The sequence below is a fragment of the Actinokineospora inagensis DSM 44258 genome (assembly GCF_000482865.1).
GTDB lineage: Bacteria > Actinomycetota > Actinomycetes > Mycobacteriales > Pseudonocardiaceae > Actinokineospora > Actinokineospora inagensis.
The window spans coordinates 57,672-115,342 of record NZ_AXWW01000022.1 but is presented as its reverse complement, the minus strand read 5'-3'; the positions used below and the strand labels follow the sequence as shown (position 1 = coordinate 115,342).

The 57,671-nt window shown below is 69.9% G+C and carries 43 protein-coding genes (2 of these 43 cut by a window edge); 27 read left to right on the top strand and 16 right to left on the bottom strand.

Annotation, left to right across the window (positions count from 1 at the left end):
- The 3 genes in view from queC to queD are tightly spaced (each overlapping or abutting the next) and all read left to right on the top strand, a layout consistent with a single transcriptional unit that may run on beyond the window.
- Positions 1–370, top strand: partial view of a 7-cyano-7-deazaguanine synthase QueC gene (queC, locus tag H504_RS0109440; RefSeq protein ID WP_026422586.1) — the 3' portion only. 323 nt of this gene lie to the left of the window's left edge; only the last 370 of its 693 coding nucleotides appear in the window; the start codon falls outside the window, past its left edge; the stop codon is at positions 368–370.
- Complete coding sequence (queE, locus tag H504_RS0109435; protein WP_245614145.1) at positions 370–1,008, top strand: 7-carboxy-7-deazaguanine synthase; 639 nt, start codon at positions 370–372, stop codon at positions 1,006–1,008. The genes queC and queE overlap by 1 nt, the downstream gene beginning before the upstream one ends.
- Positions 1,008–1,361, top strand: coding sequence for a 6-carboxytetrahydropterin synthase QueD (gene queD / locus H504_RS0109430; RefSeq protein WP_026422584.1), 354 nt, complete (start codon positions 1,008–1,010; stop codon positions 1,359–1,361). The genes queE and queD overlap by 1 nt, the downstream gene beginning before the upstream one ends.
- 1 nt (position 1,362) lies before the next feature.
- On the opposite strand, the gene H504_RS34095 is transcribed toward queD, so the two are convergent.
- The 4 genes from H504_RS34095 to H504_RS0109410 are packed head-to-tail and all read right to left on the bottom strand — an operon-like array spanning position 1,363 to position 4,760.
- Complete coding sequence (locus H504_RS34095; protein ID WP_035303796.1) at positions 1,363–2,490, bottom strand: acyl-CoA dehydrogenase family protein; 1,128 nt, start codon at positions 2,488–2,490, stop codon at positions 1,363–1,365.
- A complete protein-coding gene (locus tag H504_RS41900) occupies positions 2,474–3,676 on the bottom strand; it encodes a class-II aminoacyl-tRNA synthetase family protein (protein WP_051385659.1) in 1,203 nt (400 codons plus the stop codon). Before H504_RS41900 ends, H504_RS34095 begins: the two co-directional genes overlap by 17 nt.
- Complete coding sequence (locus tag H504_RS0109415) at positions 3,676–3,921, bottom strand: hypothetical protein (RefSeq protein ID WP_026422583.1); 246 nt, start codon at positions 3,919–3,921, stop codon at positions 3,676–3,678. Before H504_RS0109415 ends, H504_RS41900 begins: the two co-directional genes overlap by 1 nt.
- Entirely contained in the window at positions 3,918–4,760 is an 843-nt protein-coding gene (locus tag H504_RS0109410) for a 3-hydroxyacyl-CoA dehydrogenase family protein (RefSeq protein WP_281173607.1), read from the bottom strand. The genes H504_RS0109415 and H504_RS0109410 overlap by 4 nt, the downstream gene beginning before the upstream one ends.
- A 427-nt stretch (positions 4,761–5,187) precedes the next feature.
- Here H504_RS0109410 and H504_RS34085 point away from each other — a divergent pair, with 427 nt between their 5' ends.
- The 9 genes from H504_RS34085 to H504_RS0109355 all read left to right on the top strand — a co-directional run bounded on the left by H504_RS34085 (position 5,188) and on the right by H504_RS0109355 (position 34,008).
- Positions 5,188–12,087 carry a type I polyketide synthase gene (locus H504_RS34085; RefSeq protein WP_051385658.1) on the top strand — a complete coding sequence of 2,300 codons (6,900 nt, stop codon included), beginning with the start codon at positions 5,188–5,190 and terminating at the stop codon, positions 12,085–12,087.
- Positions 12,084–16,199 carry a type I polyketide synthase gene (locus tag H504_RS38545; RefSeq protein WP_051385657.1) on the top strand — a complete coding sequence of 1,372 codons (4,116 nt, stop codon included), beginning with the start codon at positions 12,084–12,086 and terminating at the stop codon, positions 16,197–16,199. The genes H504_RS34085 and H504_RS38545 overlap by 4 nt, the downstream gene beginning before the upstream one ends.
- A gap of 16 nt (positions 16,200–16,215) precedes the next feature.
- On the top strand, positions 16,216–22,134 hold the full coding sequence (locus H504_RS38540; protein WP_026422581.1) for a type I polyketide synthase: 5,919 nt from the start codon (positions 16,216–16,218) through the stop codon (positions 22,132–22,134).
- Complete coding sequence (locus tag H504_RS0109390) at positions 22,131–27,956, top strand: type I polyketide synthase (protein ID WP_026422580.1); 5,826 nt, start codon at positions 22,131–22,133, stop codon at positions 27,954–27,956. Before H504_RS38540 ends, H504_RS0109390 begins: the two co-directional genes overlap by 4 nt.
- A gap of 719 nt (positions 27,957–28,675) precedes the next feature.
- Positions 28,676–28,798, top strand: coding sequence for a hypothetical protein (locus H504_RS43595; RefSeq protein WP_281173606.1), 123 nt, complete (start codon positions 28,676–28,678; stop codon positions 28,796–28,798).
- Complete coding sequence (locus H504_RS0109370; RefSeq protein WP_051385656.1) at positions 28,795–29,829, top strand: isopenicillin N synthase family dioxygenase; 1,035 nt, start codon at positions 28,795–28,797, stop codon at positions 29,827–29,829. The genes H504_RS43595 and H504_RS0109370 overlap by 4 nt, the downstream gene beginning before the upstream one ends.
- A gap of 165 nt (positions 29,830–29,994) precedes the next feature.
- Positions 29,995–31,128, top strand: a complete 1,134-nt coding sequence (locus H504_RS0109365; RefSeq protein ID WP_425394044.1) for a glycine amidinotransferase — start codon at positions 29,995–29,997, stop codon at positions 31,126–31,128.
- 9 nt (positions 31,129–31,137) lie between these two features.
- On the top strand, positions 31,138–32,865 hold the full coding sequence (locus H504_RS0109360) for a carbamoyltransferase family protein (RefSeq protein ID WP_026422576.1): 1,728 nt from the start codon (positions 31,138–31,140) through the stop codon (positions 32,863–32,865).
- Positions 32,866–32,889: 24 nt separating this feature from the next.
- Positions 32,890–34,008, top strand: a complete 1,119-nt coding sequence (locus H504_RS0109355; RefSeq protein WP_026422575.1) for a hypothetical protein — start codon at positions 32,890–32,892, stop codon at positions 34,006–34,008.
- Positions 34,009–34,088: 80 nt separating this feature from the next.
- Here H504_RS0109355 and H504_RS0109350 read toward each other — a convergent pair whose 3' ends face one another.
- Positions 34,089–34,412, bottom strand: coding sequence for a hypothetical protein (locus tag H504_RS0109350; RefSeq protein ID WP_026422574.1), 324 nt, complete (start codon positions 34,410–34,412; stop codon positions 34,089–34,091).
- 253 nt (positions 34,413–34,665) lie between these two features.
- On the opposite strand from H504_RS0109350, the gene H504_RS0109345 reads away from it, so the two are divergent.
- Genes H504_RS0109345 through H504_RS0109335 form a run of 3 tightly spaced genes read left to right on the top strand, consistent with a single transcriptional unit; the run spans position 34,666 to position 37,257 of the window.
- Positions 34,666–35,598: an ABC transporter ATP-binding protein gene (locus H504_RS0109345; protein WP_035303793.1), complete on the top strand. Its 933-nt coding sequence runs from the start codon at positions 34,666–34,668 to the stop codon at positions 35,596–35,598.
- A complete protein-coding gene (locus tag H504_RS0109340) occupies positions 35,598–36,422 on the top strand; it encodes an ABC transporter permease (RefSeq protein WP_026422572.1) in 825 nt (274 codons plus the stop codon). Before H504_RS0109345 ends, H504_RS0109340 begins: the two co-directional genes overlap by 1 nt.
- Before the next feature lie 7 nt (positions 36,423–36,429).
- The gene (locus H504_RS0109335) at positions 36,430–37,257 is read left to right on the top strand and encodes an ABC transporter permease (RefSeq protein WP_035303822.1); all 828 of its coding nucleotides are present in this window, start codon (positions 36,430–36,432) and stop codon (positions 37,255–37,257) included.
- Between the two features lie 30 nt (positions 37,258–37,287).
- Here the strand turns inward: H504_RS0109335 and H504_RS0109330 are convergent, their stop codons facing one another.
- Entirely contained in the window at positions 37,288–37,590 is a 303-nt protein-coding gene (locus H504_RS0109330) for a hypothetical protein (RefSeq protein WP_026422570.1), read from the bottom strand.
- 144 nt (positions 37,591–37,734) lie between these two features.
- Between H504_RS0109330 and H504_RS34070 the strand changes: the two genes are divergently transcribed.
- Genes H504_RS34070 through H504_RS0109315 form a run of 3 tightly spaced genes read left to right on the top strand, consistent with a single transcriptional unit; the run spans position 37,735 to position 40,623 of the window.
- On the top strand, positions 37,735–38,844 hold the full coding sequence (locus H504_RS34070) for a sensor histidine kinase (protein WP_157440305.1): 1,110 nt from the start codon (positions 37,735–37,737) through the stop codon (positions 38,842–38,844).
- Positions 38,841–39,947: a hypothetical protein gene (locus tag H504_RS34065; protein WP_051385654.1), complete on the top strand. Its 1,107-nt coding sequence runs from the start codon at positions 38,841–38,843 to the stop codon at positions 39,945–39,947. The genes H504_RS34070 and H504_RS34065 overlap by 4 nt, the downstream gene beginning before the upstream one ends.
- A complete protein-coding gene (locus H504_RS0109315) occupies positions 39,940–40,623 on the top strand; it encodes a response regulator transcription factor (RefSeq protein WP_026422569.1) in 684 nt (227 codons plus the stop codon). The genes H504_RS34065 and H504_RS0109315 overlap by 8 nt, the downstream gene beginning before the upstream one ends.
- Positions 40,624–42,005: 1,382 nt before the next feature.
- Here the strand turns inward: H504_RS0109315 and H504_RS34060 are convergent.
- Positions 42,006–42,506, bottom strand: a complete 501-nt coding sequence (locus tag H504_RS34060; RefSeq protein WP_342668764.1) for an EF-hand domain-containing protein — start codon at positions 42,504–42,506, stop codon at positions 42,006–42,008.
- Positions 42,507–42,711: 205 nt separating this feature from the next.
- Here H504_RS34060 and modA point away from each other — a divergent pair, with 205 nt between their 5' ends.
- From modA to H504_RS0109290, 3 genes are read left to right on the top strand one after another with little or no spacing between them, the layout of a single operon-like run.
- On the top strand, positions 42,712–43,479 hold the full coding sequence (gene modA / locus H504_RS0109300; protein WP_026422568.1) for a molybdate ABC transporter substrate-binding protein: 768 nt from the start codon (positions 42,712–42,714) through the stop codon (positions 43,477–43,479).
- Between the two features lie 11 nt (positions 43,480–43,490).
- Positions 43,491–44,273, top strand: a complete 783-nt coding sequence (modB, locus tag H504_RS0109295; RefSeq protein ID WP_245614141.1) for a molybdate ABC transporter permease subunit — start codon at positions 43,491–43,493, stop codon at positions 44,271–44,273.
- Positions 44,270–45,289, top strand: a complete 1,020-nt coding sequence (locus H504_RS0109290) for an ABC transporter ATP-binding protein (RefSeq protein WP_026422566.1) — start codon at positions 44,270–44,272, stop codon at positions 45,287–45,289. Before modB ends, H504_RS0109290 begins: the two co-directional genes overlap by 4 nt.
- Here the strand turns inward: H504_RS0109290 and H504_RS0109285 are convergent.
- The 7 genes from H504_RS0109285 to H504_RS34055 all read right to left on the bottom strand — a co-directional run bounded on the left by H504_RS0109285 (position 45,286) and on the right by H504_RS34055 (position 52,007).
- Entirely contained in the window at positions 45,286–46,740 is a 1,455-nt protein-coding gene (locus H504_RS0109285; RefSeq protein ID WP_245614139.1) for a sensor histidine kinase, read from the bottom strand. The two genes, H504_RS0109290 and H504_RS0109285, sit on opposite strands and share 4 nt — an antisense overlap.
- On the bottom strand, positions 46,737–47,423 hold the full coding sequence (locus H504_RS0109280) for a response regulator transcription factor (protein ID WP_026422564.1): 687 nt from the start codon (positions 47,421–47,423) through the stop codon (positions 46,737–46,739). The genes H504_RS0109285 and H504_RS0109280 overlap by 4 nt, the downstream gene beginning before the upstream one ends.
- Positions 47,420–47,968 carry a DUF5666 domain-containing protein gene (locus H504_RS0109275; RefSeq protein WP_026422563.1) on the bottom strand — a complete coding sequence of 183 codons (549 nt, stop codon included), beginning with the start codon at positions 47,966–47,968 and terminating at the stop codon, positions 47,420–47,422. The genes H504_RS0109280 and H504_RS0109275 overlap by 4 nt, the downstream gene beginning before the upstream one ends.
- Positions 47,969–47,977: 9 nt before the next feature.
- Complete coding sequence (locus H504_RS0109270; RefSeq protein ID WP_026422562.1) at positions 47,978–49,177, bottom strand: ABC transporter permease; 1,200 nt, start codon at positions 49,175–49,177, stop codon at positions 47,978–47,980.
- On the bottom strand, positions 49,174–49,860 hold the full coding sequence (locus H504_RS0109265) for an ABC transporter ATP-binding protein (RefSeq protein ID WP_026422561.1): 687 nt from the start codon (positions 49,858–49,860) through the stop codon (positions 49,174–49,176). The genes H504_RS0109270 and H504_RS0109265 overlap by 4 nt, the downstream gene beginning before the upstream one ends.
- Positions 49,857–51,038: an efflux RND transporter periplasmic adaptor subunit gene (locus H504_RS0109260; RefSeq protein WP_026422560.1), complete on the bottom strand. Its 1,182-nt coding sequence runs from the start codon at positions 51,036–51,038 to the stop codon at positions 49,857–49,859. The genes H504_RS0109265 and H504_RS0109260 overlap by 4 nt, the downstream gene beginning before the upstream one ends.
- A 120-nt stretch (positions 51,039–51,158) precedes the next feature.
- Positions 51,159–52,007, bottom strand: a complete 849-nt coding sequence (locus H504_RS34055) for a helix-turn-helix domain-containing protein (RefSeq protein ID WP_051385653.1) — start codon at positions 52,005–52,007, stop codon at positions 51,159–51,161.
- A 164-nt stretch (positions 52,008–52,171) separates the two neighbouring features.
- Between H504_RS34055 and H504_RS0109250 the strand changes: the two genes are divergently transcribed.
- Positions 52,172–52,522: a hypothetical protein gene (locus H504_RS0109250; protein WP_026422559.1), complete on the top strand. Its 351-nt coding sequence runs from the start codon at positions 52,172–52,174 to the stop codon at positions 52,520–52,522.
- 276 nt (positions 52,523–52,798) lie between these two features.
- Here H504_RS0109250 and H504_RS0109240 read toward each other — a convergent pair whose 3' ends face one another.
- Both H504_RS0109240 and H504_RS0109235 read right to left on the bottom strand, forming a co-directional pair.
- Positions 52,799–53,506, bottom strand: coding sequence for an SRPBCC family protein (locus tag H504_RS0109240; RefSeq protein ID WP_026422558.1), 708 nt, complete (start codon positions 53,504–53,506; stop codon positions 52,799–52,801).
- Between the two features lie 13 nt (positions 53,507–53,519).
- The gene (locus tag H504_RS0109235) at positions 53,520–54,113 is read right to left on the bottom strand and encodes an ArsR/SmtB family transcription factor (protein ID WP_026422557.1); all 594 of its coding nucleotides are present in this window, start codon (positions 54,111–54,113) and stop codon (positions 53,520–53,522) included.
- Between the two features lie 110 nt (positions 54,114–54,223).
- On the opposite strand from H504_RS0109235, the gene H504_RS0109230 reads away from it, so the two are divergent.
- The 5 genes from H504_RS0109230 to H504_RS34050 form a co-directional block, all read left to right on the top strand.
- Positions 54,224–55,258, top strand: coding sequence for a TRM11 family SAM-dependent methyltransferase (locus H504_RS0109230; protein ID WP_026422556.1), 1,035 nt, complete (start codon positions 54,224–54,226; stop codon positions 55,256–55,258).
- 128 nt (positions 55,259–55,386) lie between these two features.
- On the top strand, positions 55,387–55,962 hold the full coding sequence (locus H504_RS0109225) for an RNA polymerase sigma factor (protein WP_026422555.1): 576 nt from the start codon (positions 55,387–55,389) through the stop codon (positions 55,960–55,962).
- Positions 55,959–56,714, top strand: a complete 756-nt coding sequence (locus H504_RS0109220) for a methylated-DNA--[protein]-cysteine S-methyltransferase (protein WP_035303789.1) — start codon at positions 55,959–55,961, stop codon at positions 56,712–56,714. Before H504_RS0109225 ends, H504_RS0109220 begins: the two co-directional genes overlap by 4 nt.
- Before the next feature lie 284 nt (positions 56,715–56,998).
- Entirely contained in the window at positions 56,999–57,166 is a 168-nt protein-coding gene (locus tag H504_RS42965) for a hypothetical protein (RefSeq protein ID WP_245614137.1), read from the top strand.
- A gap of 14 nt (positions 57,167–57,180) precedes the next feature.
- Positions 57,181–57,671, top strand: the 5' portion of a protein-coding gene (locus H504_RS34050) for an alpha-ketoglutarate-dependent dioxygenase AlkB family protein (protein WP_051385652.1). 175 nt of this gene lie beyond the right edge of the window; only the first 491 of its 666 coding nucleotides appear in the window; the start codon lies at positions 57,181–57,183; its stop codon lies beyond the right edge, outside the window.

Genomic DNA, 57,671 nt, shown 5'->3' with positions numbered 1-57,671 from the left:
TTTCCTGTCCTTCGCGCTCGCCTGGGCGGAGACGCTGGGGTCGCAGGACATCTTCATCGGGGTCAGCGCGCTCGACTACAGCGGTTATCCGGATTGCCGCCCGGAATACATCGAGGCGTACCAGCGAATGGCGAACCTGGCCACCAAGGCCGGGGTCGAGGGCAGCCAGAGACTCACCATCCACATGCCGCTGGTCGCGTTGACGAAGGCGGACACGATTCGCCGCGGCCGGGAACTCGGCGTCGACTACGGCCTGACGCACAGTTGCTACGACCCGGTCGACGGCCGCGCCTGCGGCAGTTGCGACTCGTGCCTGCTGCGCGGCCGCGGCTTCGCCGAACTCGGCCTGACCGACCCGGCGCTGGGCTGATGTACCTGGTCAAGGAGATCTTCTACACGCTGCAGGGCGAGGGCACGCACGCGGGCAGGCCGTCGGTGTTCTGCCGGTTCAGCCGCTGCAACCTGTGGACCGGCCGGGAGCAGGACCGGCACCGGGCCGTCTGCACCTTCTGCGACACCGATTTCGTCGGTACCGACGGTCCCGGCGGCGGCCGGTTCGCCACCGCCGCCGACCTGGCCGCCGCCGTGTCCGCCGCCTGGGCGGGCGAGGCGCACCCGCGCAGCAGGCCGTACGTCGTCTGCACCGGCGGCGAACCCCTGCTGCAACTGGACAAGGCCGCGGTCGACGCCCTGCACGCGGTCGGTTTCGAGGTCGCTGTGGAGACCAACGGCACCCGCCCGGCGCCGCCCGGACTGGACTGGATCTGCGTGTCGCCGAAGTCGACCGCCCCGGTCGTGCTGACCTCCGGGCACGACCTCAAGCTGGTCTACCCGCAGCCGGACGCGCCGCCCGAGCGGTTCGAGCACCTGGACTTCGCGCACTTCCTGCTGCAGCCCATGGACGGCCCGGACGTCGAGGCCAACACGAAGGCCACCGTCGAGTACTGCCTGCGCAACCCGCAGTGGCACCTGAGCCTGCAGACCCACAAGTACCTGGGGATCGCCTGATGGACATCTTCCGCGAGTTCACCTTCGAGGCCGCGCACCGGCTGCCGAACGTGCCCGACGGCCACAAGTGCGCGCGGCTGCACGGGCACTCGTACCGGGTGGTCGTCGAGGTCAGCGGCGAGGTCGACCCGGTCGCGGGCTGGGTGATGGACTTCGGCGACCTCAAGGCCGCGGTGAAACCGGTCATCGCCGAGTTGGACCACTACTACCTCAACGAGATCCCCGGTCTGGAGAACCCGACCAGCGAGATCCTGGCCCGCTGGCTGTGGGCCCGGCTCGTGGACGCGTTGCCGCTGTCCACGATCACCGTCCGCGAGACCTGCACGTCCGGCTGCACCTACCGGGGCGAGTGAGTCAGCTCCGGGCCAGGGTCAGGTCCGCGATCTGGATCTGCTGGATCTGCGTGGTGCCCTCGATGATCTCCTGGATCTTGGCGTCCCGCAGGTGCCGCTGGACCGGGTAGTCCGGCCCGACCCCGTTGGCACCGTGCAGTTGCACCGCCTCGGTGGCCACCTGGTAGGCGGCCCGGGTGGCGAAGTACTTGGCGATCAACGTCTGCCGCACCGCGTCGCGGTGGGATGAGCCGCGCATGGAACCGGCCTGGCGGCACAACAACCGAGCGGCCTCGACCGAGGTGACCATCTCCGTGAGCGTGCGCCGCACCAACTGGTGCTCGGCCAGCGGGACCGAGAACTGCACCCGGTCGCGGGCGTAGTCCAGGCTCGCGTCGAGACACCCCTGCGCCAGCCCGACCGCGCCGTACGCGGTGCTGTAGCGGCCGTAGTCCAACGACGTGGTGGCGACCAGGTCGAAGGTGAGCCGACCGTGGCTCACCAGGTTCGTCTCCGGGACGACCACCGAGTCCAGCCGGATCTCGCCGAGTTCGGACGCGCGCAGACCGAGCAGACCGGTGATCGGGTCCACCGTCAGCCCCGGTGTGCCGCGCTCCACCACGAACGCGGCCGGGTCGTCGTCGAGCCGGGCGAAGACCAGGAACACGCCTGCCCGCTGGGCGAAACTGATCCACTTCTTGGTGCCGGTGATCTCGTAGCCGTCGAGGACCTTGCGGGCGGTGGTGGTGCCGTTGCGGGCGTCGCTGCCGACCTCGGGTTCGGTGAGGGCGAACGAGCCGATGACCTCGCCGGTGCCGATGGCGGGCGCCCAGCGGTCGCGCAGACCCGCGTTGCCCCACTTGAGGATGGCGTGCGCGACCATGCCCTGCACGGCCACGAGGTTGCGGACCGAGCCGCAGCCGCGGCCGAGCTCCTCGCTGAGCAGCCCGTAGGTCTCGGCGGCCATGGCCTGCCCGCCCGCCTCGGCGGGCAACGTCGGGACCAGCCAGCGGGCGGCGGCCAGGTCGGCGATGACGGAGTCGTCGAGGCGTTCGGCGCGGTCCCACGCGTTGGCGTGCGGCAGCAGCCGTTCGTCGCTGAAGCGGGCGAACGCGGTCTGGTTGTCGCGCTGGTCAGTGCTGAGCTGCACCTGTGGTTCCCATCCGGTCGGTGACGGCGGCGGGCCACCCCGCCGGGTCAGGGCCGTGCTGGCAGAGGAACGCGTACGCCAACCGCTCCAGGCCGAAGCCGACGCAGCCGCTGGCGATCGGGGTCGCGTCCGGGCCGGTGATGTCGAAGGACTCACCGAAGAAGTGGCCGTGCAGGTTGAACGAGCCGACGGCGATCGTCCGGTCCGCCGCGACCGGGACGCGGAGTTCGAACTTCAGCTCCATCATCCGCTGGGACAGGATCTTCCCGGCCGTGTCCGCGTTGCCGAAGAAGTGGTCGTTGGCGACCTCGCAGAAACCGACCAGGTCCAGTTCTTCCAGCAGCGCGTACGCCGCGCTCATCACCGTGTTGCGGCAACCGGTGGCGAACTCCTCGCCGCCGAGGAACACGATCTCGCGGATGGTGAAGTCCCACAGGCGTTCCATGCTCGTGTGGTAGCGGGATTCGTACCGGAAGGACTTGCCGCGCGCGGTGACCACCATGTCTTCCGGCAGCGAGCGGCCGGTGTACTGGTGGTACGTGTGGTAACACATCGTCGGCGGCAGGCAGTAGTCCTGGTTGGCGCACCGCGCGAACAGGTCGTCGGGCAACCGCCCGGAATCGCGGTAGCGTTCGACGAAACCGGAGTAGACCTCGATGTCGTTGTGCAGCCGGGTGACGAACATGGCGAACTGCGGGAACGAACCGAAGTAGCCGAACCGGTCGAGCACCCCGGTCGGCAGCAGGGTCGGGTAGCGGAACTCGCGGGATCGGGGCAGTGCCAAGGCGATCGCGCGCAGCCTGCCGTCCAGGTAGTCCACAAGGGACAGCAGCGGCTCGCCGAACCCGACCTGGCCCTCGCCGGAGACGAACGCGGCGTCGGCGGCGAGCAACTCCGGGAACGGGTCGGCGAAGGCGTCCCGGGTGACCGCGGACCGCCACACGACTTTCGGCGGCAGCGGACGCTGGGTGAGCACCTCGGTGGCCACGACCTTCCCGACCTTCGCGCTGACCTCGGATTCGACGACATCGCCGGAAAGGGTCAGTTCGACCGCCCGGATAACACCGTCCTCGGCGACGAGGTCGAACTCGGTTATCGCGCTGGACACGAAGAACAACCGTTTCGCCAGTTCCGGGGCCAATTCGGGTGGAACCGGGTGGTCCAGCGGTACCAGGAGCGTGGACATCAGACCGAGGAAAGCTTGCGGTTGACCAGTTCGTCGACCCGGTCGACACTGCGGAAATGGTCGAACTGGAGGTCGTCTCCGGTGACCGAGATGCCGAACTCCTGCTCGACGAACACGACCAACTGCATCACGAACATCGACCGGACCAGGCCGCGCTCGAAGATGTCATCCGAGTCGGCGAGGTCGGTCTCGGTGATGTTGTCCAGCACGAACTCCCGGATCCGGCCCAAGCTGTCCTCGCTCATTTCCCGCGCCCCTCGTAGTCGAAGAATCCCCGCCCGCTCTTGCGCCCGTGCAGCCCGGCGTCGACCATGCTGGTCAGCAGCGGGCACGGCCGGTACTTGCTGTCCTTGAACTCGTCGTGCAGCACCTCGATGGACAGCAGCACGGTGTCCAGGCCGATCAGGTCGGCGGTCTCCAGCGGGCCCATCGTGTGCCCGAAGCACTCGACGAACAGCCGGTCGATGTCCTCGGCGGTGCCGACGCCCTCGTGCAGCAGGAACACCGCCTCGTTGACGGTCAGCATCATCACCCGGTTGGTGACGAACCCCGGCGAGTCGTTGACCAACACACTCTTCTTGCCCAGCGCGTCGACGAACTCGCGCATCCGGCCGATGGTCTCCTCGGACGTGCGCCTGCCGCGGATGACCTCGACGGTCGGTTTGAGCGGCACCGGGTTCATGAAGTGCGTGCCGATGACGTCCTCCGGCCTGCCGGTGAGCCCGCCGAGCCGGGTGATCGGGATGGCCGAGGTGTTGACCCCGATCGGCGTACCGGGGGCGACCAGTTCGCCCAGCCGCTGGTAGATCGGCCGTTTGACGGTGAACCGCTCGGTGGCGTTCTCAATTACCAGATCCGCTTTCGCCACCGCGTCGAGATCGGTGTGCAATCGCGTTCCGGCGAGCACCTCGTCGCCGGTGATCGCGGTCTTGGGCGACAGCAGGGTGTACAGCCGCGCGTCCTGCGCGATCGTGCGCTGTACGCCTTCCAGGATTTCCTCGGTGCGGTCCACCAGAATGACCGAGAATCCGGCCTGGCGCAGCGCGATTGTCACGCCCCGCCCCATTACCCCCGCACCGACCACACCCACGGTCTCGACGCTGGCCACTACCGATTCAACCCCCTCGCTGCACCGCCCCGACGGGCTGGGAAATCGCGTGAGTCAACCCCAGGTGGTCGCGCACAAGGCGCCGTCACCGGCCCAGCACCGACACCCCGGGCGGGTATTGCCGGATTTGTCGGTGCGGTCCACTGTGAACGATCCTCCCCGCGCCAAACAACGGCCCCCATCTCCACGGGGACTGGGACCGACAGTACCTCAACGGGGCGGTTGTGCGGCAGGGGTGCGCGCGATCGCCGAGTTGTTCCACTCGCGAGGGAGTAGAACTCGGCCGATCCGTAGGTATAGTCGAAACCCGGGGTGGGAGTTTTCTTCGCCCTTTGACACCCTCGCTGTCGGTCGCGGCTGGCCAGTCCCGCCGCTCGTGCACGTTCGTTGGGGGCTTGAGGACATGAACGACCGGGTCGACCGCGCCGCTGTGCCGCTGATCACAGTGCACGGCTTGGTCGAGCGCGTGCACACCGAGCGTCCCGCCGTGGTGGTGGGCAACCGCCAAGTGAGCTACCCGGAACTCGACCGGATGGCGCAACGGATCGCCGGTTGGTTGCACGGGGTGGGTGTCGGGCCGGGTTCCGTTGTCGCCCTTGCGCTGCGGCGTGGACCGGAGCTGTTCGCGGCGATGCTCGGCGTGCTCAAGGCGGGCGGCTGCTACGTGCCGATGGACCCCGCCGATCCGGACGAGCGGCTGCGCGGCCTGGCCGACGACGCGGACATCACGGTCCTGGTCACCGACGGACACCGGGTTCCACCGTTCGAGGCGACCACACTGGTGGTCGACCACGAGTGGGTGGCATCGGCGGAAGCACACGCGGAAACCCCGGAAAGCACGGCACGCGAACCGGTTCCGGTCGACCTGGACAGTCCGGCGTACACCATCTTCACCTCGGGATCGACCGGTCGCCCCAAGGGTGTCCCGATGACGCACCGATCGCTGGTCAACCTGCTGTGGTGGCACGAGCGGACCCGACCGGGCAGCAACCGGCTGCGCACGGCGCAGGTGTGCGCGGTCAGCTTCGACTTCTCCTTCCATGAGATCTTCTCCACACTCTGCTTCGGCGGGACGCTGGTGGTCGCCGACGAACCGACCCGGCGGGACCCGTTCGCGCTGGCGGAGTTCCTTGAACGGCAAGGCATCGAGCGGCTGTTCGCCCCCGTGGCCACCCTCACCCAGCTCGCGGACGCGGCGAACGGGCACACAGCACTACCCCTTCGGGAAGTCCTGACCACCGGCGAGCGGCTGCGGATCACCCCCGCGCTCACGCGGTTCTTCACGCGGACCGGCGGTGCCCGGCTGCACAACCACTACGGGGCCACGGAGTTCCAGGACGCCACCGCGCACACGCTGGACGGTGACCCGCGCGAGTGGCCGACGTCGGTCCCGATCGGGAAGCCGATCACCGGTGTGGCCGTGCACATCCTGGACGACGCGGGTGCGCCGGTTCCGGCCGGAACGGTCGGCGAGCTGTACATCGCGGGCGCCGGTGTCGCGTCCGGCTACCTGAACCGTCCGGAGCTGACGGCGCGGCGGTTCCTCGACAACCCCTTCGGCCCCGGGCGCCTCTACCGCACCGGCGATCTCGCCCGGCTGCTGCCGGACGGGACGGTCGACCACCTCGGCCGCGCCGACGACCAGGTGAAGGTGCGCGGGGTCCGGGTGGAACCGGGCGAGGTCGAGGCCGTCCTGCAGGAGCACCCCGAGGTGCGGGAGGTCGTGGTGCTCGCCCAGGAGGTCGCCGGTCAGCAGCGGCTGGTCGCGCACGTGGTGCCCCGCTCGGCCGAACCCGGCCTGCCGCAACGGTTGCACCGTCACGCATCGGCGCGGTTGCCGGGACAACTGGTGCCCGAGGTGTACGAGTTGCTCGAAGCCATGCCGTTGACCGCGAGCGGGAAGACCGACCGCCGCGCCCTGCTGCCACCCGGGCACTTCGAGCGGCTGTTGGACGATCCGGTGGTGGACGCGCGCACCGGCACCGAGCGCGGCCTGGCCGAAGTGTGGCGCGCGGTGCTGGGCATCGACGAGCTCGGGGTGACCGACAACTTCTTCGACGTCGGCGGCACATCGATGCACCTGGTCGCGGTTCGCCGGGCGCTGGCCGAGCGGTTCGGCGACGCCTTCTCGTTGGTGGACCTGTTCGACCACCCCACGATCCGCGCGCTCGCCGCCCATCTGGACGCCCGCGGTACGCCATCCGCCCCACGCCGCCGGGAACGGCGCCGTGACCCTCATGACACGGGCGACATCGCGATCATCGGGATGGCGGGCCGGTTCCCGGGCGCGGGGGACATCGAGTCGTTCTGGCACAACCTGCGCACCGGGGTGGAATCCGTCACCGCGCTCACCGAAGACGAACTCGACCGGGTCGATCCGGGACTGCGCGCGCACCCCGACCACGTCCGGGCCGGTGCGACACTGTCCGGGATCGATCTGTTCGACGCGGCTTTCTTCGATGTCAACGCGAAAGAGGCGGCGACGACCGACCCGCAGCAGCGCCTGTTCCTGGAGTGCGCGTGGGAGGCGTTCGAGGACGCGGGTTACCGACCGGGTCCGGAGTTGGGTTCGGTGGGGGTGTTCGCCGGGTCGAGCATCAGCACGTACCTGGTGAACAACCTGACACCGACGGCGGGCGGTCCGTTCATAGAGGCGGACATGGCCCAGTTCCAACTGAAGCTGGGCAACGACCGCAACTACCTGCCTACCCGCGTCTCTTACAAACTCGACCTGCGCGGCCCGAGCATGGCGGTGCAGACGGCGTGTTCGACGTCCCTGGTGGCGGTGCACCTGGCGTGTCAGAGCCTGCGGTCCGGTGAGAGCGACCTGGCGTTGGCCGGTGGCGTGTCGCTGATCGTGCCGCAGCACGGCGGTTACCTGTACGAGGAAGGCATGGTCCGTTCGCGTGACGGTCACTGCCGGGCCTTCGACGCGGCGGCGGACGGCACGCTGTTCGGCAACGGGCTGGGCGTCGTGCTGCTGAAGCCGTTGTCGGCGGCGGTGGTCGACGGCGACCGGGTGATCGCGGTGATCAAGGGGTCGGCGGTCAACAACGACGGGTCGGCGAAGGTCGGGTTCACTGCGCCGAGCGTGCGCAGGCAGGCCGAGGTGGTGGCGGACGCGCTGGCCGACAGCGGGGTGGCCGCGAGCTCGATCGGGTTCGTGGAGGCGCACGGCACCGGGACCGCCATGGGCGACCCGATCGAGGTGGCCGCGCTGACCGAGGCGTTCCAAGTAGACGGTCCACTGCCCGCGGGCAGTTGCGCGCTCGGGTCGGTGAAGACCAACATCGGTCACCTGGACGAGGCCGCGGGCATCGCGGGTCTGGTCAAGGCGGCGCTGGCCGTGCAGCGCGGCACGATCCCGCCGACGCTGCACTTCGAGACACCCAACCCGGACATCGACTTCGGCCCGTTCCACGTGGCGACCGAGCCGACCCGGTGGGACTCGGCGGTGCGCCGGGCCGGGGTGAGTTCATTCGGCATGGGCGGCACCAACTGCCACGTCGTGCTGGAGCAGGCCCCGGAGCGCGGCGAACTGCCGGACCGGCCGGGTCCCCACCTCTTGGCGTTGAGCGCCCGCACACCGGAAGCCTTGCGCGAGCTGGCATCCAGGTACGTCCAGCACCTCACCGACCACCCCGGGCAGTCCCTGGCCGATGTCTGCGCGACCGCGGCGACCGGACGTCAGGTGTTCCCGCACCGGTTCGCCGTCGTGGCGTCAACACCAGGCGAGGCGGTCGCGGAACTTCAGTCTATTGTGGATAGACGACACCGGTCCAGGTTGGCGTTCGTGTTCGGCGGTCAGGGCGCGCAGTACGTCGGCATGGCGCAGGCGCTCTACGAGTCCGAGCCGGTGTTCCGGACCGCGATCGACGAGTGCGCCGAGGAGCTGTCCGCCTTCGCCGACCTGCACGCCATCCTCGCGGGCGAGGAGATCGACAAGACCGCCAACGCGCAACCCGCCCTGTTCGCCGTGGAGTACGCGCTGGCCCGGCTGTGGCAGTCCTGGGGGGTGCGGCCGGATGTGCTGATCGGGCACAGCCTGGGTGAGTTCGTGGCCGCGCACCTGGCTGGTGTGTTCTCCCTCGGTGACGCGCTGGCGATGGTGGCGATCCGTGGCTGGCTGATGCAGGCGGTCGACGAGCCGGGTCGGATGGTGGCGGTGGCGGCCGACGAGGCCACGGTCGCCGAGCTGATCGCCGAGCACGCCGAGTTCGTGTCGATCGCGGCGGTCAACGCTCCCGGGTCGACGGTGATCTCCGGGCGGGCCGCCGAGGTCGAGTCGATCACCGCCGAGCTGACCCGCCGTGGCGTGCGAATCCGTGACCTCGTGGTGTCGCACGCCTTCCACTCCCCGCTGATGCGTTCCGTGCCAGACGGTCTGGCCCAGGTCGCGGCGAAAGTCGAGTTCAACGAGCCGACGTTGCCGGTCGTGTCGAACGCGACCGGCGCGCCAGCGGGCCCGGAGATCGCGACGGCGGACTACTGGGTGGACCACGTGTTGCGCCCGGTCCGGTTCGGCGACGGTGTGCGCACGCTCGTCGAGTCCGGTGTGGACGTTTTCCTGGAGCTGTCCCCCAAGCCGACCCTGCTGTCCCAGATCAGCGCACAAGCCGAGAACGCCCTGCTGGTAACGAGTCTGCGGCCGGACCACCACCACGAGCAGTTGCTGCGCGGTGCCGCCGAGCTGTTCATGGCCGGGATCGATATCGACCTCACCGCCGTCTACAAGCCCGGCGAGCACCACAAGGTCGCCCTGCCCACCTACCCGTGGCAGCGCCAGCGGTACTGGATCGACCCACCCGCGCAGCAAGAGTCAATCCCCACAGGTGGCCCGCTCATCGGGACCCGACTGGACATGGCCGACAGCGACGACATCCGGTTCCAGACGACGCTCGGGCCGAACACGCTGCCCTGGCTCGGTGATCACCGGGTGTTCCAGTCGATCGTCATGCCCGGGGTGGCCTACCTGGAGACGGCGCTCGCCGCGCACCACGAGGCGTTCGGCACCGAGAGCGCCGTGGTCCGGGACTTCTTCGTGCACCGCGCCATGGATTTCCCCAGCACCGACACCCGCCGCCAAGTCCAGATCGCGCTCTTGCCCGAAAACTCTGAGCACCGACTGCGCATCCACTCCCGCATCGACGGTCCGAAGTGGACATTGCACGCGTCCGGCGCGCTCGCCGATGCCACGGACCCGTTGGACGTCGAGTCGTTGGAGAGCCTGCGCAAGCGGTTCGCGACCGAGGTCCCGGTCGAGGAGATCTACCAGGGTGAACGGGAACGCGAGATCGACCTCGGCGAGCTGTTCTGGGCCACCGAGAAGCTGTGGCGGGACGGTACCCACTGCCTGTCGCAAATCGCGCTCCCGGAAGCCCTGCGCGGTGAGACCCAGCACCGGGTCCACCCGGTCCTGCTGGAGGCGTGTTTCCTGGCGTTGACCGTCACGTATCCGGAGAAGTACGGCCGCCGCACCTATGTCCCGGTCGGCGTCGACCGGTTGACCCTGCACGCCAAGGTCGGCACCCGGGCCTGGTGCCACGCGCGGCTGCGGCCGAGCGACGGCGACACCCCGGAGACCCTGCACGGCGACGTGGACCTGTTCGACGTCGACGGTCGCCTGGTCCTGACCATGGAGGGCATCCTCCTCAAGCTGGCCAACCGTCAGGCCATGCTCGGTCGCGCCGCCTGGCACGACTGGCTCTACGAGACCGAGTGGACCGAGGCTCCCGCCGAGCCCGCCGCCACCGAGCGGCCACTGGTGATCGGCGGTCTCACGTCCCTCGGCGACGAGGTCGACCTCGCTCGGGTCCGGGCACTGGCGCCGGGCCGGACCGCCGTCGTCGCCGCGTGGCCGGCCGAGTCCGCAGGTACGGTCGTCGACCACGCCGCTCCCCTGCTCGACCTGGTCCGGACGTTGGGAGACCTGGGTTCCCGTGCGCCACGACTCGTCGTGGTGACCCGGGGCGCCCAGCGCGCGGTGTCCGACCCCGCGCAGTCGGCTCTGTGGGGCCTGGGTCGGGTGATCGACCTGGAGTACCCCGACCTCGACCTCACCCTGGTCGACTTGGACGACACGACCCCGACTGCGGTCGTGCTGAACGAGCTGGCCTCACCGGAGAACCAGGTCGCCTACCAGGGCACGACCCGTTTGGTAGCGCGGCTGGCCCGCGTGCCCGCCCCCGAGCATGCTCCCGAGTTCCACCCGGACGCGACCTACCTGATCACCGGCGGCCTGGGCGGGCTCGGCCTGGAGACCGCCAAGCTGCTGCACCGACTGGGCGCCCGGCACCTGGTCCTGGCCGGTCGCCGCGCCCCGGGCGCCGAGGCCGAGCACGTTCTGGGCGAACTGCGCGCGGCGGGCACCGAGGTGCGGACGGTCGCGGTCGACGTCTCCGACGAGTCCGCTGTAGCCGACCTCCTGAGCGGTGTCGACAACCTCCGTGGCGTCTTCCACCTCGCCGGAGTCCTGGACGACGGTGTCCTCGCCCAGCAAACTCCCGACCGCTTCCGGCGCGTACTGGGTCCCAAGGCGGACGCGGCGTGGCACCTGCACCGGCTGACCGCCGAGCTTCCGCTGGACTTCTTCGTGCTGTTCTCGTCGGTCAGTTCCGCGCTCGGCTCGCCCGGACAGGGCAACTACGCCGCCGCAAACGCTTTCCTCGATGGGTTGGTCGCGTTCCGCCGGTCGCGGGGCTTGCCCGCGCTGGCCGTGCAGTGGGGTTCGTGGGCGGAGACCGGGATGAGCGCCCGGCTGAACCTCACCGACAAGCTCGTCCGCCTTGGCGAGGGCGTCATCCCCACCGACGACGGCTTGGCCGCCCTAACGGCGCTCTTGGGCACACAGGGCGTGTTCGCCGTGCTGCCCATCGACTGGCCTAGGTTCCTCAGCCACCAAGACGCGGTAGCCCCTGTCCTGTCCCGGTTCCAGCGTGCGCAACCGGCTAAGAGCGACACCTTCCGCGCGCGACTCGACGCGGCCGCCCCGGAACGTCGACGGGAACTGCTCGCGGCGGAGGTACGAGACCAGGTCGTGCGCAGTATCGGCACAGACGCCGGTTTGGGACCGGACGCGGGGTTCTTCGCGCTCGGCTTGGACTCGCTCAGTTCGATCGAGCTGCGCAACCGGCTGCAGACAACGCTCGGCGAGTCCCTCGGGCAGACCGTGGTGTTCGACTACCCGACCCTGTCGAGCCTCACCGACCACCTCGCCGAAGTGCTGGGAATCGACGAGAACGACACGGACGCCATCGCACAGTTGTTGGCGGCCAAGCTCGGTCTGTCCGGAGGCGCGCCGTGACCGACTACGACGCGCTGCTGCGCAGGGCACTCGCCCGAATCGAGGAACTGGAGACCGACCTCAAGCAGGCTCGGGCGCGCGCGCCGGAGCCGGTTGCCGTGGTCGGGATCGGTTGCCGTTTCCCAGGCGCGGACGGGCCGGACGAGTTCTGGCGGCTGCTGGTGGAAGGCGGGGATGCCATCACCGAGGTGCCGCCGGACCGGTGGGACATCGACGCCTACTACGACCCCGATCCCGACCGCCCGGGGAAGATGAACACCCGACACGGCGGCTTCGTGCCCAACCCCGGCGGGTTCGACACGGCCGCGTTCGGGATCTCGGCGCGGGAGGCCGCGAGCATCGATCCGCAGCAGCGGATGCTCCTGGAGGTCGCCTGGCGCGCGTTCGAGCACGCGGGTATGCCGGTGCGGGACCTGACCGAGCGGACCGGCGTGTACGTCGGCATCAGCAACGTCGACTACCGCGAGGCCATGGTCGTCCACGGCGACGACAGCATCGACGGCTACTTCAGCTCCGGAAGCACTACCAGCACCGCGAGCGGTCGACTTTCGTACTTCCTCGGCTTGACCGGGCCGTCGTTGTCGGTGGACACGGCGTGTTCGTCGTCGTCGGTTGCCGTGCATCTGGCGGTAAGGGATCTGCGGTCGGGCGCGTGTGACGTTGCCGTGGCTGGTGGGGTCAACCAGATCCTTACCCCGCACGAGACCATCAGCCTCTCCAAAGCACGCATGATGGCCCCAGACGGCCGGTGCAAGCCGTTCGCCGCGACGGCCAACGGCTACGTGCGCGCCGAAGGCTGCGGCATGATCGTGCTCAAGCGCCTCTCCGACGCCCAACGCGACGGCGACACCGTGCTCGCCCTGGTCCTCGGCAGCGCGACCAACCAAGACGGCAGGCGAAGTGGCCTGACCGTGCCGCACGGTCCGTCGCAGCAGGTCGTGATCCGCGATGCCCTGCGGGACGCGGGTGTCCGGCCCGGCGAGGTCGGGTTCGTCGAGACGCACGGCACCGGAACCGCCCTGGGTGACCCGATCGAGACCGGCGCGCTGGGCGCGGTGTTCGGCGAGCGGGACCGGCCGCTGGTGCTGGGCGCGGTCAAGTCGAACCTGGGGCACCTGGAGTCGGCGGCGGGCATCGCGGGGGTGATCAAGACCGTGTTGGCGTTGCGGTACGGGGTGATCCCGCCGAACCTGCACTTCACCGAGCCCAGCCCGTTCGTCGACTGGTCGCTGCCGATCACCGTGCCGACCGCCGTCCAGCCGTGGCCGGACGAGCGCCGGGTCGCCGGGGCCAGTTCGTTCGGGTTCAGCGGCTCCAACTGCCACATCGTGCTGGCCGCCGCCGAGCCCACGGCAGCCGCCCGGCCCGAGCAGTCCACACACGTGGTGACGCTCTCGGCGGCCTCACCTACTGCTCTCCAAGCCGCACAGGCGAACCTGGCCAAGTTCGCCGAGGACTCCCCGGCCGCGCTCGCCGACATCGCGTTCACCGCGAACACCAGGCGCAGCCACTTCGAGCACCGGGCCGCCATCGTCGCGGACACCACCGCCGACCTGGCGACCCGGACGCCCGTCACCGGGTACGCGCCGTCCGCGCCCAAGGTCGCGTTCCTGTTCACCGGACAGGGTTCGCAGTACCCCGGCATGGGCAAGGCCGTCGAGCACCCCGTGTTCACCAACGCGCTGACCGAGTGCGCCGAACTCCTCGACCGTCCACTGTGGTCACTGTTGGACGGCCCGGACCTGGATCGCACCGAGCACGCCCAACCGGCGCTGTTCGCGGTCGAGTACGCCTTGACCCAGTTGTGGCGGTCGTGGGGTGTAGTGCCGGACGCGGTGCTCGGGCACAGCGTCGGCGAGTTCGTCGCGGCCTGCGTCGCCGGGGTGTTCTCCCTGGCCGACGGGCTGCGGCTGGTCATGGCCCGGGGCAGGCTGATGCAGGCCCTCCCCGATGGCGGCGTGATGATCTCCCTGCGCGGCGGGCATGATCTCGTCGACCGGGTTGTCGCCGAGTACCCCCTGGTCAGCGTGGCGGCGGTGAACGGGCCCACCGAGATCGTCATCTCCGGCGACGGCACCCAGGCTCGGGCGGCCGCGAAGACACTGGCCGAGCAGGGCGTGACCGGACGTGAACTACGGGTCTCGCACGCGTTCCACTCACCGCTGATGCGGCCGATCGTGGACGAGTTCGCCAAGGTCGTGGAGTCGATCACCTTCGCGCCACCGAAGATCCCGATCGCGGCGAACGTGACCGGCCGCCTGGACACCGACCTGACCGATCCCGGCTACTGGGTGCGGCAGGCGCTGGAGCCGGTCCTGTTCGCCGACGGCCTGCGCGCCCTCGGTGACGTGGACGCATTCGTCGAGATCGGCCCACAGCCCGTCCTGCTGGGCCTCGGCCGCGCGGTGCTGACCGGGGACCACGCCTGGCTGCCGAGCCTGCGCAAGACCCGCGTCGAACTGGCCGCCGGTGTGGCCGAGTTGTACGTGCGCGGCGCCCGGATCGACTGGCCCGCGTTCACCGGTAACCACGACCGGGTCGACCTGCCCGGCTACCCGTTCCAGCGAGACCGCCACTGGTTCGCCCCGGAAACCACGACCGACGCGCACTGGCTGCACCAGGTCGTCTGGGAACCGACGACCGCCCAGACCACCACTGAAGACGCCATCCGCTACACCGCCGAGCCCACCGCCGGCGATCCGGCGGCCCACACCCACCGCCTGGTCACCGACCTGTTGGCCTTGGCGCAGGACCAACCCCAGCGGCTGCACGTCGTCACCCGGCACGCGCACGCCCTCACCCCGGGCGAGAACACCGATCCCGCCCACGCCGCTCTCTGGGGCTTCCTGCACACCGTCGCCGCCGAGCACCCCGAACTCCACCTCACCGCCGTCGACACTGACACCGACAGCGAGGCCCCGACGACGACAGCGCCGTTCACGGTCATCCGCGACGGCGTCCACCACACCCCCAAGCTCGCCCCGGCCACGATCACCGGCAAGGTCGACCTGCGGCGCGACGGGCACTACCTGGTCACCGGCGGTCTCGGCGCACTCGGCCTGCGCACCGCCGGGGAACTGGCCAGGCGCGGCGCCGGTCACCTCGTCCTCACCAGCCGCCGCGACGCCACCCCCGAGCAGCGGGCCAAGATCGCCGACCTCGAACGGACCACCGGCGCGACCTTCCACATCCACCCCGGCGACATCACCGATCGGTCCACAGTGGACGAGTTGGTCCGGGTCCACCGCCCCAGGGGGATCGTCCACGCCGCCGGAGTCCTCGATGACGGCATCCTGGCCGAGCAGACCACTGAGCGGTTCGCGAGGGTCCTGGCGCCGAAGGTCGACGCCGCCTGGCACCTGCATGAGGCAATCAAGGACCTGGACTTCTTCGTTGCGTTCTCGTCGCTCGCCGCGATCGTCCCGACCTTCGGCTCCGGCGCCTACGCCGCCGCGAACGCGTTCCTCACCGGCTTGATGGCCCACCGCCGCGCCAAGGGCCTGCCCGGCGTCGCGATCGAGTGGGGCCCGTGGTCCGGGATCGGCATGGCGGCTGACGAGGATGCCGCCCACGAGTCCTCCGGCCTGCGGATGATCTCCCCGGACCGGGGTGCCCGGCTCGCCGTCGACCTGGCCACCAGCGAGATCCCGGCGGTCGCGGTGGTCGACGCCGACTGGCCCAGGCTGGCCGCCGCCAGCGCGCTCCCGCCCGCGTTCTTCGGCGTGGAACCCGAGACCCGGCCGACCGGCCCGTCCCTGCTCGACGAGATCAACACCGCCACGGACAAGACCGGCTTCCTGGGCGAACAGGTCGAGAAGATCCTGCGCGACGTGCTCGGCGCCCGGTCGGAACTCGGCCGTCAGCAGGGCTTCTTCAGCATGGGCATGGACTCGCTGATGGCTGTCGAGTTCCACGCCCGGCTGTGCGCGGCGCTGGAACTCCGGCTGCCGCCCACCGTCGTCTTCAAGCACCCGACCCTCGACGAGCTCGTCGGGCACCTCGCGGGCGAACTCGACATCGCTCCACAAGGGACAGACACCGCCGACGACGACGTCTCGGCCGCCGACCTGGTGGCCAGGATCACCCAGAGCGCCCGCGCGCACCTGGACTGAGCAGGAGGCCGCACCGATGTCCGGATCCACCGACGAGCTGGTCGCCGCGCTGCGCCAGTCGGTGCGCGTGATCGACTCGCTGGAGGGCAGGCTGGCCCGCTCCCGCGAGCCGATCGCGGTCGTCGGCCTCGGCTGCCGGTTCCCCGGCGCCGGTTCGGGCGCCGCGTTCTGGGCGCTGCTGCGCGACGGCGTCGACGCGATCACCGAGGTCCCGCCGGAGCGCTGGGACATGGCGTCGCTCTACGACCCGGACCCCGACACCCCCGGCACGCTGAACACCCGCTCCGGCGGTTTCGTCGCCGACGTCGACAGGTTCGACCCGTTGTTCTTCGGCATCTCCCCCAAGGAGGCGGCCCGGCTCGACCCGCAGCACCGGATGCTGCTGGAGGTCACCTGGGAGGCCTTGGAGGACGCCGGGATCGCGCCGAGTTCACTGCGGCGGACCAAGACCGGTGTGTTCGTGGGCATCGCGGAGAACGACTACGCGCGGCTCATCGAGGACACCGGCGAGCTGGAGCACTACGACGCCACCGGCACCGGGTTCTGCTTCGCGTCCGGCCGGATCTCGCACGTGCTCGGCCTGCAGGGCCCGAACGTCGCGATCGACACCGGCTGCTCCAGTTCCCTCGTCGCCCTCCACCAGGCCGTGACCGCGCTGCGACTCGGCGAGTGCGACCACGCGTTGGCGGGCGGCGTGCACCTGCGGCTCGCGCCGACCACGTCGTTGTCCCTGGCCCGGACCCGCGCGCTGTCCCCGGACGGACGCTGCAAGACCTTCGACGCCGCCGCCGACGGGTTCGGCCGCAGCGAGGGCTGCGGGATGGTGGTCCTCAAGCGCCTCTCCGACGCCCGGCGCGACGGGGACACGGTGCTCGCGCTGATCAAGGGGTCCGCGGTCAACCACGACGGCCCGGCCAGCGGGTTCACCGTGCCGAACGAGGGCGCGCAGGTGTCGCTCATCCAGGACGCCCTGCGCAACGCCGAGATCGACCCGGGCGCGGTCACCTACGTCGAGGCGCACGGCACCGGAACCGCCCTGGGCGACCCGATCGAGGTCAGCGCGCTGGGCACGGTGTTCGGCGGGAGCGAGCACCCGGTCGTGCTGGGGGCGGTCAAGAGCAACATCGGGCACACCGAGGGCGCGGCCGGGATCGCGGGCGTGATCAAGACCGTGTTGGCGCTGCGGCATGGGGTGATCCCGCCGAACGTGCACTTCCACACGCCGACCCCGCACGTCGACTGGTCGCGGCTGCCGTTCAAGGTGCCGACCGAACCGCTGCCGTGGCCCGCGGGCGCGCGGGTGGCCGGGGTCAGTTCGTTCGGGATGAGCGGCACCAACTCCCACATCGTCCTCACCGAGGCCCCAGAAACTGATACAGCGAGTTCAAGCCGCCCACTGCATGTGCTCACGGTCTCGGGCAAGTCCGCGGAAGCGCTCAAAGACGCCACCGAGCGGTTGGTGGACTTCCTCGCGGGCGACACACCAACCGGTGACATCTGCTTCACGGCCAACACCGGACGTGACCACCACGAACACCGGTTGGCCGTCGTCGGGGCCACCAATGCCGAACTGGCCGACCAGCTCCGGTCGAGTACACCGAGCCGGGTACCGCCGCACCAGGCGCCGCCGAAGATCGCGTTCGTGTTCTCCGGTCAGGGCTCGCAGTACCCGGACATGGGCCGCGAACTGTTCGAGTCCGAACCGGTGTTCCGCCAGGCGATCCTGGACTGCGCCGAGATCCACCCCGGCCTGGTCGCCCTGCTGTACGAGGGCGGCGACCTGGACCGGACCGAACACACCCAGCCCGCGCTGTTCGCCGTCGAGTACGCCTTGACGCGGCTGTGGCGGTCGTGGGGTGTCCGGCCGGATGTCGTGCTGGGGCACAGCGTCGGCGGGATCGTGGCGGCGTGCGTGGCGGGCGTGTTCAGCCTGGCCGACGCGTTGACCCTGGTCGGCGCGCGGGCGAGGTTGATGCAGGCCCAGCCCGAGGGCGTGATGGTCGCGGTCCGCGCGCCAGAGGACGTCGTTGCCGCCACGGTGGGCCAGTTCCCGCTGGTGTCGATCGCGGCGGTGAACGCCCCCGGCGACATCGTGATCTCCGGAGACGCCGACCAGGTCGCGCTCGTCGTCGAGGAGTTGGACGTCAAGAGCAAGCCTCTTACCGTGTCGCACGCGTTCCACTCCCCACTGATGGCCCCGATCGCCGACGACCTGCGTGCCGCCGCGCGCCGGATCACCTACTCGGCGCCGGAGATCACCGTCGTCTCCGACCTGACCGGCGCGGTGGCCGAAGACCTGTCCGACCCCGAGTACTGGGTGCGGCACGCGCTGAACCCGGTCCGCTTCGCCGACGCCGTGCGGGCGACTGGCGCGGCGGTGTTCGTGGAGGTCGGCCCCAAGCCGGTGCTGCTGGCGTCCGTGCGCGCCGTGGTCCCGAACGCTGTTGTACTGCCGAGCCTGCGTCCGGGGCGCGAGTGGGCCGAGCCGTTGACGACCCTGGCCGCCCTGCACCTGGCGGGCGCGCGGATCGAGTGGTCCGCTGTGGACAGTGGCCGCAAGGTGTCCCTGCCGACCTACCCGTTCCAGCGCGAACGGCACTGGTTCACCGCTGCCGCGTCGAAGAAGGGCCGGGTGCGGCCACTGCTCGACGTCCGGCTCCGGCTGCCCGCGCACCGGTCGACCGTGTTCCAGACCGATCTCGGCGCCACTGACCTGTTCGCCGAGCACCGGGTCGCGGGCAGGTTCGTCGCCCCCGCAGCGGGCCACCTGGCGATGGCGGTCAGCGCGGCCGAGGTCGTGGGTGGTCCAGGCGAGATCATCCTGACCGATGTCGTGTTCCCCGAGCCCCTCGTGCTCCCGGACAACGGCGTGCGGCCCGTGCAACTCGAACTCACCGCCAAGGACTTCCACCTGGTCAGCGTGCCGGACGACCTGGACGCGACCGCCCCGGTGCACGCGGTGGGTACCCTCGTCACCCAGGCCGAGGCGCCACCCGCCTGCGAGTCGCTGGAATCGTTGCGGGCCAGGGTGACCGAGGAGGTCGACCCGGACGAGCTGTACCGGCGGCTGGCGGACGGCGGCATCGAACTCGGGCCGCGCTTCCGGTGGCTCACCGAGGTCCGGGTCGGCGCCGGTGAAGTGCTCGCGGCCGTGACCAGGCCATCGGGCACCCGAAGGGTCGCGCCGGTCCACCCCGGCCTGCTCGACGCCCTGTTCCAGGCGACCGCGACCGAGGACTCCGGCGCCCGCGTCCCGTTCGCGGTCCGGCGACTGCGCGTCGGGGCCGACGCCGACACCCGGGGTCGCTGGGTGCACGCCCGCCGCACCGCCGAGGACCGCTGGGACATCGACCTCCTGGATGACGACGGCACCCCCGTCGTCCGCGTCGAGGGCTTCGAGGACCGCCCGGCGCCCACGCTGGCGCCTGCCTGGACCGGCTGGCTGCGCGCGATTCGCTGGGACCCCACCGCCGACCCCGCACCGCTGACCGGCCGGTGGTTGGTGGTCGGAACCGAGGACGTCCTCCCCGGCGCCCCGACCACCACCGACGTCCAACCCCCCGTGACCGGTGTCGACGCCGTCCTCTACCTGCCCGAACCCACCGGGACCGACGCCGCCGCGCACACCCACCGGCTGACCACCGAACTGCTGACCCTGGTCCAGCACCTCACCCGGCAGCCGAACCCGCCACGGCTGCACATCGTGACCCGTTCCGGCCAGGCCGTTGCCCCCGGTGACCGCCCTGATCCCGCGCACACCGCCCTGTGGGGCCTCACCCGCGCGATCGTCGCCGAGCACCCCGAGCTGCGGACCACCACGGTCGACGTCGATTCCCTCGACGCACTGCGCGATCCGGACCACCCGCACAGCGCCGTTCGCGGCGGAATCGCGTACGTCCCGGTGCTCGAACCGACCACAGTGGACATTTCAGCGCAGCCGACCCGGCTCGTGCTCGACGAGTACGGCTCCCCGGAGAACCTGCGCACCGAACCGCTGTGCCGCCCGGCGCCCGCTCCCGGTGAGATCGAGATCGAGGTCGCGGCGGCGGGGGTGAACTTCCGGGACGTGCTGGTGTCGTTGGGCATGATGAGCGAGCACTACGCGCAGGCGTACGGCATCGACAAGGCCCGCGATGTGCCGCTGGGCTTCGAGTGCGCGGGCACGGTCGTCACGGTCGGTTCCGGCGTCACCTCCGTCAAGCCCGGCGACCGGGTGATCGCGATGGCCGAGGGCGGGTTCGCCGACTACGTGACCGTCGACGCCGGGTACGCGTCCGCCCTGCCCACGGGGCTCTCGCTCGTCGAGGGCGCCACGATCCCGCTCGCGTTCCTCACCGCCCACTACGCCCTGACCAGGCTCGCCAAGCTGCGAGCCGGTGAGCGGGTGCTGATCCACGCCGCGTCCGGCGGGGTCGGCCAGGCGGCCGTGCAGATCGCCCGGTCGATCGGCGCCGAGGTCGTCGCCACCGCCAGTGAGTCCAAACAGGACGCTGTGCGGGCGTTGGGCGTGACTCGGGTCTTCGACTCGCGGTCCACGGCGTTCGCGGGCGAGGTCGGCGAGGTCGATGTTGTGCTGAACAGCCTGAACGGCGACTTCATCGACGCCAGTCTCTCGGTCCTCCGCGCGGGTGGCCGGTTCGTGGAGATGGGCAAGCTGGACAGTTGGTCCGCCGAGCGGATGCGCGCGGAACGCCCGGACGTCGGCTATTTCCCGTTCGACCTGGGCGACGACGGCGAACGCGACCGCACCCTGGTCCCCGGCCTGTTCACCGAACTCGCCGCCGCCTTCGCCGACAAGACGCTCCGACCACTGCCGACGACGCTGTTCCCGCGCTCGGAAGCCGTGCGGGCGTACACGTTCATGCAACGCGCCCGGCACATCGGCAAGATCGTGCTCACCTTCGACCGACCGGTCACACCGCGCCGCGACGCGAGCTACCTCATCACCGGCGGCCTGGGCGCCTTGGGCTTGCGCACCGCGCGTGAACTCGCCGAACGCGGCGCGGGGCACATCGTCCTGGCGAGCCGTCGGACACCGAGCCCGCGGCAGGAGGCGATCATCGCGGCGATCGAGGACACGGGCGCTCGCGTACACGTCCAGTCCGGCGACCTGAGCGACCGCGCGACCGTGGACCGGGTGCTCGCCGCCTGCCCGAACCTGCGCGGGATCGTGCACGCCGCCGGTGTGCTGGACGACGCGATCCTCGTCCACCAGACCGCCGACCGGTTCGACAAGGTCTTAGCGCCCAAGGTCGACGCCGCCTGGCATCTGCACGAGGCGATCGGGGCAACAGGGGACCTGGACTTCTTCGTCGCCTACTCCTCGGTCGCGGCCCTGCTGGACGACGGCGGCCAGGGCAACTACGCCGCCGCAAACGCTTTCCTGGACGGTCTCATGGCGCACCGCCGCGCCACCGGTCGACCGGGGCTGGCCATCAACTGGGGTCCCTGGGCGGAGATCGGCATGGCGGCCGCCCTGGACCTGCCGGGTTCCATCCCACCCGACGACGGCGCCGACGCCGCCGTCTCGCTGCTGGGCACACCACGCGCCCAGATCGCGGTCGTCCCGGACACCACCCGGTCCACTGTGGAGTACCAACCGACCGCCGTCCGGGTGCACACCCCCGACCAGCTCGCCGAACACCTCGACCACGAACTGATCCGGCTCCTCGGCCTGCCGCCCACGTACCGGGTCGACCCGGGTTCGGCGTTCACCGACCTGGGCATGGACTCGCTGATGGTGGTGGAGTTGCGCAACCGGTTGCAGCGCGATCTCGACCTCACCCTCGGCGCGACCATCGCCTTCGACTACCCCACCGTCGGTCAACTGCGCGACCACCTGGCCGACCGCCTCGGCCTGACCGCGGCCCCCGTGGCGGACCTGCGCGCGGAACTGGACGAACTGCTCGGCGACTTCCCGGAGGGGGATCTGTGACCAGCACCGACGAGCAGCGGCTGCAGCGGGCGCTGTCCGCGATCCGCGGCCTGCAGGCGAAGGTGCGCGACCTGGAGCAGCAGGCCGCGAACTCGCCGATCGCCGTGATCGGCCTGGGCTGCCGCTTTCCCGGCGCGCCGGACCCCGAGGCGTACTGGGACCTGCTGCGGTCCGGCCGGGAGGCCATCGGCCCGGTCCCCGCCGGTCGCTGGGACAACGCGGCCCCGGGGACCGGCCGGGGCGGATTCCTCGACGACATCGCCGGGTTCGACCCGGGCTTCTTCGGGATCTCGCCGCGCGAGGCCCGGCACATCGACCCGCAGCAGCGGCTGTTGCTGGAGGTCGCCTGGGAGGCCCTGGAGGACTCCGGCCGCGACCCGCGGTCGCTCGGCGGCAGCAAGACCGGCGTGTTCGTGGGCATCTCGGAGGCCGAATACCTGCCGGTGATGCTGCGCGCGACCGGCCAACCGATCCAGATGCACGACCTGACCGGCAACGCGCTGAGTGTCGCCAGTGGACGGTTGTCGTACCTGCTCGGCCTACGCGGGCCGAACCTGGCGTTGGACACGGCGTGTTCCTCGGCTCTGGTGGCGGTGCACCTGGCGGTCGCCAGTCTGCGGCGTGGTGAGTCGGACCTGGCGTTGGCCGGTGGTGTGAGCCTGATGGTGTCGCAGGACGCGTCCGCCGCGTTCGCGGACGGTCAAGCGCTCGCGGCCGACGGCCGGTGCAAGACCTTCGACGCCGCCGCCGACGGCTACGGGCGCGGTGAAGGCGCGGGCGTGGTCGTGCTGAAACGGCTGGACGACGCGATCGCCGACGGTGACCCGATCCGCGCGGTCGTCCGGGGCACCGCCGTCAACCAGGACGGTCGGACCAACGGACTGACCGCGCCGAACGGTCCGGCGCAGCAGGAGGTCATCCGGGGCGCCCTCGCCGACGCCGGGATCACACCGGACGAGGTCGGCTACGTCGAGACCCACGGCACCGGCACCCCACTGGGCGACCCGGTCGAGGTCGGCGCGTTGAGCGCGGTGTTCGCGGGCCGCTCCACGCCGGTGCTGCTGGGCGCGGCGAAGACCAACATCGGCCACCTGGAGGCGGCGGCGGGGGCGGCCGGGTTGATCAAGGCCGTACTGGCGACCAGCCACGGCGAGGTCCCGCCGAACCGGAACTTCCACCACCCCAGCCCGCACATCCCGTGGGACACCGCTCCGGTCGCGGTGCCGACCGAGGTCACCCCGTGGAACCCGACCGCGGCCGGGATCAGCTCATTCGGGTTCAGCGGCACCAACGCCCACGTCGTCATCACCCCGGCGCCCGAGCAGTCCACTGAGGACAAGCCGGACCGCACCCGGCACATCCTCGCGCTGTCGGCGAGGTCCCCGGAAGCGTTGCGCGACTTGGCTGCCCGACACGCGATCCGACTCGCGGGCACCGCCGCCACAGCGGACATCGCCGACCACTGCCACACCACGGCCACCGGCCGGACCAGGTTCACGCACCGGCTGGCCGTGACCGCCTCGACCGGCGACGAGGCCGCCAAGGTGCTGTCGACCTTCGCCGAGGGCAAGCGGGTGAGCGCGCCGAGCGGTTCGGTCGACGAGCCGCCCAGGGTGGCGTTCCTGTTCACCGGCCAGGGATCGCAGTACGCGGGCATGGCCAAACTGCTGTTCGACACCCACCCCGGTTTCCGCGCCACCCTGACCCGCTGCGACGAGGTCCTACGTGGCCACGGCGTCCCGCTGCTGGACATCCTCTACGGCAACTCCACCGGCTCCACCGATATCGACCGCACCGCCCATGCCCAGCCCGCGATCTTCGCGGTGGAGTACGCGCTGGCCGAACTGTGGGGGTCGTGGGGCATCCGGCCGCACGTGGTCATGGGCCACAGCACCGGCGAGTACGCCGCCGCCTGCGTCGCCGGGTTCCTCTCACTGGAAGACGCGCTGGCCCTGATCGCCCGCCGGGCCCGCCTGATCGAGGACGCGACCTCGGGTGGCGCGACTGCGGCGATCTTCGCCGCACCTGCCGAGGTCGAGCCGGTGCTCGCCGCGTTCGAGCAGGTCAGCGTCGCCGGGGTCAACGGGCCGCGCGAGACGCTGATAGCGGGCGTGGCGGACGCGGTGGCGAAGGCCCTGGCGGCGGCGAAGGAAGCGGGCCTGGACGGGCGACCGCTGAAGATCCCGCACGCCCCGCACTCGCCGATGGTCGAGTCGGTGCTGCCGGACCTGATGACGGCCGCCGAGAAGATCACCTACCACCGGCCGCAGCTCCGGATGATCTCCAACGTGACCGGCGGCGTGGTCGACACGGTCGACGCGGAGCACTGGCGCAGGCACACCCGTGATCCGGTGCTGTTCGCCGACGGCATGGCGACGCTGGCGGACGAGGGCTGCCAGGTGATCCTGGAGGTCGGGCCGCAGCCGGTGCTGCAACTGCTGGGTCGACAGAGCTGGCGGGGACCGGCGGTGCGCTGGCTGTCGTCACTGTGGGAAGGCCGCGACGACTGGAAACAGCTCCTGCACAGCGTCGCCGAACTGCACGCCGCCGGTGCCGACATCGACTGGGTCGCGTTCGACCGGCCGTACCCGCGCAGGCGCGTGCCCGTCCCCACCTACCCGTTCCAACGCGAGCGGTACTGGTTCACCGAGCAGCAGCGACCCGTGCCAGTGCGGCAGGAAGGACCAGTCGTGGCCGACACCGACCGGCGCACCCGGATCCTCGACGACCTGCGGGAGCGGCTGAGCGCGGGTCTGGAGCTGGCGGACCTGCCGCCGCGCACCACGTTCATCGACCTGGGCGCCGACTCGCTGCTGATCGCCAAGCTGATCCAGGACATCGTCGACCAGTACGGCGTCACGCTGACCGTGGGGCAACTGTTCGACGAACTGGACACTGTCGAGGCCGTCGCCACCCACCTGGACAATGTCGCCCGCCTTGATGTCGCCCGCCTTGATGACACGCGCCTTGAGAAGACGGTGCCGACTCGGAGCGCGGCACCGGTGGCCACCGCCGCCGCCCCGGTCGTCCCGCAGCCGCCCACCCCGGTCGAGGTGGGCGACCAGGACGCCGTGGGCCGGTTGCTGACCGCGCAACTGGAGATCATGTCCCGGCAGCTCGACATCCTCGCGGGCAAGGCACCCGCGGCGGCTCCCCAGGTGGTCGCCCAGCCGCGACCGACCCCGCCCAAACCCGCCGTCGCGGTACCGAGGGAGCTCACCGACGAGCAGCGCGAGCACCTGGACGACCTGCTGGCCACCCACCGCAAGCGCACCGCCGCCTCGCTGGCCAGGGCCGCCGACCACCGGAACCTGCGGGTCGACACCCGGATGCGGTCGGTGCGGCCGGAAACCCGCTCGGTGTCGTACCCGATCATCGCCGACCGCGGGCACGGCGCCCGCTTCCACGACATCGACGGCAACGAGTACGTCGACATCGCCATGGGCGTCGGGGTGCTGCTGTGCGGGCACGACCCGGCGTTCATCCGGTCGGCCGTCGCCGAGCGGCTGGACCTGGGCCTGCAACTGGGCCCGATCACCGACCTGGCCGACGAGGTCGCCGGGCTGGTGCGCGAGCTGACCGGCATGGAGCGGATGTTCTTCGCGGTCACCGGCAGCGACGCCGTACGCGGGGCGCTGCGCATCGCGTCGGCGAAGACCGGAAAGTCACGGTTCGTGATGTTCTCCGGCTCGTACCACGGTCAGGACGACCGCGTCCTCGCCCTGCCGGACGTCCTCGGCGACCCGGAACGCTCGGTCCCGATGGCCCCGGGCATCGCACCCGGCGCGGCGGCCGACGCCCTCGTGCTCACCTACGGCGCCGCGTCCGCGCTGGAGACCATCGAGGCGCACGCCGACGAACTGGCGGGCGTGCTGGTCGAACCGGTGCAGAGCCGCAACCCGACCCTGCAACCGGAACAGTTCCTGCGCGACCTGCGCGCGGTGACAACCAGACTCGGCATCCCGCTGATCTTCGACGAGGTCATCACCGGGTTCCGGGTGCACCCCGGCGGCGCGCAGGCGCACTTCGGCGTGCGGGCCGACCTCGCGACGTACGGCAAGGTCGTCGGCGGTGGTCTCCCGGTCAGCATCGTGGCGGGCAAGGCCGAGTTCCTCGACCAGGTCGACGGCGGCGACTGGGTGGACGGCCCCGGGCCGGACCCGGACAGCCCGAAGACCTACATCGGCAGCACCTTCGAGATGCACCCGTTCGCCATGGCCATGACCCGGGCCATGCTGCTGCACTTCCGCGACCAAGGCCCCGGGTTGCAGCAGCGGCTGACCGCGCGCACCGCGTACCTGGCCGACACGGTGAACGCGTTCTTCCAGGCCGAGCGGGTACCGATCCGGGTGCTGCGGTTCGCGTCGGTGTTCCGGTTCGCCTGGAAGGGCAACGCCAGTTACGCCTACCAGCCGCTGGAGATCGAGGTCTTCCACTTCCACCTGCTCACCCGTGGCGTCTACCTGTGGGAGGGCCGGACCTGCTTCCTGTCGACCGCCCACACCGACTACGACATCGAGCACATCATCACCGCCGTCCACGACGCCGTGGCCGCCATGCGCGACGGCGGGTTCCTGCCACGGCTCACCCCGGTCGAGGTCCCGGTGGGCCCGGAACAGCAGGCGGTGCTGGAACTCGGTTCCGCCGGTCCCACATGGACGGTCGGCGAGGACGTGCTGCTACGCGGACCGCTGGACATGGCGGCGTTGCGCAACGCGGTGCAGACGCTGGTCGCCCGGCACGAGTCACTGCGCACTGTGTTCCCAGGCAAGACGGCCCCCGGCAAGGTCCAGCCGTCGATCGAGGTCCCGGTGGAGGAAGCCACCGAGGGCTGGTGGGAGCGAGCACTGGCCGAGCCGTTCGACTTGGCGAACGGCCCCTTGCTGCGGATCGCAGTGCTGCCGGTCGACGAGTCGACGCACCACCTGGCATTGCTGACCCACCACGCGATCTCCGACGGCTGGTCGATGTCGGTGCTGACCGAGGAACTGGCCGCCCTGTACTCCGCGTTCCGCGAAGGCAAGCCCATCACCCTGGCAGAACCGTTGCACTACCGGGACTTCCTGGAGCACCAGGGCCGGATCGACCTGACCGCCGCCAAACGGTACTGGACCGAGCGATTCGCCGACGGATTCCCGGACACGGTGTTCCCGACCGACACCCCGTCGACCTCGCCACGCGGCAACCGCATCACCCTGCACCTGAGCACCGAGCAGGTGACGGCCATCAAGAACGCGGGCAAGGCAGCGAAGGCCACCCTGTTCATGACCTTGCTCGCCGGGTACGCCCTGCTCACCCACCAGATCACCGGCCAGGACGATGCGGTGATCGGCGTCCCGCAAGCCGGTCGCGACTTCCCCGGCAGCACCTCGATCGTCGGCTACTGCGCACACTTCCTCCCGATCCGCAGCACCCTACGCCCCGGTATCACCGTCGCCGAGTACCTGCGGGACATCCGGGAGTCGGTACTGGCCGCCTTCAAGCACCAAGAGGTCCCGTTCGCCCAACTGCACCCCGGTGACCGGTACCCTGCGCCCCTGCGCACCGTGTTCAATGTGGACAGATCAGTACCCGCCCCGGAGTTCGCCGGACTGACCGCCTCCTTCGAGCCGGTCCCCGCCACGTACGCCCTGGTCGACTTCCGCATCGACGGCATCGAGACCGACACCGGCCTCCGCCTCGACTGCGACTACCGCTCCGAGGCCTACGACAACACCACCGCCCGCCGCTGGTGCGAGCACTACCCAACCCTGCTGACCGCCCTGGCCACCACCCCACACCACCCCGTGGACCGGCTCCCCACCCCAGGAGAACCCGGATGACCACATCAACCGCGGACAACCACACCACGCTCACCAAGCCCCCGGTAATCGACACCGGCACCCCGGCCACCCCCACCCCACACCAGACCGGGCACCGGCTCCCCTCGGGAAAACCCGATGACCACACCAACCACCGACAACCGCACCACGCTCACCAGGACCCCGGTGATCGACACGGACCCGCCGGTCAGCCCCACTCGCACCAGACCGGACACCGCCCGCCCACCCCAGGAGAACCCGGATGAGCACACCAACCGTGGACAGCCACACCGCGCCCACCAACACCCCGGCAATCAACACCAGCACCCCCGGCCAACCCCCACCCACACCAGACCAAGCACCAGATCGACCTAACCGAACACCGGAGCCGGGAACCGCTCCGCACAACAAAACCAACCACCCGCCCAGGAAAAACCCGACAAGCGCGCCAACCATGGACAACCACACCACGTCCATCAAGACCCGGGTGATCAACATCGGCTCGCCGGTCGACCCCAACCCACACCAGACCGGACGCCTGCCGACCACCCCGGGAGAAACCCGATGAGCACACCAACCGCGGACAACCACACCGCGCCCACCAACACCCCGGCAATCAACACCAGCACCCCCGGCCAACCCCCACCCACGCCGGACCAGGCACCAGGTCGACCCGGCCGAACGCCGGTGCCGGGAACTGCTCCGCACAGCAGAACCGACCACCGCCCTCGGAAAACCCGATGACCACACCAACCGTGGACAACCACACCGCGCTCACCGAGGTCCCGGTGATCGACACCGGCACTCCGGTCAACCCCCACCACACCGGGCACCGGCCGCGCACCCCGGGAGAAACCCAATGAGCACACCAACCGCGGACAACCACACCGCGTTCACCGAGGTCCCGGTGATCGACATCGGCGCGCTGGTCAGCTCGGACCCGGATCCGGCCGCGTTGGCCGCCGTGGTCGACCGGATCGGCGCCGCCTGTCGGGATGTCGGGTTCTTCTATGTCGCCAACCACGGCATCGACGCTGCCGACAGCGCGCGGATGTTCGCCACCGCCAAGGAGTTCTTCGAGCTGCCGCTGGCCGAGAAGATGAAGATCCGGCTCGGCGGCAGCACCAACCAGTTCCGCGGCTTCGTGCCGCTCGGCGGCGAGGTCACCGCGGGCAAGACCGACTGGCACGAGTGCCTGGACCTGCAACCCCAGTGGGGCCGTGACGCCGCCAGCGCCGCGCGGGTCCGGGCACCCCGGGACGGCCACCCGCTGGACGACCCCGAGCAGTGGCCACCGGCACTGCCGGAGTTCCGCACGGTGATGACCCGCGCGTGGGACCAACTGTGGTCGGTCAGCGCGCGGATCGCCGCGGGCATGGCGCTCAGCCTTGGCCTGGCCGAGGGGTTCTTCGCCCAGTACGAGGGCGCGGAACTGTCCGACCTGCGGCTGATCCACTACCCGCCGTCCGCCCGGCCGGTCACCCCGCACGCCCCCGAGGGGGTCAGCATCGACCAGACCGACCTCGGGTTCGGCGCGCACGTCGACTACGGCTTCCTCGCCGTGCTGCAGCAAGACGGTGTCGGCGGCCTGGAGGTGCGCAACGCCGAAGGCGAGTGGATCGCCGCGCCGCACATCCCGGGCACGTTCCTGGTCAACATCGGCCTGATGATGCAGCGCTGGACCAACGACCGCTACCAGGCGACCTGGCACCGGGTGCAGATCCCCGGCGACCGCGACCGCTACTCCATCCCGTTCTTCTTCGAACCCCGCTTCGACGCCGTCGTCACCCCACTCCCGCAGTGCTGCGACGCGGACAACCCCCCGCGCTACGAACCGTGCGAGTTCGGCCCGTACGTCGTGGACCTCTTCGCCAAGGCGTACGACGGTGTGTGATCCCGCCCGCCGCCCGCCCCCTCGTCCCGGCCCGGCACCGTTCCCGGCTTGGCAGGCAGGCCACCCCCGGTGGCCGTGAGCGTTTCCCGAGAACCCAGTCCCGAAGACCCCTTGCCCGGAACCGTTGTCCACCAAGACGGAAAGCAGGCGCCAAGTATGCAGCCAGTGTCCGAGGTCGTGAACTCGTGGAACGAGTGGGACCCGCTGGAAGAGATCATCGTCGGGTCCGCTGACGGGGCGAACTTCGAGCCGACCGAGCCGGGCAACCGCCCGCAGATCCGCAACGCCGCCCCGGGGACCCCGTTCCCGACCGGCCCCAAGTCCGCCGAGCAGGTCGACCGGGCCAACGAGGAGCTCGCCGGGCTGGCCGAGGTGCTGCGGTCGCAGGGCGTACGGGTGCGCAGGCCCGCCCCGCACGACTTCAGCCAACCGGTGCGCACCCCGGACTTCGAGGTCGCCAACCAGTACTGCGCGGTCTGCCCGCGGGACGTGATGATCACCGTCGGCAACGAGATCATCGAGGCCACCATGTCCCGGCGCGGCCGCTACTTCGAGTTCGAGCCGTACCGGGAGTTGGTCTACGAGTACTGGAACGCCGACCCGCGGGTCGGCTGGACCACCGCGCCCAAGCCCTCGATGGCGAACAAGATGTACCGGGAGGGCTTCTGGGACTGGCCGCTGGCCGAGCGGCACGCCAGGATGCACGAGTTCGAGTTCTGCATCACCCAGGACGAGGTCGTGTTCGACGCCGCCGACATCAGCCGGTTCGGCCGCGACCTGATCGTCCAGGAGTCGATGACCACCAACCGGGCGGGCATCCACTGGCTGCGCAGGCACCTGGAGCCCAAGGGCTTCCGGATCCGGCCGGTGCACTTCCCGCTGGACTTCTTCCCCTCGCACATCGACTGCACCTTCGTCCCGCTGCGGCCCGGCCTGATCCTGACCAACCCGGACCGGCCGCTGCGCGAGGGCGAGGAAAAGCTGTTCCTGGCCAACGACTGGGAACTGGTCGACGTGCCGGAGCCGACCACCGGCAACGACGACATGCCCGAGTACTGCCAGTCGTCGAAGTGGTTGTCGATGAACGTGCTGAGCATCGGCCCGAACAAGGTCGTCTGCGAGGAGCGGGAGAAGCCGCTGCAGGACCTGCTGGCCAAGCTGGACTTCGAGGTCTTCACCATCCCGTTCCGGCACGTGTTCGAGTACGGCGGGTCGCTGCACTGCGCCACCTGGGACGTGCGGCGCACCGGGACCCGCGAGGACTACTTCCCCAACTCCGACTACCAACCGCTGGTCTGAGGGGCAACCATGTACATCCTCGGGGTCAACTCCGTCTACCACGAGTCCTCCGCCTGCCTGGTCCGCGATGGTGTCGTGGTCGCGGCGGCGGAGGAGGAGCGGTTCAACCGGGTCAAGCACGGCAAAGAGGCGCGCGCGGACAACCCGGACGAGCTGCCCACCAACGCCATCGAGTTCTGCCTGGCCGCGGCCGGGATCACCCCGGCCGACGTCGACCACGTGACGGTGGCGGCCGATCCGGACGTCATCGCCGACGTGCTCAAGGACGGGCTGCCGTCGCCGTGGAACAACCGGGAGAAGCAGGAGCAGTTCTTCCACAAGCTGCCCGACATCCCGCGCCGGTTCACCGAACTGGGCTTCACCGGCGAGTTCCACTGGGTCGCCCACCACACCGCGCACGCCGCGTCGGCCTACTTCGCCTCGACGTTCCCGGACTCGGCGGTGCTGATCGTCGACGCGCTCGGTGACGACGCGTTCTCCACGCGCTTCTACCACGCGCGGGGAAACAAGCTGGAGTGCGTGCAGAACGTGCGCTACCCGGCGTCGATCGGCTACCTGTGGGAGCTCGTGTCGGTCTACCTCGGCTTCGGCGTGTACGACGCGGCGAAGGTGATGGGCCTGGCCGCCTACGGTGACCCGGCCCGGTTCGCCGCCGCGTTCGACCGGCTCGCCTGGACCACGCCGGACGGCGGGTTCGACATGGCGCACGAGAAGCTGAACTTCGCCGACATCCTGTACTACCCGCCGTCGGCCGACACATCCGGTCTCGTCGCCGAACTGGGCGTCGAACCGCGGCGGCGCGGGGGCGCGTTGGAGCAGGTGCACCAGGACGTGGCCGCGGCGCTGCAGGAGAAGACGAACGAGTTGGTCCTGCACATGGCGAACCACCTGCGGCGGCTGACCGGGTCGACCCGGCTGTGCCTGGCCGGTGGGGTCGCGCTGAACTGCGTGGCCAACCAGATCGCGTTCGAGAAGTCGGACTTCACCGAGCTGTACGTGCAGCCCGCGGCGCACGACGGCGGCCTGTCGGTGGGGGCGGCGCTGCACGTGTGGAACCACGTGCTGGGGCAGCCGCGGTCGCCGGAGCTGCCGCACGCGTACTGGGGCCCGTCGTTCACCGACGAGCAGATCGCCGCCGAACTGGGCAAGCACGACGGCCTGGTCGTCGAGCGGGCGGAGGGTTTCGAGCAGGCGGTCGCCCGGCTGCTGGCGGACGGCAACGTGATCGGGTTGTTCCAGGGCGCGATGGAGCTGGGTCCGCGCGCGCTGGGCAACCGCAGCATCATCGGCGACCCGCGGCGGCGGGAGATGCGCGAAACGCTGAACCACAAGGTCAAGCACCGCGAGTACTTCCGGCCGCTGGCGCCGAGCGTGCTCGCCGAGGCGGTCGACGAGTGGTTCGAGGTCGCCAAGCCGACCAGCGCGGGCGACTACATGCTGATGGCGTACCCGGCCCGGCCGGACCGGTACGACCGGATGGGCGCGGTGCTGCACGTCGACAACACCTGCCGCATCCAGGCCGTGCGGGCCGACACGAACCCGCGGTTCCACCGGATCATCAGCGAGTTCGCGGCGCTGACCGGGGTGCCGATGGTGCTCAACACGTCGTTCAACGACCAGGAGCCGATCATCTGCACCCCGGCCGACGCGGTGCACACCTTCCTGAAGACCGAAATCGACTACCTCGCCATCGGGCCGTTCCTGGTACACAAGGAGACAAAACCGACTGGTCCGTAGACGTTCCCCACGAGGAGTCCGGCTGTGAAGATCCAGGTCCTCCAGTCCGCCGTCGCCCGCATGGTGGAAGACATCGGTGAACCCTGGCGCCCGGCGTCGGCGCACGCCCACCTCGTCTCGCGGGTGGGCGTGCCCGACCCGCTCGGTGTCCTCGTCGCCGCGCTCACCATCGCCAACCGGTACGGCCTGGTGCTCAACCAGTCGTTCCAGGACGCGGGCATCACCATCGACGACGAGTTCCGCGGCCTGCCCACCGCCGACCTGCGCCCGGAACTGGCCCAGGCGCTGCGCCCGGTCGCCCGCACCCTGGACTTCTACGACTCCGCCGACGCCCTCCAGGGCAGTGACCCTTACATCGTGTCCCTGCACGTCTCGCTCCCCCGTCTGATCACCGCCGCCCTCCGCGCCTTCCCCTCGGCGGACACCCTGAACGACCGGTTGACCGAATACCTGGCCGCCTTCACCGAACCCGCGGCCGCGCGCGCCTTCGACCCCGCCACCGCCGAGGCCGTGGCCCTGATGCGCCCCATCCAGCGCGCGACGTACTGCCCCTTCGCCCAGCGGTCGGTGCTGTGGGGCGCCCCGACCTACGACCCGGCGCGGTCGTTCACCGAGAACATGGCCGCGTCCCTCCCGACCGTCCGCGCGTTCACCCGAGCCCAGGACCGCGAGTACCTCGACGGCTACGTCTACGCCTTCCCGGTGAGCGAGTTCGGCGGCACCCTCGACGACACCGCGGCCGTGCTCCGCCGCCTCGTCGAGTACCTCTGCCGCACCCTCACCCAGTCGGGGTCGTTCGACCCCAAGGCCGCCGCCTCGCCCGACTGGTTCCTGGTCCTGGAGTCCGAGGAGACCTTCATCAGCGTCTTCTCCCCCTGCTATCCCCACACCAACTCCCGCTACTCCCACGGCGTGGACACGCACATCCTGATGATGCTGCAGCCCGAGGCCGCCGTGCTCCGCCAACTCAACCGCCGCGACTACCACCCCAGGTCCACCGCCATCCGCGACCGCTTCGCCGAACACCTCCAGCCCTACGTGTTGGCGGATACCGAGGCCGAACGCTTCCTGCTCCCCGTCAGGGCGGGCGACCCGCACCTGCCCTGGTACGACCTGGACCTGCCGGACGTCGACCGGTACTGATCCGGCCGCTCGCCGCGCGACGAACACGACCAACACAAGTCCACAAAGGACTCCCAGGAAGGTGGAGACGCCCAACACGGCTACCACCCCTGCCGAGCTGGTCTGTCGCGCGGCTCCACCATCACCGGCAGCACGTCCGCGTACGGCGTGTCGTCGAGCTCGACCCGGGCGGGCGGCGACCCGGCGAGGGTCAGCGCCCAGAAGTGGTCGACGTCCACGTTCTCGTTGCAGGCGTTGCAGGAGACGCGAACCACGCCGTCCCGTTCGCTCGCCTGCGCGCGGTAGCCGACCCGCGCCAGCGAGTGGGCACCGGTCTTGCAGGTGGCGGGCAGGATGGCGACGCGCTCACCGACGTTGCTCACGCGGTAACGGACTGCCATGTCCGGGGGGCGGTTGTCGTACATGCGGCAACCCTAGCCCAGCATCGAACAGATGTTCGCCTCCGATAACCGCAGATCACCCGTGTGGGTGGGGGTGCCCAGGAACACCGTCCACAGTGGACATCCTTTGTGGATCTAGGGGTTCGCCGCGCGGTCGGACTCGGACGCCGTCACTGTCGTACACCGTCCGATGCAGGTGGGTGAGTCACCGACCCTCGCGACGCCCGGTGTCCGCTGGTAGGGTCGTCAAGGGGGACAAGCCAACGGGGGTGCGCGCGTGCGATCGGACGAGGCCATCATCTCCGGCACGGGCCTGGTGAAGCGGTTCGCCGATTTCGAGGCGGTGCGCGGCATCGACTTCCAGGTGCGCCGGGGTGAGGCGTTCGGCTTCCTTGGCCCGAACGGCGCAGGCAAGTCGTCCACAATGCGCATGGTTTCCTGCATGTCGCCGCGCAGCGGCGGCGAGCTGCGGGTGCTGGGCATGGACCCGGACCGCAAGGGCCCGGCGATCCGGGCCAGGATCGGCGTGGTGCCGCAGCAGGACAACCTGGACCTGGAGCTGACCGTCCGGCAGAACCTGCAGGTGTACGGCCGCTACTTCGGGTTGACCCGCAAGGAGGTCAGGGCGAAGGCGGTCGAGCTGATGGAGTTCGCCCGGCTGACCGACCGCGCCGACCACGACGTGCAGCCGCTGTCCGGTGGCATGAAGCGCAGGCTGACCATCGCCCGCGCCCTGGTCAACGACCCGGAGGTGCTGCTGCTCGACGAGCCGACCACCGGGTTGGACCCGCAGGCGCGGCACCTGCTGTGGGAAAAGCTGTTCCAGCTCAAGCAGCGCGGCGTGACGCTGATCATCACCACCCACTACATGGACGAGGCCGAGCAGTTGTGCGACCGGCTGGTGGTGATGGACGGCGGCAAGATCGTCGCGGAGGGCTCGCCCGCCGAGCTGATCACCCGGTACGCCACCCGCGAGGTGTTGGAGCTGCGGTTCCCCCCTGGCGACCAGCACGCGGCGGTGGACAAGGTGCGCGATCTGGCCGAGCGGGTCGAGGTGCTGCCGGACCGGTTGCTGCTCTACACCGAGGACGGTGACGCGGCGACCACCCGCGCGCACGACCGGGGCGTGCGTCCGATCTCGACCCTGGTGCGCCGCTCGTCGCTGGAGGACGTGTTCCTCCGGTTGACCGGCCGCACCCTGGTGGACTGATGACCGCGACACTCGACCGGCCGACCGCGGCGGCGACCGGCTCCGTGGTGGGGGCCTGGCGCGCGGTGTGGCTGCGGGTGGAGGGCCGGTGGACGTGGTACCGGCGGCACTGGACGGCGAGCCTGCTCGCGTCGGGCCTGCAGCCGGTGTTGTTCCTGGCGGCCATGGGGATCGGGTTCGGTTCGCAGGTGCGCCCGGGGCCGCTGACCGACGGTGTGCCGTACCTGGCCTATGTGGCGCCGACGATCCTGGTCAGCGGTCTGATCACGGTGGGGGTCACCGAGGCGGGTCTGCCCGTGCTGTCCGGGTTCAAGTGGAAGCAGGACTACTGGGCGGTCGCGTCGTCGCCGGTGTCCTCGGGGCAGTTGTTCGGCGCGGAGCTGGTGTGGATCGCGTTGCGGCTCACCTTCGGCGCTGCCGTCTACCTGGTGGTCGCCGCCGTCGCCGGTGGTTGGACGAGCGCGGGCGCGCTGCTGGTGCCACCGATCGCGATCCTCGCGGGAGTGGCGTGCGCCGCGCCGGTGATGGCGTTCGCGGCGACGACCAAGGGCGACGGTCACGTGTTCGCGGCGGTCAACCGGTTCGTGGTGATGCCGATGACGTTGTTCGCGGGCACGTTCTTCCCCGTCGAGCGGTTGCCGCTCCCCGTGCGGCCGCTGGCGTGGATCTCGCCGCTGTGGCACGGCAACGAACTCGTCCGCGGTGCCGCGCTCGGCGGGCTGCGCTGGTGGCCCGCGCTCGGCCACCTCGCGGTCCTGGTGGCCCTGCTGGTGGTCGGGATCGCGCTCGGCCGCCGCGCCTTCCAACGCAGGCTGGTGGTCTGAGGTGCCCGTGCTGTCCATTGTGGATAACCCGCGGCGGACCGCGGTGTTGCAGCGGGTGCTGCCGTCGGGCAGTTACGTCGGCCTGGCCCGGCGGCTGGTCGAGCGGTCCGCTCTGCTGTACGCGCGGGCCTGGGTGGTGTTGCTGTCCGGCGTCTTCGAGCCGCTGTTCTACGTGCTCGCCTTCAAGATCGGTTTCGGCGCGCTGGTCCCGGCCGTCACCGGACCGGGCGGTCTGCGGCTCGAGTACGCCGCCTACGTGGCGCCCGCGCTGCTGGTGGCCTCGGCGATGAACGGCGCCGTGTCGGAGACGATGAGCATGTTCTACAAGCTCCGCTTCGACGGCCTGTACGACTCGGTGCTGGCCACCCCGCTGGGCACCTACGACGTCGCCATCGGCGAGCTGTCCTGGACGGTGCTCCGAAGTGGACTGTACGCGGTCGCGTTCTTCGCGGTGATGGCCGTGCTGGGCCTGGTCACCACGCCGTGGGCGTTGCTGCTGGTGCCGGTGGCGCTGGTGGTGTCCATGGCGTTCGCCGCGGTGGGCATGGTGTGCGCGACGCTGTTGCGGTCGTCGGCCCAGTTCGAGTACATCCACCTGCTGGTCGTGCCGATGTTCCTGTTCTCCGGCACGTTCTACTCGATCGACGTCTACCCGCTGCCGCTGCGCTGGGTCGCCGAGCTCTCGCCGCTCTACCACGGGGTCGAACTGGCCCGCGGGTTCTCGACCGGCGTGCTCGGCACCGCCATGCTCGGTCACGCCGCCTACCTGGTGGCGCTCACGGCGGTCGGCCTGTACGGCACGTCCAAGCGGATCGGCAGGCTGCTGCTGAACTGAGCCGGTTCAGCAGCAGCCCGCCAGGTCGGATCACCGGCCCGCGGCGGCCTCGATGGCCTCCATGGCGCGCACGATGACCTTGCGCGGCTCCCCGGTCTCGATGGCTTCCAGCAGTCCTTCCAACAGCGCGACGAGGCCCGCGACGAAGCCGACCCCCTCCAGTGCGGCGATCAGCCACTGCAACCCGGCGACGATGCCGGACGAGTGCGCGACCGCGACGAAGTGCTGGGCGAGCGAGACCAGGGCGCCGTGGTGGGCGGACGCGATGGCCGCCCCCTTGATGACGGCGGCGATCTTGGCGATGATCAGTGGTTCCAGGCCGGTGACGACCACGGTGTGCCTCCTGGGAGATGGGACTCCATGGCACCCAGTACAGCCGCCACCGGCGGGCGGCGAACGACACTTGTTCGACTGACAGCCGTTCAACGGACATGGCGAAACGACTCGCGTGTCCGGTTCGATCACAGGGGCGTGGCGGTGACCGAGGACGCGCAGGCGGCGATGAACCGGCTACTCGCCTGGATCGGTCCGGCGATGCGCGGGGTGACCGCGGTCGCGGGCGGGGTGGCGGCGGTGGCAGGCGCGGCGCCCCCGGTGACCCTGGGGTGGGTGGTGCCCGCGGCGTCGGTGAGCCTGGTGTGGTCGGCGGTGTTCGCGTGGGTGGCGCTGGTGCGCGGGCTGCGCGGCTGGCTGCTGGTGGTCGACATGGCGTTGACCACCGCGTTGTGCCTGCTGCAGCCGCACCTGGTGTCGCCGCCGCTGCTGTCCGGCGGGTTGAGCTGGATCGACGGCCTGACCTCGATGACCATCGTGCTGGCCAACTTCGTGTGGCGACCCGGGGTGGCGGTGCCCGCCGGGCTGCTGGTCGCGGCCGCGCACCTGGTCGGCGCCTGGTCGGCGGCACCGTGGGACACCCTGGGCATCCACCTGATCCAGGTCGCCGCGACCGCCGCCTTGATGACGCTGCTGCGCAACGCCGCGACCCTGGCCGACACCGCGCTGGCCGACCTGCGCGAGACCGAGCGCACCGCCGAGGTCATGCGGGCGCGGCGGGCCGATGAGCGCGCGCACAACCGCAAGTTGCACGACACGGTGCTGGCCACGCTGACCACTATCGGCACCCACGGTATTACCGCCACCTCACCGGCCCTACGAACACGAGCGGCCGAGGACCTAGCCGTCATCGAGGGGATGGCCGAGCCAGGTGAGCCGGACACGACCGTAGACCTACGACACCAATTGCGAGCGGTCGCTGACAAAGCTGTCGTGACAGTGGAGACGGATCTGGTGCCGTGCAAGGTGCCCGTACGCGTCGCGGTCGCGTTCGCCGACGCCGCCGCGGAGGCGTTGACGAACGTGGCTCGACACGCGGGTGTGTCCACCGCCCGACTGGAACAGCAGGGGGATTGCGCTTCCGTCGTCGTCGTGGTGTCCGACAGCGGGTCCGGGTTCGACCCGGGCACTGTTCCCCTATACCGCTACGGGGTCCGCGAGGGCATCATCGGTCGTATGCGCGCCGTCGAAGGTGACGCCACCATCACCTCCACCTCGGCGGGCACCACCATCACGCTGAGGTGGCCCGGATGAGCACCGAACCCACCGTGCTGGTCGCGGAGCGGTACGCCAGGGGCGCCACCATCGCCGCCGTGGTGATCGCCGCGTTCTGGCACCTCGGCCACGACCTGCCGGTCACCGCCGCCGACTGGTCTGTCTATAGTAGACAGTGGGCGGTGCTGGCAGGCTGGCTGCTGTACCTGCTGGTCGGGGTCGCGGGCAGCGTGCTCCTGCTGCGCGACGGTCCCCGGGCATTGGCGTGGCCGCTGGCGGTGCTGACCCTGGCGATCGACGTGCTGCTGGTGGTCGCCGCCCCGGACGAGACGATCCTGCTGCCCGCGAACTGGGCGTGGGGCTCGGTGGGCTGGCTGGCGGTCATCCTGTTCTGGCGGCACCGCGCGGCGCACCTGGTCGCGTTCGTGCTGGCCGACACGGCGCTGCTGGTGGTGGGCATGGTCCTGGTCGGCGCGTCGAGCGACCTGCAGGTGTCCCGGGCGATCATGGTGCTGCTCGGCGCGTTCACCCTGCAGCTCGGCTACAGCGTCGGCGCGCACGGCCTGGGGGTCGCCGCCGGGTGGGCGGCCCGCAGCTCCGCGGCCCGCGCCCAGGCGACCGCCCGCCGCGCGGCGGCGGAAGCGGTGGCCGCCGACCGAACCCGCCGCTACTACGAGCTGCACCGCAGTACCGCCGAACTGCTGGGTGAGCTGGCGGCGGGCGCGGACCCGGCCGACCCGGTGGTCCGGCACCGGCACGCCGCGGGCGCCGCCCGGCTGCGCAGGCTGATGGCGGAGACCGACGACGTGCCGGACCCGCTGCTGCACGAGTTGCGCGCGGGCGCCGACGTGGCCGAGCGGCGCGGTGTGGTCGTGTCGCTGTCGGTGGTCGGTACCGTCCCGGAACTCCCCGTCGACCTGCGGCGCGCGTTGACCGAGGCGCCGATCGTGGTGTTGAGCGCGGCCCGCGGCACGGCACGGGTCACGGTGGTGGCGAGCCCGGACGAGGTGGCGGTCGCGGTGGTGGCGGACGCGCCGGACGTGCGGGTGGCCGAGCACCCGGCCGTCCGGCTCACCCAGGACCGCGACGAGGACGGGCTGTGGTTGGAGACCAGGGTGGCGATTGGAGGGGCGGATGGCTGAGGACCGACCGGTGACGGTGGCGATCGTGGAGGACCACCCGGTGGTGGTGGACGGGGTGACCACCTGGATCACCGCCGACCCGGAGACCCGCGCCGAGGTGGTGGCCAGCGGCGACGACCTGGACGCGGTGCTCGCGGGCCCCGGCGGCGACGCCGACGTCATCCTGCTCGACCTGCACCTGGGCGACACCGTGGTCACCGACCGGGTGGCCGAGCTGTGCACCGCGGGCCGCCGGGTGGTCGTCTACTCGGCCATGGACGACCCGGAGACCATCCTGTCCGTGCTGGACGCGGGCGCCTCGGCGTTCCTGTCCAAGCACGAGGCCCGCGGCCACTGCGTCGACACCATCGTCGCCGTCGCCACCGACCGCCCCTACGTGACCCCGTCGGTGGCAGGTGCCCTCCTCGCCGACGAACGCGCGCCACACCTGTCGGCCCAGGAACGGACCGCGCTGCTGCTGTGGTTCCAGTCGATGTCGAAGGCCTCGGTCGCCCGCCGGATGGGCCTGAGCGAGGCCACGGTCCGCCAGTACATCGACCGCGCCCGGGTCAAGTACGCCAAGCAAGGCCGCCCGGCCCCGACAAAGACGGCGCTGCTCGCCCGCGCCATCGAGGACGGTTTAATCCGCGCCGACGAGATCCACGAGTACCGCTCCCACGCGACCCGTGGCGAGTAACGTGCCGGTGTGCCTCGACAGAACCGAGTGGACCCGGCGGGCGATCTCACTGCGACTCCGTTCCGCGGCACCCTGCTTGGCAACCGGGGCGTTCTGCACAACGCGTCGGGGGTGATTGTTCGCCGGTCCCAGGTCCGTCGGTGGATCACCTGTGAACTCGAGTTCCGTGGTCGACGGCGGCCACTCATGACGCCTGGGCGTTACACGGAGCTGTTCTTCCTGGACGAAGCTGTGGCGCTGGCGGCAGGGCATCGGCCTTGTGCGGAATGCCGGTGGGGGGATTATCAGCGTTATCGGAGCTTGTGGGCGGGGGCGCCTGCGGCTGACGAGATGGACGCGGTATTGGCACGTGAACGTGCCCTGGTTGACGGGCGGCGAGTGACCGTTGCCATGTCGAATCCGCCTACGGGTGCCTTTGTGGTCTATGACGGCGGATTTTGGGTGGTTGTGGGGGCGGGGATGCATCGGTGGGGCTTTGCGGGGTACACGGATCGGGTGCGGGTGCCTGAGGTGGTGGATGTGGTGACTCCACCGGCTACGGTGGCGGTACTGGCGGCGGGGTATGTGGCTCGGGTGGCTGTTTGAGGGCTGTCTGGGATTGTCGGTGGTGCTGGCTAGGCTGTGTATTCAGGGGCTCATGTTCAGGTTGATCATGGTTGTTGGTCGGCTGGGCGATCTTGTCGGTGGGCTTGGTTAGGCTGTGCATTTGGGGGCTTTGGGGCGGGTTGATCTTGTTTGTGGGCGGCTGGCGGATCTTGTCGGTGGGTCTGTTTAGGCTGTGTATTCGGGGGCTTTGTTGTCGGTTGATCTTGGTGTGAGGGGGCTCTGGGCCTCGGCTGCGCCTCGGGGTTCGGCCTGGTCGCCTGGCGGCGACGCCGGCCTCGGGCGCCAGATGACGCGGCTGCGCCCGCTGGGGTGAACTTGTTTTGTGTGGGGCCCCTACGGCAACCGCACGGTAAGGCTAAAAGGCGGGGCCACTGGAAAGCGTGGCCTTACCCGCCAGCCAGCTTCGCGGTCACCGTCCCCCCACACAAAACAAGTCCACCCCAACGGGCGGTTGGTGTCGGCGGGTCCCGAGGCGCGCGGTGCGAGTTGGTCGCGATGCTTCTTCGCTTGGTTGGCGGTTGGCGGTTGGTGTCGGCGGGTTCGAGGCGCACGGGGCGGGGGTGCGCTTCGTCGATGGGGCTGGGGGTTTCGGGGTGCGTGGTGCTGGTGGTGGGCTTCTTCGCCCAGGGGGGTAGTTGGGGGTGGGCGGCTTGCGAGGCGCGCGGGGGCAGGGGGTGCTTTCGTCTACCTCAGTGTGCGGCTGGTGTGGGCGGCTTGTAAGGGGTGGGGTGGCGGCCTATTGCCCGGGGTGGGGGTGGGGGGCTAGTAGTTCGGGTTCAAGGGGCCGAACATCCAGGTGCCGGGGGCTGAGGGGTCGTCGCCTGTCCAGAATTGGGTCCAGAGGGTGATGAACTCTGTTCGTGAGAGCCAGCCGTCGTTGTTGGGGCTAGGCGGGTGAAGGTGGTTGGGGTTGGTTGGCCGTTCCAGGCGTCGATGAGGCGTTGGTGTTCGGTGGGGGTGATGCGGCCGTCGTGGTTTTCGTCGATGGTGTCGAACATGGTGGTGGCGGTTTCGGTGACGGCGGCGCGGTCGAGGTGGTCGACGACGAGGAGGACGTCGTCGATGGTGACCTTGTCGGTGCCTGCGGCGTCGCGGAGGGTGTCCCACCAGGCGAGGAGGACCGCGGTGAGGTGGGCGTGGTTGGGGAAGTCGGTGCTGATGTGGGACCAGCGGTCGGCGAGGGCGGTGAAGTCGGCCTCGGTGAGGACGTTGTCGTGGTCGTGGTCCATCGCGGCGAAAACGGCGGTTACTTTGGCGCGTTGGAACTCGCTGGCCATGGTGTCCTCCCGGCTCGGTGGGAGGTTCAGCGTCGTCGTGCGTGTGGGGCGAGGGAATCCGCAGGCCCGGTGGCGGCTGTGCTCGATCGGGCGGTCACGCTGAGCAACAGTGGCGGGCACGGCATCCGCATCCGCGTGGCTAGACTGCGTATCGCGCCGAATCCGCGGTTCGGGCGCCCAAAAAGTCCCCAGACCGGAGGTCCGAATGCTCCGCCTCACCGCCGTCGCGCTCGTGGCGGCCCTCGCCTTAGCGGGCTGTTCCGACACCAGCACCCCCGGTGCGCCGTCCAGCAGCGCGCCGCCGAAGGTCACCGGCCAGGTCGCCGTGTTCGCCGCCGCCTCGCTCACCGAGGCGTTCGGCACGATCAAGAAGGACTTCGAGGCGGCGAACCCGGGGGTGACGGTCACCTTCAACTTCGCGGGCAGCTCCGCGTTGGCCCAGCAGATCAACCAGGGTGCGCCCGCCGACGTGTTCGCCTCGGCCGCGCCCGCGAACATGCAGCAGGTGACCGACGCGGTGTCGCCGGTCACGTTCGTCAAGAACGAGCTGGAGATCGCGGTCCCGAAGGGCAACCCGGGCAAGGTCACCAAGCTGGCCGACTTCGCCGACGCCAACCGCAAGATCGCGTTGTGCGCGGAGCAGGTGCCGTGCGGGGCGGCGGCGAAGAAGGCGTTCGCGGCGGCCGGGATCACGGCCGCGCCGGACACGCTGGAGCAAGACGTGAAGGCGGCGTTGACGAAGGTGCGGCTCGGCGAGGTCGACGCGGCGCTGGTGTACAAGACGGACGTGAAGGCCGCGGGCGCCGACGTGGAGGGCATCGACTTCCCCGAGGCCGCCAAGGCGATCAACGACTACCCGATCGCGACGTTGAAGAAGGCGCCGAACGCGCCGGGCGCGCAGGCGTTCGTCGACTACGTGCTGTCCGACAAGGGCAAGGCCGTGCTCGCCGCGGCGGGGTTCTCGGCTCCGTGAACAAACGGCGGGTGAGCAAGGGGCGGCTGCCGGTCGCTCTTGTGCTGCCCGCCGTCGTGGGCCTCGCCTTCCTGCTGGTACCGCTCGTTGGTCTGCTCGCACGCACGCAGTGGGCGGACCTACCGTCGCGGTTGTTCAGCGCCGAGGTCGGCGAGGCCCTTCAGTTGTCGTTGGTATGCGCGAGCGTGGCGACGGTCGTGTGTGTGGTGCTCGGAGTACCGCTGGCATGGCTTCTCGCTCGCGGTGACCTTCCCGGGCGCCGGTTCATCCGTGCTCTGGTGACGGTCCCGTTGGTCCTACCGCCGGTGGTTGGCGGTGTCGCGCTCCTGTTGGTCTTAGGTCGACGTGGACCGGTCGGTGAGTTGTTGGACGGCTGGTTCGGGATATCGCTGCCGTTCACCACCGCCGGGGTCGTCGTCGCCGAGGCGTTCGTGGCGATGCCGTTCCTGGTGATCTCCGTCGAGGGCGCGCTCCGGGCCGCCGACCACCGCCTGGAAGAGGCGGCGGCGACCCTGGGCGCGTCCCGGTGGCTCACCTTCCGCCGGGTCACCCTGCCGTCGGTCATGCCGGGCGTGGTCGCGGGCACGGTGCTGTGTTGGGCCCGCGCCCTCGGCGAGTTCGGCGCGACCATCACCTTCGCGGGCAACTTCCCCGGCAAGACGACAACCATGCCGCTGGCCGTGTACCTGGCGCTGGAGTCCGACCCGCAGGCCGCCATCGTGCTGAGCGTCGTCCTCCTCACGGTTTCCGTCGCCGTCCTGGCGAGCCTTCGCGAGCGGTGGGTGGCCGGATGACCCTGGACGCTCTCCTTCAAGTCGACCGCGCCGGTCTGGACCTACCGCTAACCGTTAACCCCGGCGAGGTCGTCGCCCTGCTCGGCCCCAACGGTGCCGGTAAAACCACCGCACTCCGCACGTTGGCGGGACTACTCCCCTTGCGCGACGGCCACATCCGCCTGGGCGATCAACCGTGGGATCAACCCCCACGCACCTTCCTGGCGCCACAGCGCCGCACGGTAGGGGTCATGTTCCAGGACTACCTGCTGTTCGACCACATGTCAGTTCTCGAGAACGTCGCATTTGGACTAAGAGCACGTGGCACATCCCGCTCAGAAGCCCGCTCCACGGCTCTTACCTGGCTGCTCACCGTGGGCGTTGCCGAGTACGCCCTTTCACGCCCGCGCTCTCTCTCCGGCGGTCAAGCCCAACGAGTCGCGCTCGCCCGCGCTCTTGCCACCACCCCGGACGTCCTCCTCCTCGACGAACCCCTCGCCGCCCTGGACGCCGCCACTCGCCACCGAGTCCGCACGGAGCTCGCCCGCCATCTGCGCGACTTCCCCGGCCACACTGTCTTGGTCACCCACGACCCCTTGGACGCCATGGTGTTGGCCGACCGCCTCGTCATCCTCGAAGACGGCAAGGTCACTCAAACCGGCAGCCCCCGCGATGTCGCCCAACACCCCCGCACCGACTACATCGCACACCTGGTCGGCCTGAACCTGTTGCACGGCAACGCCAACGGCACCGCAGTCATCTTGGACAACGGCAACCATCTTACGCTCGCCGCGCCCGCCCAAGGTCAAGTCCACGTGGCGTTCTCGCCCGTGTCAGTCTCTCTTAGCCCTGTCGAGTCAACCGCCCCGAATACCTGGCGGGCATCGGTTACCGGGGTCGAGCAACACGCTCACACAACCCGCGTTCACCTCGACAACACCGTCTTCGCCGACCTCCCCCCGACAACGGTGGCGACCCTGGACTTCACCAAACCGTTGTGGGCAAGCATCAATCCCAGCGACCTGCGGGCGTACTAGTCGATCAGGCGAGGCAGGATCACCGAGAACGTCGTGCCCTTGACCGAGTCCGACCGCACCTGCACCGACCCGCCGTGCGCGGTGACCAAGGCGTTCACGATGGCCAAACCGAGGCCGGTACCGCCACTTTCCTGCGTACGCGACGGGTCCACCCGGTAGAACCGCTCGAACACCCGCTCGGCCTGTTCCGGCGTCAGCCCCGGCCCTTCGTCGACAACCTCGAACACCACGTTCTGGTTGGCCAGCCGGACCCGGACCTCCACCGCGCCTTCTGTGTGGCGCAGGGCATTGCCGACCAGGTTCGACGCGACTTGCCGCAGTCGTTGGGTGTCACCGAGCACCATCGCGGGCTCACCGTTCAAGTCCAGGCGGAGCGCGACGGTTCTCTCGGGCTCGACGACTCGTGCCTCGTGAACAGCGTCGACAGCGATGACGGCAAGGTCCAGCGGTGCCAACTCCAACGGGCGCTGACGATCCAGGCTCGCCAACAACAACAAGTCCGCCACCAGCGCACTCATCCGTTCGGCCTGTCCTTCGATGCGGGACATGACCTCACCGACATCGGTAACAGCGCCTTGGCGGTACAACTCGGCGTACCCGCGGATCGACGTAAGAGGCGTGCGTAGCTCGTGGCTGGCATCGGCGACGAACCGACGCATCCGCCCTTCGGACACCCGGGCAGCCTCTTCCGAGCGCGCGCGTTCGTGGAAGGCCTGTTCGATCTGACCGAGCATGGCGTTCAACGAGACCGCCAACCGTCCGACTTCACTACCCGGACGTCGAACAAGAACCCGTCGGGACAAGTCACCCGCCGCGATAACCTCGGCCGTTGTCTCCACCTCTTCCAACGGCCGCAGGCTGCTTCGCACCAACGCGTACCCGGTGGCGGCAAGAAGCACCACCGCGCCAAGACTGATCAACAGGAACGTGCGCCTAAGATCGCCGACAGCGTTGTCCACGTCGGCCTGGCTGGTGGCGACGATGAGTTCGTCATCCCCCAACGACCGGATCAGCACCCGCCACCGCGGACTCGTGTCCCCGTCCGAGTCCACGGTCTGATACCCGCCCGGGTCGCCCGCCCCGAACCCGGGCAGCGCGGGCCGCAGGGTGCTCTCCCGGCGCGGCCCCAATTCGACCGACGACCCGTCCGGGTGACGCAGCAGCACGACCTCCGGCTGCGCGGACAGGAACCCCCGGCCCCGGGTCAGGTCGACGCCGGTGATGATCTGCCGCTGCGCCGACCCGTTGAGCCGGTCCAACCTCGTGTCGATCTGGCCGAGCAGGTAGTTCTGCATCACCTGCGCGCCGATCACCCACGTGCCGAGCAGGCCCGCCGCCGCCAGCACCACGACCACCAGGACCAGGTGCACCCGCAGCGGCAGCCGCCCGAAAGCGTCCCTGACCCTGGCGAACCGGGAACGGCGCGGCGGCGGTTGGGGTACCGCGGTCACGGGGCCCGCAGCACGTAGCCGAAGCCGCGCACGGTGTGGATCAGCCGGGTCTCCCCGTCGTCGATCTTGCGCCGGAGGTAGGAGATGTAGGACTCGACCACCCCGGCCTCGCCGTTGAAGTCGTAGTTCCACACCTGGTCGAGGATCTGCGCCTTCGACACGACCCGCCCCGCGTTGCGCAGCAGGTAGTGCAGCAGCTTGAACTCGGTCGGCGACAACTCCACCGCCTTGCCCGCCTTGCGCACCACGTGGCTGTCCACCTCCAACTCCAGGTCGGCCACGCTCAGCCGCTCCGGCTGGTCGCCCGCGGGCCGGGTGCGGCGCAGGATCGCGGTCACCCTGGCGATGACCTCCTCCAGGCTGAACGGTTTGGTGACGTAGTCGTCGCCGCCGATGGTCAGCCCGGTCACCTTGTCCTGGTTGGCGTCGCGGGCGGTCAGGAACAGCACCGGCACCCCGTGGCCGCCCGCGCGGAGCCTGCGCAGCACGTCGAAACCGTCCCGGTCCGGCAGCATCACGTCCAGCACCAGCAGGTCCGGGCGCAACCGCTCGGCCTGGCGCAGCGCCTCGGTGCCGGTCGCCGCGGTCTGCACGTCGAACCCGGCGAAGCGCAGGCTGGTGGCGAGCAGGTCGCGGATGCCGTCGTCGTCCTCGACGACCAGCAGCGACGCCCGGGGCGTCACCCCGCCGCCTGCCTGCGGGTCAGCGTGCGCGCGGTCACCGAGCCGTCCGCCGCCTGCTGGCCCTGCACCAGGACGGTGTCGCCCGCGGCGAGGTCGGTGAGCTTGCCGACGCTCGTCAGGTCGACCACCGTGGAGTCCGATGTGGACACCTTGACCACCTTACCGTCCTGCGTCTTCACGTACACGGTGGAGCCGTCCACGTGGTCGATGGTGCCCGCCGTGCCGCCACGACCCGCGCCGCCGCCCTGCCCGCCCTGCCCGTTCGGCACACCGTAACCGCCGCCGAAGCCGCCCGCACCGAACCCACCGTAACCGGCACCCGCCCGGTTGCGGCCCGCGGTGGCGGTCGAGTTCGACGAGTCGGACGACGCGAGCGCCTTGTGGGTGAGCGCGCCGCCACCGAAGGCGAGCGCGACGAGCACGAAGACGGCCAGACCGATGGTGACCTTGCTGACGCCCTTGCCCGCGGACTTGAGGTCCTTGTCGATGTCGCCGCCGACCGGCTGCGCCAGCACGTTCTCCGGGTCCTGTCCTGGAGTAGTCACACCAAACCCCTATTCGTGTCGCAATGCTTGGATGGGTCGCAGCCCGGCGGCGCGGCTCGCCGGGTAGCTGCCGAAGAACAGGCCGATCAGCGCCGACACCGCGAACGCCAGCAGCACCGACGACGGCACGATCACCGGCTGGATGCCCGCGATGGTGAACCTGGTGCCGATGAACCCGGCCGCGACGCCCAGCGCCCCGCCGAAGAGGCTGAGCATGGTCGCCTCCAGCAGGAACTGACCGAGGATGGACGACCGGCGCGCGCCGACCGCCTTGCGGATGCCGATCTCCCGGATCCGCTCGGTGACGGTGACCAGCATGATGTTGGTGACGCCGATCCCGCCGACCAGCAGCGAGATCGCCGCGACCGACGCCAGCAGCACGGTGAACGTGTCGGTGGTGGCGGTGCGGGCGGTGAGCAACTGCTGTTGGCTGAGCACCCGGTAGTCGGCCGTCTGGCCGAACCCGATCTTGTGCCTGCCGTCCAGGATCGTCGTGACCTGGGCCTGCGCCGCGTCGAGCGTGTCGGCGGTGGTGGCCTGCACGACGATCTGGTTGAGGCTGCCGTACCCGGTGAGGGCGTTTTGCACGGTCGTCAACGGCGCCACGGCCGTGTCGTCGGCGTCCTGCAGGCCGTTGGAGCCCTTCGACGCGAGCACGCCGACCACGGTGAACGGGATGTTGTTGACCAGGATGGTCTCCCCGACCGGGTTGCCGGTGGGGAACAGTTGGGTCGCCACCGTCGCGCCGATGACCACGACCTTGCGGCCCTGGGTCACGTCGTCGGTGGAGAACAGCGCGCCTTCGGCGACGGAGCTGTTCGTGGTGGAGAAGTAGGCCGGGTCGGTGCCGAGGAACTGGGAGATGCTGTAGCTGACCTCGGCGTGCGCCGCCGTGGCCGACGTCGAGACCACCGGGGACGCCGACTTCACCGCGGGGGCCTCGGTCGGGTCGGCCAGCGCCTTCGCGTCGGCCGTGGTCAGCGGCTTGGTCGACGACCCGGCCTGGGCGCGCTGCGGGGAGATCGTCAGCACGTTCGTGCCCAGGCCAGCGATGCTGTTCTGCACCGACTGGGACGCGCCGTTGCCCACCGCGATGAGCAGGATGACCGACGCGACACCGATCATGATCCCGAGCGTTGTCAGCGCGGACCGCAGCTTGTTGGCGGTCACGCCGCGCACGGCGAACGCGAGGACCTCGACGAACCTCATGCGGCCACCCCCGTGGCGATCCGGCCGTCGACGACCCGCACGACCCGCTGGGCGTGCGCGGCGACGTCGTCCTCGTGGGTGATCAGGACAACGGTGCGGCCGGTGGCGTGCAGCCGGTCCAGGATCGCCATCACGTCCTCGCTGCTGCGCGTGTCCAGGTTGCCGGTCGGCTCGTCGGCCAGCACGATCGCGGGCGCGGTGACCAGGGCGCGGGCGATGGCCACCCGCTGCTGCTGGCCGCCGGAGAGCTCGTTGGGCCGGTGGCCAGCCCGGTCGACCAAGCCGACCATCTGCAGGGCGGCCAGCGCGCGGGCCCGGCGCTGCTTGCGCCGGACACCGGCGTAGACCAGCGGCAGCTCGACGTTGGCCAGCGCGGTGGTGCGCGGGATCAGGTTGAACGACTGGAACACGAACCCGATCTTGCGGTTGCGCAGCAACCCGAGCTGCGCCTCGCCGAACTCGGCCGTGTCGATGCCGTCGAGCAGGTAGTTGCCGGAACTCGGCGCGTCCAGGCAGCCCAGGATGTTCAGCAGCGTCGACTTGCCGGACCCGGACGTGCCCATGATGGCCAGGTATTCACCGCGGGCCACGGTCAGGTCGAGCCCGCGGAGCGCGTGCACGGCGGTGTCACCCGAGCCGTAGACCTTCCGCAGGTCGCGGACCTCGATGACGGGGGCGCTCATCGGCCCGGCCCGGTTCCGCCACCGGTGCCACCGGTCCGGGTACCCGCGTTGCCGAACCCGCCGGTACCGCCACCACCGAGCCCGCCTGTGCCGCCGCCGAACCCACCGGTGTTGCGGTTGTTGCTCTGCGTGCTGGTGGCCACCTGCGGCAACAGCACCTGCTCGTTCTCGGTAAGACCCGAGGTGATCTGCACGTAGCTGTCACCGCGCACGCCGAGTTCAACCGTGCGCCGCGTGTCCTGCCCGTTCTCGACGACGGTAACGGTGCTGACGTTGCCCACGGTCTGCACCGCGGCAGACGGCACGGACAGCGCAGCCTGGGCACTGGCCACGGTAACCGTCACGCTCGCGGATTGACCCGGCTTCAGGTTCGCGGGCGGGTTGGTCAACGACACCGTGGTGCCGTACTGCACAACGTTGTTGGACGTCGTGGGCAGCAAGTCGATGGCGGTAACGGCGCCCTGGATGGGCTGCGTGGGCAGCGCGTTGACGGTGATGGTCGCCGCTTGGCCAACCTTGAGCTTGCTGACATCGCTCTCGGCCACGTTCGCGCGCAGCGACAGGTTCTTCAGGTCCGTGATGACGAAGTCACCGGACGTGGTGGTCGTGGTGCTGGTCGAGGACGAACTAGAGCTGGACCCGGACCCGCCGCTCGAACCCGCCTTGCCGCCGACGGCGACGTTCACCGCGGTGATCGTCCCGTCGGCCGGTGCGGTCAGCGTCATCGCCGCCAGGGTCGCCTTCGCCTGGTCGCGCGACAGGACCGCCTGGTTGACCTGGTTCTCGACCTGGTCGGTGTCCTTGCCCGCGGTCACCGCGTCATCGCGGTTCGTCACGGCCTGGTTCAGGTTGTTCTGCGCGATGGTCAACTGCAGCCTCGCCTGGCTGGTGTCCAGCGTCCCCAGCGTCTGGCCCTTGGTGACGACGTCCCCGACCTTCACGCTCACCGTCGCCACGGTCCCCGAGGTCCCGAAGGACGCCGAACCGCTATAACCGCTCTGCACGGTCCCGGAGGCGGTCACGGTCTCGGACACGTCCCGCGCCGTCACCGCCGCCGTCCGCGCCGTGGCGGCGGCCGCCGGTTCCGACCCGGTGTTGAAGAACAGGAAGTACCCGCCGACTCCCAAGCCCACGAGGACCACAGCCAAGAGCCCGTTAACGAGCAATCCGCGTCTCATAGCCGCCTATCCTCAACACCCCCGCTGTGCCCGACCTACGAGAAAGCCGGCAGTTTCCTGGGAGTCCCGCCCGCCGGACCGCGCGGCGAAAACCGGACCCGCCACGCGGTCGGCGGGTGCTCAACTCGCGCGGGGGATCTGTTCGGTTGAGCGGAGATGGTGGGCCATCGTCGTGATGAGGCGCAAGGAGCTGTCCCGGGTCAACGAGAGTTGGCGGATGACGCCGATATCCCGTTGGTACCGCGCGACGTCCTCGGTGCGGTGCAGCCAGAGGGAGGCCAGTCGGGTTTGGATGAACACGACCGGGCCCGTGCGGGTGGTTTCGATGAGGGTGAATCCGCCTTCGAGCCCCGGGTGCCAACCGACGTTGGCGGGGGTTATCAGTACCTCTATGTGCGAGCGAAGAGACATGGTTGTGAGGTGTTCGAGCTGTTGCACGGTAACGCCGACGCCGCCGATGTGGTGGTAGAGCGACGGTAGGCCTATCAGGGCGGTGAACTTGGCGGGGCTAGAGCGAGTGAGGACACGTTGGCGGTCCAACTTGGCCTCGACCGCCGCGTCGGTGCCGCCCCGGGCGATGGTGAGGTCGCGGACGACCGACGGTATCTGCAGCAGGCCCGGCAAGACCAAAGGGGAAACTTGCACAATGCTGGTCGCTCGCCGTTCCAGCTCGAGGAAGGCCTCGACCTGTTCCCGGCGTTCGGCCTCGGTCCCGGCGAACCACTGTGGACGGTCGACGTCGTAGGCCAGGGTCATCAGTTGGTCGTGGCGCTCACCGTCGACGCCGAGGGTGGCGAGGATGCGGGCCACCAGTTCGGGTTTGGGCACGCGCTGGCCGTTCTCCCAACGGGAGACGGTCGGGGTGTCGCGGTTGATCTCGGTGGCGAGCTTGTTGAGCGTGAGGCCGTGCGCGTCGCGCTCCCGGCGCAGCGCCCGCCCCAGTGCGATGGCTTTCGGTGTCCGGGCCATCATCTCCCCCTTTGTTGCCGCCCCGGAGACAACTTTCGGTAACCGGGTGAGGCGAATGAATCGCTTGATGCTGGTATCGCAAACCCGTCGCGAGCCCCGGCTCATCGGCACGAGACTGTCGGTATTCAGTTTCCGATTGTAGATCACACGACCCGGAGTTGGCGATGACCGGTACCCGCGAACCCATCTCGACCGAGGACGCGCTGCGCCGCTTCCCCGAACTCGCGGCCCTGGTGGCGCTGCGCGACCGCGACTGGCGGTTCCACCTGCTGACCGAGAACGACCACCTGGTCGGGGTGGCCGCGACGCACAGCGAACGCGACTTCACCGACGCGGTGTTCGTCTTCGACCGGCACCACGTGCTGGCGAACCGCCTGGTCGCCGACGGTGTGGTGTGGATGAAGGACGGCACCGACCTGGTGGAGGTGGTCAACGACCTGCTCGCGCTGCCCACCCCCGGCGAGCCGGGTGCGCCGACCCTGGTGATCCGGGCGAGCAACCTGTGGATTCCGTGACCACCGCCGCGATCTGGCAGGTGGTCCTAGGACTCATCGTGCCCGCGCTGCTGGTGCACGCCGTCGTCAGCCGGTCCGGCCGGCACCGCGACCGATGACTTCGACGGCAAGCGTGACGAATTGTTGCCAGCATTGTCGAGGCCATCGCACCGGACCGAAGTCCATGCCCGGTCTTGTGCGCAGGACGCGGAAACGCCCCGGGCGGACCACCCGGGGCGTTTCCGACGACAAAAGGCTCTACAGGTCCTACGACCTCAAACAATTACCGGCCACAGATCAGGCGAACACACCGTTGAGCCAGTCCTGCCAGGCCTCGCCGGTCTTGTCCGCGTCGGCGGGCTGGGCGAACAGGTGGTGCGCCAGGGAAACCGGCGCGCCCCACGGCTCACGGCAGTAGAAGCGGTAGAGCGCGTCACCGGAGCGCAGGCCGACGAACTGGCCTTCCAAGTAGTCGACCTCGGCCTCGATCGGGTCCAGGCCGGGCACCTCCACCCGCACCCGGTCGCCGACAGCGGTGACGCCGAGGGCGCGGCGCAACACGTCGACCGACCCGGCCTCCTTGGACGCCGCAGGCCCGTCCGCGGCGACATACGCGCACGCGCGGCCCGGGAAGTACTTCACGAACTGACCGAGGGAGTGGAGGTAGAAGTCGGTGTGTTTGTCGGCGCCGTCGTACTGGGTGTCCCAGTCGTCGGTGAAGATGCCGCTGTGCACGTACCGGACGACGGTAGTGCCGCCGTCGCGGGCTTCGATGATGTGCTCAAGAGCGTTGAACCACCCGTCCGGCCCTTCGGCGCGTACGGATGCCTCGTACGGCGGGTTCCACGCGGTGACCCGGCTACCGGTCCCGTCCACGGCGCCATCCGGTGAGGGCCACGGCACCGGGAACAACCACGACGCGTTGTTCACGGTGATCGCGTCGAACACCTGCTCCGGGGTGGCCTCGACGACGATCTCGCGGCGGATCTCGAACTGCTTCGACATGACTGACTCCTGTTCAGGGGTTCTCGGGGGACTTGAGGCTGGGGTGCACCGCGACGATGAACCGGTGCTTGCGGCCGTTCGGCGCGTTCTCGGTGTGGTACTTGCGGACCAGGTCCGCCACCGCCTCCTGCAGCTCGCCCGCGAACGCGGCGCGATCGGCCGCGGTCGCGAAAGTGATCTCGGAGTCGCTGGCGTAAGTCGCCAACCGCTGTTTGGCGGCGGCCGCGCCCGCGATGAGTTGGCCGAGTTCGCGCACCAACCGGGCGGCAAGGGCCAGCAGCCACCGCGCGGACAACTGGTCTGGGGACTTGGCGGGGTCGGGCGCCACTGCGGAGAGAGCAGCGGGCGAGATGACGTAAGAGGACGCGGTAGCGCGAAGCACCCGCTCGGTGCAGTTGCCTTTCCGACGTTCTTCGACGAGCTCGATCAGACCGTGCTTCTCCAGCGCACGGAGGTGGTAGTTCACCTTCTGCCGCGGCAGCCCGACCGCCGCGGCCAGTGAACTGGCCGAACCGGGCTCCGCGAGCGCGGCCAGCAGGGCTGACCGCACCGGGTCCAGCGTGACCTCGGCCGCCGCCGGGTCCTCGATCACCGCCACGTCGAACATGGACCTACCTTCGCACCGACAACTTTTATTGTCAAGGACGACTCGAATTGTCGGTGCGCGCAGGCCGTACCCTGCCTCTGACCTTGAGATATCCGGATGATCGGGAGCCCATGCCGACCTACGCGCTGCTCGTGCGGCCCGCGCTGAACCGCGTCTACGCCGACTCGTCGGTGGACCTGATGGCCGCCGAGCTGACGGTGTTCGGCGAGCGGCTGCTGGGCGGCCGGATCGGCGGCATCGAGCCGACCCGGATCGGCGGAGTGCCCTACCTGGGTTTCGAAGCCGACAGCCTTACCGAGCGCGATACCCAGCACCTGGCGAATCTGTCGTCGGCCTACGCCCTTTTCGAGAGGCGCGACGACCTCTTGGCGCCGGTAGAGCTAACGCCTCTGGACAAGTTCGATGACGACCTGGTCACCATCCTGAAGTACTCGGGTAAGACCAACGAGCACTTCACGAAGTTGATGCTCAACCTGGCGGTGGCGTCATCGGATTCCGCGGGCGAGATGCTCGACCGGAAGCTGCGCGTCCTCGACCCGCTGTGCGGTCGCGGAACCACGCTCAACCAGGCCCTCTTGTACGGCTACGACGTAGCCGGTATCGACGTGGACGGCAAGGACTTCGACGCGTACTCGACGTTCATCCAGACCTGGCTGAAACGCAAGCGGCTCAAGCACAGCGCCGAGGTCACCCGGGTCCGGCGGGACGGCAAGGTGATCGCGCGCCGGTTGGCCGTGTCGGTCGGGGTGTCCAAAGAGTCCTACAAGGCGGGGGACGCGCTGAACCTGGACTTCGTCAACGCGGACACCACCGAGGCGACGAGGTTCCACCGGGCGGCCACCTTCGACGTGATCGTGGCCGATGCCCCCTACGGCGTCCACCACGGCAGCCGCGCGGACGGCGGCCTGCACCGCGGTCCGCTCGAACTCGTCGAGTCCGCCGCGACCGGCTGGGCCCGGCTGCTGCGGCCCGGCGGAGCGATGGCGCTGTCCTGGAACACCAACGTCATCCCCCGGACCGCCCTGGTCGACGCGCTGGCCGCGGCCGGGCTGACCCCGCTCGACGAGGGGGCCTACCTCGGGTTCGCGCACCGGGTCGACCAGGCCATCGTGCGCGACGTCGTCGTGGCACGGAAGGCCGACTAACACTCGAAAGGGGGACGACCCGCCGGGTGAGCGGCGGCCCCGGACACCCGGCTGATGTGCCGGGGTGGCAAACCAGGGTGTGGGTGACCGGGGTGCAACGCCGCGACCGGAGCGGTGTTCTCATGGGTATGCCTGACCGATCCGAGACCGACCCGGCCCTGCTGGCCGCGCTCGTCGACGACCTCGACACCGGGTTCGCCGAGCTGGTCCGCGCGTACCAGCGGGTGGTGTACTCGGTGGCCCTGCGCTGCGGTACCGGGGTCACCGGGGCGGATGCCGAGGACCTCGCGGCCGAGTGCTTCCTGCGGGCCTACCGGGCGCTGCGCGAGTACGACCGCGACCGGATCCTCGCGCTGAAGCCGCGGGCCTGGTTGTTGACCATCCTGCTCAACACCTGGCGCAACGCCCTGCGTGGGGCGAGCAGGCGACCGTCGGTGCCGATGGCCGACCTGCCGGAGCGCTCGGCGCCCGGTCCGGGCGTGGCGGAACTTGTCGAGCGCGGTGAGACCCGCGACGAGCTGGCCGCGTTGGTGGCGGAACTGCCGGAGCACCAGCGGACGGCCGTGGTGCTGCGGCACGTGGTCGGGTTGCCGGTGGCCGAGATCGCCGCCGTCCTGGGGGTCCCGGAGGGGACCACCCGGTCCCACATCTCGCGCGGCCTGGCCCGGCTGCGCGAGCACTACGCGAAGGAGGTGGCCCGATGACCGGCGATTACCTCGACGACCCGCTCAGCATCGAGCTGGGCAACCTGGTGGCGACGCCGCCGCGCGACCTGGCCGGTGCGCTGTTCGGCGACTGGACCCGGGTCGACGGCCCGCTCGGTGAGCTGTACGTGGCGTTCACCGACCTGGGGGTGAGCTACATCCGCACTGTTGAGTCAGTGGAGGACGACGACAAGCAGTTCGAACAGCGCTATCACGACCTCTTTCAGAGGCCGCTACGGCGCACATCCGCAGCACCCGTCGGACTACAGAAGGCCCTTCGGGGACAAGGTGCGCGTGACGTTCCGGTCGACCTCCGCGTTCTTACACCGTTCGAGCGCGACGTGTTGACCGCGACTAGGGAGATTCCGACCGGCCAGACCCGTCCGTATGCGTGGGTTGCACGTGCCATCGGTCGACCCAAGGCTGTCCGTGCCGTTGGCACCGCTCTCGGCAACAACCCGGTGCCGCTGCTCATCCCGTGCCACCGCGTCACCCGTTCTGATGGGCAACTCGGTCAGTACGTCTTCGGCGCGGAGCTCAAGGAGCGGTTGCTGCGCGCGGAAGACACCAATGTGGACGAGGTGCTGACACTCGCCAAGTCACGGTTCGTCTACGTCGGTTATGACGGTGTCGTCTGTTACCCGACCTGCACCAGGGCACGGAACGCGAAGGACCCCAAGGGGTTTCGCAGTGTCGCGGCGGCGGAAATCGCCGGGTACACGCCGTGCGACATCTGCACTCCGGCGGGCTGATGTCAGGGCGTGGTCAGGGGATTCCGGATCACGAACGCGTAGTGGCGTTGGCACATCACCGTGGCGGTGGGCTCGTCAACGTCGGGCACGGTCGTGATCCGGAATCGACCGCCGCAGCAGCGGCGTTCATAGCGGCGTGGTCCGGGTCCATCGGCACCGTCGTGTCGTGGCCGCCGACGGCCGCCTCATGGCTACGGCAAGCATGCCGCTTTGCCGGTGGCAGCCCAGATCTGTGGGTCATCGCCGATTCCGCGACAGCGTGGGCAGGCATGGGGCGGCGACTGGTGAGCCAACCAGAGTGGCGTCCCAACCGAACGATCGCGTTCTCGGGGTTGGCGTGCCCGCACTTGCCTGAGCTGGTCGGCGACGTGGACGGCATGTGCGGCGTTGGCGCTAACGGCTCCGAGTGGAGCTTCTTCGACGGCGCGCTGCGCTGGTTAAGTCCACAGTAGAGATCGGAGGCGCCGTGGAGCTGATCCCACGTCCTCGCCGGGAACTCGCCCCCGGCGCGGTGCACATCCCGGACTGGCTCGACTTCCCCGCGCAACAACGACTTCTCGCGGCCTGCCGGGAGTGGTCGCCCAAGATGCGCCGGTTGCGCCTGCCGAACGGCGGTGTCATGTCGGTTCGCATGGTCTGTCTGGGGTGGGACTGGGTGCCCTACCGGTACTCGAAGATCCTCGACGACGGCTCGCCAGTGCTGGACTTCCCGGAGTGGCTGGGCGATCTTGGCCGCGCGGCGGTCGCGGCGGCCGGATTCAACGTGAACTACCACCCGGACATTGCACTGGTGAACTACTACGACGCAGCGGCCAAGATGGGATTGCACCAAGACAAGGACGAACGCGCACCGGACCCGGTGGTCTCCTTCAGCCTCGGCGACACGGGCCAGTTCCGCTTCGGCAACACCGAGCACCGGGGTCGACCGTGGACGGACGTCGAACTCGGCTCCGGTGA

Bases quoted from the DNA above. Each gene is read 5' to 3' on its own strand.
- queE (WP_245614145.1), top strand. From the start codon at position 370: ATGTACCTGGTCAAGGAGATCTTCTACACGCTGCAGGGCGAGGGCACG.
- queD (WP_026422584.1), top strand. From the start codon at position 1,008: ATGGACATCTTCCGCGAGTTCACCTTCGAGGCCGCGCACCGGCTGCCG.
- H504_RS41900 (WP_051385659.1), bottom strand. From the start codon at position 3,676: ATGTCCACGCTCCTGGTACCGCTGGACCACCCGGTTCCACCCGAATTG.
- H504_RS0109415 (WP_026422583.1), bottom strand. From the start codon at position 3,921: ATGAGCGAGGACAGCTTGGGCCGGATCCGGGAGTTCGTGCTGGACAAC.
- H504_RS34085 (WP_051385658.1), top strand. From the start codon at position 5,188: ATGAACGACCGGGTCGACCGCGCCGCTGTGCCGCTGATCACAGTGCAC.
- H504_RS38540 (WP_026422581.1), top strand. From the start codon at position 16,216: ATGTCCGGATCCACCGACGAGCTGGTCGCCGCGCTGCGCCAGTCGGTG.
- H504_RS43595 (WP_281173606.1), top strand. From the start codon at position 28,676: ATGACCACACCAACCGTGGACAACCACACCGCGCTCACCGAGGTCCCG.
- H504_RS0109370 (WP_051385656.1), top strand. From the start codon at position 28,795: ATGAGCACACCAACCGCGGACAACCACACCGCGTTCACCGAGGTCCCG.
- H504_RS0109360 (WP_026422576.1), top strand. From the start codon at position 31,138: ATGTACATCCTCGGGGTCAACTCCGTCTACCACGAGTCCTCCGCCTGC.
- H504_RS0109350 (WP_026422574.1), bottom strand. From the start codon at position 34,412: ATGTACGACAACCGCCCCCCGGACATGGCAGTCCGTTACCGCGTGAGC.
- H504_RS0109340 (WP_026422572.1), top strand. From the start codon at position 35,598: ATGACCGCGACACTCGACCGGCCGACCGCGGCGGCGACCGGCTCCGTG.
- H504_RS34065 (WP_051385654.1), top strand. From the start codon at position 38,841: ATGAGCACCGAACCCACCGTGCTGGTCGCGGAGCGGTACGCCAGGGGC.
- H504_RS0109315 (WP_026422569.1), top strand. From the start codon at position 39,940: ATGGCTGAGGACCGACCGGTGACGGTGGCGATCGTGGAGGACCACCCG.
- H504_RS34060 (WP_342668764.1), bottom strand. From the start codon at position 42,506: ATGGCCAGCGAGTTCCAACGCGCCAAAGTAACCGCCGTTTTCGCCGCG.
- modA (WP_026422568.1), top strand. From the start codon at position 42,712: ATGCTCCGCCTCACCGCCGTCGCGCTCGTGGCGGCCCTCGCCTTAGCG.
- H504_RS0109290 (WP_026422566.1), top strand. From the start codon at position 44,270: ATGACCCTGGACGCTCTCCTTCAAGTCGACCGCGCCGGTCTGGACCTA.
- H504_RS0109270 (WP_026422562.1), bottom strand. From the start codon at position 49,177: ATGAGGTTCGTCGAGGTCCTCGCGTTCGCCGTGCGCGGCGTGACCGCC.
- H504_RS0109265 (WP_026422561.1), bottom strand. From the start codon at position 49,860: ATGAGCGCCCCCGTCATCGAGGTCCGCGACCTGCGGAAGGTCTACGGC.
- H504_RS0109260 (WP_026422560.1), bottom strand. From the start codon at position 51,038: ATGAGACGCGGATTGCTCGTTAACGGGCTCTTGGCTGTGGTCCTCGTG.
- H504_RS34055 (WP_051385653.1), bottom strand. From the start codon at position 52,007: ATGGCCCGGACACCGAAAGCCATCGCACTGGGGCGGGCGCTGCGCCGG.
- H504_RS0109250 (WP_026422559.1), top strand. From the start codon at position 52,172: ATGACCGGTACCCGCGAACCCATCTCGACCGAGGACGCGCTGCGCCGC.
- H504_RS0109240 (WP_026422558.1), bottom strand. From the start codon at position 53,506: ATGTCGAAGCAGTTCGAGATCCGCCGCGAGATCGTCGTCGAGGCCACC.
- H504_RS0109235 (WP_026422557.1), bottom strand. From the start codon at position 54,113: ATGTTCGACGTGGCGGTGATCGAGGACCCGGCGGCGGCCGAGGTCACG.
- H504_RS0109230 (WP_026422556.1), top strand. From the start codon at position 54,224: ATGCCGACCTACGCGCTGCTCGTGCGGCCCGCGCTGAACCGCGTCTAC.
- H504_RS0109225 (WP_026422555.1), top strand. From the start codon at position 55,387: ATGCCTGACCGATCCGAGACCGACCCGGCCCTGCTGGCCGCGCTCGTC.
- H504_RS0109220 (WP_035303789.1), top strand. From the start codon at position 55,959: ATGACCGGCGATTACCTCGACGACCCGCTCAGCATCGAGCTGGGCAAC.